The organism is Mesorhizobium sp. M0159, from assembly GCF_040322295.1.
GTDB lineage: Bacteria > Pseudomonadota > Alphaproteobacteria > Rhizobiales > Rhizobiaceae > Mesorhizobium.
Map to the genome: position 1 here is coordinate 1 of NZ_JAMYTF010000036.1, position 57,340 is coordinate 57,340.

Sequence of the window (57,340 nt, forward strand, 5' to 3'; positions counted from 1 at the left end):
GATTAAAGCCTCACCGACGCTGCCAACAAAGCTCACGCCTCAAACCCCGCGCCCCTCCCGCGAGCGGGTTCGTTCCCTGGCGCAAAGGAGACAAATTGGCGCCCGCCCCTCAAGCCGTCTTTGCCGTCACCACCCCAACTCTCGACCATCGCCTCATCGGGAACTTCTGCGGATTGCCTACTTCGCAACTCAGTGCGGAAACGCGTGGCTGCTCGGTCGAGAACAGTCGTCAGTATCTGCCTGCCCCCATGCCCCCTCACGGCACAAATATCAAAAACACCCAAGTAAAAAACACCACCAGATGGACCAAGCCGGTCAAGAACGTCGTCCTTTCCGTGCTGAAACTCACATTGCAGATGAAAAGCGCCAGGACCAAAAGCACCGTGTCGGTCGCCGGCAGCCCCAGGGTCAGGCCTCTTCCGGTCAGCAGGCTGGCGGCGGCTATGCCCGGTATTGTCAGGCCGATTGTGGCACAGGCCGAACCCATGGCGACGTTCAGGCCGCGCTGCAGCTCGTTGTTGAGTGCGGCGCGAACCGCCGAAATGGCCTCCGGCATCAGAACCAAGCCCGCGATCATCGCGCCGACAATGGCGTCGGCCTGCGGCACCTGGTAGGCGACGAGCGCATCCTCGACGCTGGCGGCGACCTGTTCGGCCAGCATGACGATGCCGATCAGCCCGATCAGCAGGAGAACAGCGCCGGCGGCGACGCTTTCGTGAGCGTCGGTTCGCACTGCGGCGCCATGCGCTTGCCCGTCGATGAAATCGTCGCGGTGGCGGACAGTCTGCGCGAACAGAAAACCGGCATAAAGCAGCACCGAAAGCACGCTGACGAAGCCGAGTTGCGCCGCCGAGAATGTGCCGGGATCCGTGGTTTGCGTGTAGGTCGGCAGAATAAGCGTCATGACGCTGAGCGCGACCAGCACCGCCAGATAGGCGCTGGTCCCTTGCCGGACGATTGCCTGCTTGCGATGGCGCCAGCCACCAAACGTCAGACACATGCCGACAACGCCGGTGGAGGTGATCATCACCGTCGAGAAGACGGACTCGCGGGCAAGCGTCGGGTTGTTCGCGCCGTGCAGCATGATGGAAACGATGATCGACACTTCGATTGCCGTCACGGCGATGGTCAGCACCAACGTGCCGTACGGCTCGCCTACCCGCCGGGCCACCGCCTCGGCGTGGTCGAGCACCACGAAAATGGTGGTGAACATGATCGCACTCGACAGCGCGCCGATAAATATCCTGGTGCCCAGCGACCCTTCGTCCACTGACACCCCGCTGGCCCTGACCGCGACAGCCATCGCCAGAGCGGCCAGCGGCATGCCGTAGGAAATCGCCGGTCGTGCGAAACCACTCATTCAGCCCCCTCTGCGCAAGCCCCCTGCGCACCTTGACGAAGCCCGAAGCGCGCCCCCGCTCACGCCGTCTTCTGCGTCACCAATCCCAGTTCGTCGACCATCGCCTGGCGCATCAGGAATTTCTGCGGCTTGCCGGTCACCGTCATCGGCAATTCGGTGCGGAAGCGGATGTAGCGCGGGATCTTGAAATGGGCGATCTGGCCGGCGCAGAACGCCTTGATCTCCTGCTCCGTCGTGATCTGGCCCGGCTTGAGCACGATCCAGGCGCACAGCTCCTCGCCATATTTCGGGTCGGGAATGCCGAACACCTGCACCTCCTTGACCTTGGGGTGGCGATAGAGAAACTCCTCGACCTCGCGCGGATAGACGTTCTCGCCGCCGCGGATGACCATGTCCTTGACCCGGCCGACGATGTTGCAATAGCCCTCGGCATCGATGGTGGCGAGGTCGCCGGTGTGCATCCAGCCGTCGGCGTCGATCGCCTCGCGGGTCTTCTGCTCGTCGTCCCAATAGCCCTTCATCACGGAATAGCCGCGCGTGCAAAGCTCGCCCGGCGCGCCGACCGCGACGGTGGCGCCTTCGGCGTCGATGGCCTTGACCTCGACATGCGGATGGACGCGGCCGACGGTCGAGACGCGCTTTTCCAAGGGATCGTCGACGCTGCTCTGGAACGAGACCGGGCTGGTCTCGGTCATGCCGTAGGCGATGGTCACCTCGGCCATATGCATCAGCGACACAACCTTCTTCATCACCTCGATCGGGCATGGCGAGCCGGCCATGATGCCGGTGCGCAGGCTGGTGAGATCGAAGGAGGCGAACTCCGGATGGTCGAGCAGGCCGACGAACATGGTCGGCACGCCGTAAAGCGCGGTGCAGCTTTCCGTCGCCACCGCCTTCAACGTGGCGCCGGCATCAAAACCCTCGCTCGGGAAAACCATGGTCGCGCCCTTGGTGACGCAGCCCATCGTGCCCATCGACATGCCGAAGCAATGGTAGAGCGGAACCGGAATGCACAGCAGGTCGTCGACGGTGAGCCGGATTGCCGCGGTGACGAAATTGCCGTTGTTGACGATGTTGTTGTGGGTCAGCGTCGCGCCCTTGGGCGCGCCGGTCGTGCCGCTGGTGAACTGGATGTTGATGGCGTCGTCCGGTTTCAGCCCCGCTGAAATCCGGTCGAGCTTGTCATGCTCGTCGCGGCCGGCCATCGCCAGCACGTCGGCGAAATTGAACATGCCCGCAGAATTCTCCTCGTCCATGCGGATAACGATCTTCAGTGCCGGCAGCTTGTTGGCGTCGAGCTTGCCAGGGGTGGCCTTGGCGATCTCCGGCGCCAGCGTCTCGATCATGCCGAGATAGTCGGAGCTCTTGAACTTGGCGGCGGTGACCAGCGCCTTGCAACCGACCTTGTTCAAGGCATATTCCAGCTCGACCAACCGATAGGCCGGGTTGATGTTGACCAGGATCAGGCCGATGCGGGCGGTGGCGAATTGCGTCACCAGCCATTCCCAGCGGTTCGGCGACCAGATGCCGACGCGATCGCCTTTCTCGAGGCCGAGCGCCAGGAAGCCGGCGGCGAGCGCATCGACAGTCTCCGACAGTTCCTCCCAGGTAAAGCGCTTGTCCTGCTCGACGAAGACGGCGGCATCGAGCGTGCCGTATTTGCCGACCGTATCGGCAAACAGCGCCGGGATGGTCAGGTTGAGCAGCGGCACGCTGCGCTCGCCCGAGACATGCGCCGTGCCGTCGACCGGCGCAATGAACGAACCGCCATCGCGCTTGGAGCGCAAATTGCTGGCATTTTTCAACTCGTCGAGATTGATCGGCATGGCCGTGTCCTCCGCAGACAGAACGAGCCTATCAGCCCGGCGGGGTGGTGGAAATCCCGCCGATGGCAGGGCTGGTTGGGAACTCGCCTGTAAGGGCCGAAAATAAAAAACCCGCCACGGAGGGCGGGTCTTCGGGGCCAATTGGCACCATAGCGAGATTAGTAGCATAGCTGCCGGCACAAAGCAAGAACAAAATTGCTGTACGTCAAGAAAATCGCGTCAGGTTGGCACTGCGGCCAAGCTGCCAATCTCCCTCCTTGAGGGGGAGATGGCCGGCAGGCCAGAGGGGGTCGTCTCGCGTGGAGCACCTGCCTGTTCTGTCCGTTAGGAGAGTCGCGTCAAGACGTACCGACCCCCTCTGTCGCCTTCGGCGACATCTCCCCCTCAAGGGGGGAGATTGGCGACGTCAGCCAGCGTTCACCGATGCCATCCTGGCCGCAATATCGCGCAAAGTCGCCTCGTCGGCCGCAGCGCGCGCCTTCCTCGACGCGACGAGACAGGCCTGCGAGCGCAGGATGAGGCCGTCGGCCAGCACCTTGAGATGGTTGGCGCGCAAGGTCGAGCCTGACGTGGTGATGTCGACGACGATATCGGCCAATCCGGCCGCCGGCGCGCCTTCGGTGGCGCCCAGGCTTTCGACGATGCGGTAGACCTGGATGCCGTGCTTTTGCGAAAAGAACTGCTGGGTCAGGCGCCAGTATTTGGTGGCGATCCTGAGCCGGCGGCCGTGGCGCTGGCGGAAATCGGCGGCGACGTCGTCGAGGTCGGCCATGGTGTCGACATCGAGCCAGATGTCGGGCACGGCGACGACGACATCGGCATTGCCGAAACCGAGGCGGGCGATGATTTCGGCGCGCGCCTCGCAATCGGCGAGGTTTTCGCGCAAAAGGTCCTCGCCGGTGATGCCGAGATCGACCGACCCCTGGCCGATCTCGCCTGATATCTCCGAGGCCGACAGGAACGCTATCTCGACGCCGTCAAGGCCGTCGATGCGGGCGCGGTATTTGCGCTCGTCGCCGGGCAGGCTGACGGCAACCCCGGCCTTGGCCAGCACCTCCAGCGCCTGCTCCTTGAGCCGGCCTTTCGACGGGATCGCCAGCGTGATCATGGCGCCGTCTCCCGCAGCGCCTCGATGCGGTCGAGCCAGACGGAAAAACCGACGCCGGGGATCGGCGTTTTGGCGCCGAGCAGCGTCAGCAGCCGGTCGTAGCGGCCACCACCGGCGAGCGGCCGGTCGCCATCCCGCGCCGCGATCTCGAAGACCAGGCCGGTGTAGTAATCGAGCGGCCGGCCGAAGGCGGCGTCGTAGCTGATTTCAGACATCGGCAGGCCGAGGCTTTCTATGGCCGCGGCGCGGGCTGCGAAATTCTCCAGCGCAGCCCCCAGTGAAAGCCCGGCATCGGCTGCAAAGCTTTCGAGCGCCCCGGCGGCGCTGTCGAGCGGCACGTCGATGGCCAAAAAGCTCTTCAGCGCCGCAAACGCCTCGTTCGACAGCCGCACGCTGCGCAGTTCGGCTTTCTCGATCAGGCGCCGCGCAATCTCGGACGGCGAACGCCCGGCCGTTGCCGACAGGCCGGCCTCTTCCATGCCGCCGGCGATATGCGCCGAAAGACCGTCGAGATCGCCATCGAGGACAAGGGCGGCGACCGAGCCGGCAAGCTGGCTGTTGCGCGGCGGATTGGCGAGATCGGCAAGCGCTGCCTCCAGCATCGGCGCCGAGCCGAAGGCCCGCGCCAGCCGCATGCGCCAGCCACGCGGCAGGCCAAGCGCGGCCAGTACCGCCTCGAAGATGGTCTGGTCGCCGAGCGTGACCGCCAGCCCCCGGCCGGGCAGCACCAGCGAAAGCAGCGCATGCGCATCGGCCAGCGAACGCGCGTCGGCGGCGGCCGTGTCGCGGTCGCCGAGATCTTCGATGCCGGCCTGGAAGAACTCGTTGCCGCCCTCGCGGCGCTGGCGAAACACCTCGCCGAGATAGGAATAGCGGCGCGGCGTGCCGGCCTGGCTGGCAATGTGGTCGAGGCAGACCGGAATGGTGAATTCCGGCCGCAGGCAAAGCGTCTGCCCGGTCTCGCTCTCGGTGAGAAAGATGCGGCGCCGCAAATCCTCGCCGGCCATGTCGAGGAACGGATCGGCCGGCTGCAGCACAGCGACCTCGACCGCATGGGTGTTGCGCGCGGCGAAGAGCGTCGCGATGTCGGATGCGATGGCGGGGCGGGGGGTCATAAAACGCCACCTCCCCTTCTCCCCTTGTGGGAGAAGGTGGATTGGCGCGACGCGCCAAGACGGATGAGGGGTGCCGGAAGAAATGAGGCGTCGGCGTTCCCTGGAACACCCCTCATCCGACCGAGCTTCGCTCGGCCACCTTCTCCCACAAGGGGAGAAGGAAGCGGCGCCCTACTTGCCACGCGCCCGCTCCTCGGCCTGCGCCGCCAGTATCTTGTTCACCTCGGCGACCAGATTGCCTTCCGCCACGGTCACCTGCGCCGGTCGTGCGGCGCGCCATTCGGCGTTGTCGGCGATCTCGGCCGACATCTTCGCGCCTTCGATCAGATCCTTGATCTGCACCTCGCCCTTGGCGCGCTCGTCGCCGCCCTGGATGACGGCGACCGGGCTGCCGCGGCGGTCGGCATATTTCAGCTGCGCCTTCATGCCGCCGCCGCCGAGGTACATTTCCGAGCGGATGCCGGCGGCGCGCAGCTCGGCCACCATCTTCTGGTAGCGGCCGAGGCTTTCCGTATCCTTGTCCATGGTCAGCACGACGACCGGCGCGATGACATCGGAAGTATCGAGCTTGCCGAGGTTCTTCAGCGCCGTCATCAGCCGCGAGACGCCGATCGAAAAACCGGTCGCCGGCACCGGCTCGCCACGAAAGCGCGAGACGAGGCCGTCATAACGGCCGCCGCCGCCAACCGAGCCGAAGCGCACGATCTGGCCGTCCTCATTGGGGATTTCGGCCAGCAGCTCGGCTTCGTAGACCGGGCCGGTGTAATATTCGAGGCCACGCACGACGGAGGGATCGATGCGGATGCGATCCTCACCGTAGCCGCTTTGTGCGACCATGGTTCTTATCTGCTCCAACTCTGCAAGACCCTCAACAAACGAGGCATTCGTTATGCCCAGATGTTCGAGTTTCCTTTCCTCGACAAGATTGCTGAGCCCTGGGGTGATAGATCCCAGTGTCTGGACAATTTGTTCGGGATCATGCTGCGCCATGACCGTGAAATAGCTGATCACAACATCGATTTGCGCGTTACCCAGCCCGGCACCCTTGGTGAAATCACCGCTCTCGTCCTTGCGCCCGGCGCCCAAAAGCAGACGAACCCCCTCGACGCCCAGCTTGTCCAGCTTGTCGATCGCCCGTAGCACCTGCAGCCGGCGGCCAGCGTTCTCGTCGCCGCCGAGGCCGATCGCCTCCAGCACGCCATCGAGCACTTTGCGGTTGTTGACGCGGACGACGTAATCGCCGCGCTTGATGCCGAGCGCCTCCATCACATCGGCCATCATCATCGCCATCTCGGCATCGGCCGCGACACCCGGCGTGCCGACCGTGTCGGCGTCGAACTGCATGAACTGGCGGAAGCGGCCGGGACCGGGCTTCTCGTTGCGGAACACCCAGCCGGAGCGATAGCTGCGATACGGCTTCGGCAGGCGCTCGAAATTCTCGGCGACGAAGCGCGCCATTGGCGCGGTCAGGTCGTAGCGCAGCGACAGCCACTGATCGTCATCGTCCTGAAACGAGAACACGCCCTCGTTCGGCCGGTCCTGGTCTGGCAGGAATTTGCCGAGCGCATCGGTGTATTCGATCAGCGGCTGGTCGACCGGCTCGAAACCGTAAAGCTCAAAGACCGAGCGTATCGTCGCCATCATCTTCTCGACAGCGCGGAGATCGTCGGCGCCGCGGTCGACAAAGCCACGCGGCAGGCGCGCTTTCATCTTTTCGGATTTGTCGGCCATGGGATGGGTACTTTGCTATGTAAACGGTGACTTATTTCGGGTCGGCGTGTCCTACCGATGCAGCCCGGAGAAGGCAAGGGTTTGCGGCTCTCCTTCTCCCCTTGTGGGAGAAGGTGGCCGAGCGAAGCTCGGTCGGATGAGGGGTGTTCCAAGGAACGCCGACGTCTCGTTTCTTCCAACACCCCTCATCCGGCTCGGCGCTGCGCGCCGATCCACCTTCTCCCACAAGGGGCCTGTTGCGTAATTCGCTGATTGTGATTCTCTGAGACGAAGCTCGGAGGGAATCGCGATGGCAGTGAAGCAGATGGGCCAGTTGAGCTTGGCGGAGGCTTTTCTGGGCGGCAAGTTGGCTGGCGGTTCTTCACCGCTTGATCGATTGTCGGGTCTGGTGAAGTGGTATCGCTTCGAGAAGCTGCTCAACCCGCTGCGCGATGGCGGACCCGGACGGGCAGCTTGGCCACCGCTGGTTCTGTTCAAGGCGCTTTTGCTGCAGTCACTCTACGGCCTGTCGGACCGCGAACTTGAGGAGGCGCTTGGCGACCGGCTGTCGTTCCGGCGCTTTGTCGGGCTCGGGCTGGAGGAGAGCGTTCCCGACCACACGGTGCTTTCGCGTTTTCGCAATCTGCTTGTCAGCGAAGGGCTGCTGGAGAAGCTGTTTGGCGAACTGGACCGGCAGCTGGAGAAAGCCGGTGTTATCCTGAAGCGGGGAACGATGCTGGATGCCACGCTGATCAATGCGGTTTCATTGCCCCCGACGGACGATCAGGCCTCAAAGGATGCGGACGCCCGCGTCACCGCGCGAAAGGGCAAGGGCGGCTTCACCTTTGGCTACAAGGCCCATGTCGGGGTGGATGAGGGCTCTGGCCTGATCCGCACGGTGATTACCACGCCAGCCAACGTCAACGACACGGTGATGGCCGATGACTTGATCTGCGGCGACGAGAAGACGGTGTGGGCGGACGCCGCCTACGACACCCATGCCCGCCGCGCCCGGCTCAAGGCCGAGGGCAAGAAGGTGCGCATCGCGCGCCGCCCCAACAAGCACCATGCGCTGCCGCCGCGGCTCAAACATTACAACCGCCTGATCGCCAGACGGCGAGCGGCGGTGGAGACCACTTTCGCCACGCTCAAGAACCGCATGAAGCTGACCAAGATCCGCTATGTCGGACTGGCGAAGGCCACCGCCCAGGTGACATTGGCGGCGATCGCCTTCAACATGCGCCGATGGGCCGCCATCACGGGATAGGTGCGCCCGCAGCCCGGCCGCCCGGGCCGAAACCGCCGCCGAAACCCCAAACAAGGGAGCGGAGCTCACAAATACGAGCGAAATCCCTGCGATCCCGCCCCATCCAAACATCCCCGGTTACTGCGCAACAGGCCCACAAGGGGAGAAGGAAAGGCGAAAAAGAAGCTGAAACAATTGCGCCATGCGCGCGGCATCGTGCCGACACAATCCGGGCCGATAAGCGCGCCGAAACAAGGGGTCGGGGCCATGGCCACGCTTCAGAAGTTCGACATCATCGATAGCGGCGCACGCGACGCCTCGGTCCGGCTGCGGCCGGCCGATGGTTATGCGCCGAAGACGAAGCAAATCGCCGGACCGTTCGAGATCGCGGCGCAACAGCGCAGCGGACCGACGATGCGCGACGTGCTGATGACCGGACTGCTGGTGATCTATCCGGTGTTCGCCGCGCTGGCGGCCATCCTTGCCGGGTTTTTCCTCGCCGGCGCCGGCGGCGCCTGAGCCGCTATTTCGGCCGCTTGAACGCTTTCCGTTCCGCCTCGACCGGCTCGCGGCAGACGCAGCCCTCGAGATGGTCGTTGACCAGCCCCATCGCCTGCATGAAGGCGTAGACGGTGGTCGGGCCGACAAAGCTCCAGCCGCGCTTCTTCAGCTCTTTCGAAATGCGGACCGAGACGGCCGTCGTCGGATTGGCGCGCAAATGCGCGAGGTCGACGATCTCGGGCCGCTCGTGCGGGCCGGGTTCGAACTTCCAGAACCAGGCGGCCAGCGAGCCAGCCTCGTCGATGAGTTCGCGGGCGCGCTTGGCGTTGTTGATGGTCGAAACGATCTTGCCGCGATGGCGGATGATGCCGGCATTGCCGAGCAGGCGCTCGACATCGGCGTCGGTGAAGGCGGCGATCTTGCCGACATCGAAGCCGGCAAACGCCTCGCGGAAATTGTCGCGCTTGCGCAATATGGTCAGCCAGGACAGGCCCGACTGAAAACCTTCGAGGCAGATCTTCTCGAACAGGCGGCGGTCGTCGGCGACCGGCCGGCCCCATTCGTGGTCGTGGTAGTGCAGATAATCCGGCAGGTTGCCGTGCCAGAAGCAGCGGGCGATGCCGTCGGGACCAGCAAGCAGACCTGTCTTTTCATCCATGGCGGAATTCCGTTCGTGTCTTGGCGTTAACGCGTTTTGACGCGGCCTTTACCGCGGCTTTACCAGATTCCTGAACCGGGCGGTAACCACACCAAAAGCTTTACTGACAGATCGGCATTTTACGCATTCCGATTCATGTTTCGGTTGCCGCTTCGCGCCCAATGTCGGCGAAATTGGGGAGGCTTTGCACCCCGGCATGTTCGACGATCAAGGTGCGTTGCGATGAAGACATTCTTGTTCCCCCTGTTCGGCGCCGCGGCCGTGCTTGCGGCCGGCGCCGCCAATGCCAACGACCGCTATGCCGAGAGGCCGCCGGTGGTGGTCAGCCCAGATCTTTCGGCGCCCTGGGTGCTGCAGCTCGGCCATGCGCCGGGCATCGTGCGGCAGAGCCGGCAAGAGGCGCAGCCGCAACGGCGCTACCGGCGGCTGGCCGAACCCGATCAGCTGCGCACCGCAGCGGTGCAGGCGCCGGCCAAGCGCATGGTGATGCGGCCGCAGATCGACCCGATCTATCTGCCGCAGGAAGTCGCCTATGACGGCCCGCAGAAGCCGGGCACGATCGTCATCGATACGCGAGAGAATTTCCTCTATCTGGTCGGGAAAAACGGTAAGGCGCGGCGTTATGGCGTCGGCACCGGCAAGCCGGGCTTCGAATGGTCCGGCACCCACAAGGTCACCAACAAGCGCGTCTGGCCGGATTGGCGGCCGCCGGCGGTGATGATCGCCCGCGAAGCCGCCAAGGGCCGCTATCTGCCGACCTATCTCGCCGGCGGCATGGAAAACCCGCTCGGCGCACGCGCGCTCTATCTCGGCTCGACCGAGTACCGTATCCACGGCACCAATCAGCCCTGGACGATCGGCGGCGCGGTGTCGTCGGGCTGCATCCGCATGCGCAACGAGGACGTGGTCGACCTTTACGAGCGGGTCAATGTTGGCACGACGGTTGTAGTGATGTAATCTGCGGTTGACCTCACCGATGATTCTGCTCAGAAGCCTCGGGAGCATTGAATAACGGGGGACGGGCCGTGTGGGGATGCGGCCAGTCACGAAAGGGCAGCGCGGCAAGCCGTGCTGCCCTTTTTGTTTCCGCCAGCAGGAATTGACGGGAAGATTTTGCCGGCACGTCGCGCGACCGGCATGGCGGTTCGCTTTTCGCGCTGCCTTTTCGCGGTTGCTTTGCTATGTGGCGGCTAAAATCCAGATAAAGGCCCCATCCCGATGTCCCTTTCCGATGACAGCCGCTATCTCAGAGGCGGCCCGGTTGCCCAACGCATCATCGCCGGCGTGCGCGAGGACGCGGCGATCGCCACCGCCGAAGGCTTTCCGCCCAAGCTGGTGTCGGTCACCGTCGGCGATACCGCCGCGGTCGACGTCTATGTCCGCAACCAGCGCGCCAAGGCCGGGTTGGCCGGCATCGGCTTCGAGGAAAGGCGCTTTCGCGCCGACATCACCGCCGGCGAGCTGGAAGCGGCAATCCACGGGCTTAACGCCGACCCGCGCGTCACCGGCATCATCATCCAGCGGCCGGTGCCGGTGCACATTCCGATCAAGACGCTGCAGGCGGCGGTGCATCCGCTCAAGGATGTCGAGGGCATGCATCCGGCCTCGATCGGCAACATCGTCTACAACCAGCTCGACCTGGCGCCCTGCACCGCCGCCGCTTCGGTCGAACTGCTCAGGGAAACCGGCCTCGACCTCAAGGGGCTCGAGGTGGTGGTCGTCGGCCATTCCGAGATCGTCGGCAAGCCGATCGCGTTCCTTTTGATGAGCGAAGGCGCGACGGTGACCGTCTGTCACCACATGACGCGTTCGGTGGCGGCACACGCACGCCGCGCCGACGCCCTGTTCGTCGCCGTCGGCAAGCCGCGGCTGATCAAGGCCGACATGGTCAAGCCTGGTGCGGCGGTCATCGATATCGGCATCAATTCGGAAATCGGGCCGGACGGCGAGAGCCGCATCGTCGGCGACGTCGATGCCGAGAGCGTCAAGCATGTCGCGTCCTGGATCACGCCGGTGCCGGGCGGCGTCGGCCCGATCACTGTGGCGATCCTGCTGCGCAACACGATGGTGGCCCTCAGCCGGCAGCGTGCCCGCTATCAGGCGACTTATGGCGTAGTTGACAGGCTCGCGGCGGAATAAAGACCCGCAGGCGCCAAGCCCCCTCACCCAGCCTCCGCTTCGCTCGGCTGACCTCTCCCCGAGGGGAGAGGAGATCGCCAGCGTTGGTGCCACCCTCTTCTCCCCAGCGGGGAGAAGGTGGACGCGAAGCGGCCGGATGAGGGGCCTGACGCCCACGACCATCCTGTTACTCAGCCGCAACCAGCTTTTCTTCCGGAACGCCTTCCGGCTTCGGCCCGCCATAGGCCCAGTCGAGCAGCTTTACCGTATGCACCACCGGCAGCTTGGCGGCAGAAGCGATCTGGGTGATGCAGCCGATATTGCCGGTGGCGACGATTTCAGCACCGGTCGCCTCGATATTCCTGACCTTGCGGTCGCGTAGCGTTGCCGAAATCCCGGGCTGCAGGATGTTGTAGGTGCCGGCCGAACCGCAGCACAGATGCCCTTCGCGCGGCTCGCGCACGACGAAGCCGGCACGGACCAGAAGCTCCTTCGGCTGGCGGGTGATCTTCTGGCCGTGCTGCATCGAGCAGGCTGAGTGATAGGCGACGATGGTGCCCGGCTTGCGGACCGGCTCGGGCAGGTCGAGGCTTGCCAGATATTCGGTGATGTCCCTGGCCAGCGCCGAGACGCGCGCGGCCTTGTCGGCATAGGCCGGATCGAGGCGCAGCATGAAGCCGTAATCCTTGATGGTGGTGCCGCACCCGGATGCGGTGATGACGATGGCGTCGAGTCCACCCTGCTCGATGGCGCGCGTCCAGGCGTCGACGTTCCGTCGGGCCGACGCCAAGGCAGCGTCCTCGCGCCCCATATGATGCACCAGCGCGCCGCAGCAGCCCTCGCCCTCGGGCACCACGACCTCAACGCCAAGCCGGGTCAGCAGCGAAATCGTCGTGTCGTTGATGCCGGGATCGAGCACCGACTGCGCGCAGCCGGTGAGGATGGCGACGCGGCCATTTTTCTTCGCGCCCTGCCCGGCATGGACGCCCGGCGAGGCCATCGGCGAGACTGCCGGGACCGACGCCGGGGCCAGCTTCAACATCGCGCCCAAAGGCTTCAATGCCTGGATTTTCTCAAACAGGCCGGCGAATGGCTGGCCGAGCTTCGCCAGCTTGAGCGCCGCGCGGAAACGCGAGGGATAGGGCAGCACGAAGGCCAGCATGGCGCGTGTCAGGCGATCGGCCAGCGGACGCTTGTAGGTCTCCTCGATATGGACGCGGGCGTGGTCGACCAGATGCATGTAGTTGACGCCCGACGGGCAGGTGGTCATGCAGGCGAGGCAGGACAGGCAGCGGTCGATATGGGTGACGATCTGCTTGTCGGCCGGCCGTCCGTTTTCCAGCATGTCCTTGATCAGATAAATCCGGCCGCGCGGCGAATCCAGTTCGTTGCCGAGCGTCACATAGGTCGGGCAGGTGGCGGTGCAGAAGCCGCAATGCACACATTTGCGCAGGATCTTCTCCGATTCCGCGACATGCGGATCGGCGAGCTGGGCAGCTGAGAAATTGGTCTGCACGTAAACGAATCCTTACCGTTTGAGCATGATCTTTTCCCAAAACCGGTACCCACTTTTGGGGATCATGCTCATAATCCCAGAAACCAGCTTTCCGGGTTCTTGACCGGCTCGCCGCGCTGCAGCGCCTGCAGGCCGAGAATGCAGCGTGCGATGAACCAGACGGCGACGGCGAATATCAGCACGACACCGATGACCACGACCATCAACAGCGCCGAGATCAGTGCATAGAGCAGGCCGATCCAGAAGGTGCGGATCAGGAATGTGTAATGGCTCTCGACGAAGCCGCCGGCCTTGCCGCGATTGATATAGGCCAAGACGACGCCGACAATGCCGCTGACGCCGATGGCTAGGCCGGCGAGATAGAGGATGTAGATGACCAGCGCGTTGGCCGGGCCGGGCTCCAGCCAGCGGTCGGTCTGGCGTGACGTACCGTTTTGGCCTGGATCGCTCATTGTGCTCCTCCCTCGGTTGCTGGCGCGAGAGTAGCAGAGCTTGCGCCCGGCGCCATACGGCCGGGATTGAGGATATTCTTCGGGTCGAATTCGGCCTTCAGCCGCGCCGACAGTGCTGCCAGTTGCGGCGCTTGCGGTTCGAACACCGGCACGGCGGCGCGGTGCGAAGGGGTTGCGCGCACCAGCGTCGCATGGCCGCCGCCATGTCTTCTGATCAGGCCGCGCAACAGGCCAGCCTCGGGATCGTCCTGCTGCATGCGCAGCCAGATCAGCCCGCCCTGCCAATCGTAGAAGGCATCGACCGGGGCCTGCATGCGCAGCGCCAGCACCATCTGGTGGCCCCGCGACGGCGCCATCGAGACGCGCCACACCGGCCTTTCGCTGCCATCGGCGAACGGCGCGCAGTCGCGGACATCGCGCCAGACAGAATACGAGACCGAACCGGAAATCTCCTGCAGCGGCCCGGCGTTTTTCAGCAGGTCTTTCAGCGCGGCAATGCGGTAAGCGACCGACGGGCCGAAGCCCTCGATGCGCAGCAGCGTCGCGGCATCGCTGCCGAGACTGCCGCCAGCGACCCTAGCTGCGACCCGTTCGGGAAGATGGGCAGCGCTCGACACCTCCGCGCTCGAGCCGAGCGCCAGTGCCATAGCGGCGGTGGCATGATCGTCAAGCAGGCCGCGGATGGCGAGCGTGACTTCGGTCTCGGCGGCAGGCAGCACCTTGAAGGTGACGTCGGTGAGCACCGCCAGCGTGCCCCAGCTGTTGGCCATCAGCTTGGACAGATCATAGCCGGTGACGTTCTTGACGACGCGGCCGCCCGACTTGAAGGCCTCGCCGCGCCCGGAAACGGCCGCTATGCCGAGGATATGGTCACGCGCAGCACCCACCTTCAGCCGGCGCGGGCCGGAAAGGTTCGCGGCGAGTGCGCCGCCGATCGTGCCTCGCGCTGGCTCACCGCCGAGCAGCGGGCCGTAATCCATCGGTTCGAAGGCAAGTTGCTGGCCGTTTTCGGCAAGCAGGCTTTCGATTTCGGCCAGCGGCGTGCCGGCTTTTGCCGACAGCACCAGTTCGGCCGGCTCGTAAAGCATGACGCCGGAGAGTTTGGAAAGGTCGAGCGTATGCTCGCTCTGCTGCGGCCGGCCGATACCGCGCTTGGAGCCGTGGCCGAGGATTTCGAGCGGTGCGTCTTCCGCCGCGGCCCAGGCGACGGTAGAGAGGACTTCGGCGACCGTGGATGGGGTGAAGGTGGTCATGGGACGGACGCGGCATTTGCAAATGCGGGAACGTCGCGTTCCTTCGCGCCCCCCTCTGTCCTGCCGGACATCTCCCCCTCAAGGGGGGAGATCGGATGCTGCGTCGGGCTTCGCCAATCTCCAGCGTTAACAGGAGGGCGAGGCGCCGAAGCTGCCAATCTCCCCCCTTGAGGGGGAGATGTCCGGCAGGACAGAGGGGGGTGTTCAAGTGCTAACATACGCGCTCAAAACCTCGGAATGTCCGGAAACGCCACTTGCCCGCGATGCACGTGCATCCGCCCGAGCTCGGCGCATCGCCTTAATTGCGGGAAGACCTTGCCGGGATTCAAAAGATGGTTGGGGTCGAAGGCGCATTTGACGCGCATCTGCTGGTCGAGGTCGATCTGGTTGAACATTTCCGGCATCAGGTCGCGCTTCTCGACGCCGACCCCGTGCTCGCCGGTCAGCACGCCACCGACCTTGACGCAGAGCCGCAATATGTCAGCGCCGAAACTCTCCGCCTTGTCGAGTTCGCCCGGCACGTTGGCGTCATAGAGGATGAGCGGGTGCAGATTGCCGTCGCCGGCGTGGAAGACATTGGCGACGCCGAGCCCGTATTTCTCCGACAGCTCGCGCATGCCGGCGAGCACGCGAGGCAGTTCCTTGCGCGGGATGGTGCCGTCCATGCAGTAGTAGTCGGGCGAGATGCGGCCGACCGCCGGGAACGCCGCCTTGCGGCCGGCCCAGAAGCTCAGCCGCTCCTGTTCCGACTGCGACGTGCGGCATGTGGTCGAGCCGTTCCTAAAAGCAATGGCTTCGACCAGGCCGATCAGATGGTCGACCTCGACACCCGGCCCGTCCAGCTCGACGATCAGCAGCGCCTCGACATCGAGCGGATAGCCGGCCTGGACGAAATCCTCGGCGGCGTGGATGGCCGGACGGTCCATCATCTCCATGCCGCCCGGAATGATGCCGGCGCCGATGATATCGGCAACGCATTGGCCGGCCTGCTCGCTGGTCGGGAAACCGATCAGCAGGGCACGCGCCGTCTCCGGCTTCTTCAGGATGCGTACGGTGACCTCGGTTACGACGCCGAGCAGTCCTTCGGAGCCGGTCATGACGCCGAGCAGGTCGTAGCCTTCCGCGTCGACATGGCTGCCGCCGAGGCGCACCACCTCGCCATTCATCAGCACCATCTCGATGCCGAGCACATTGTTGGCGGTGAGACCGTATTTCAGGCAGTGCACGCCGCCGGAATTTTCAGCGACATTGCCGCCGATCGAGCAGGCGATCTGGGAGGATGGATCGGGGGCGTAATAGAAGCCCTCCTGCTCGACGGCGGTGGTGATGCCGAGATTGGTGACGCCGGGCTGGGCGACGACGACGCGGTTCTGAAAATCTATCTCGAGGATGCGGTTGAAGCGGCTCATGACCAGCAGCACCGCGTCTTCGAGCGGCAGCGCGCCGCCGGAGAGCGAGGTGCCGGAGCCGCGCGGCACGACGCGGATGTTGCGGTCGCTGCAATATTTCAGCACGCGCGACACCTGCGCCACGGTCTGCGGCAGCACCACGACCAGCGGCAATTGCCGGTAGGCGGTGAGCCCGTCGCTCTCGAAGGCGCGCATTGCATTGGCGGCGTCGACGACGCCCTCGCCCGGCACGATGATGCGCATATCGGCGACGATCTCGTCGCGCCGGCACATCGTGGTGTCGTCTGGTTTCGGCATGGCAAGGCCGGACATCGACAGCCTCCTTCGATCGACTGGTAAAAATCTTTTACCAGCGACGGTGGTCGCTTGCAAATGCCGCTTTGGCCGGGATGAGAGGCCTATGGCCGAGACAGCCTTCCGCAGCGGCAATCTGCCGCTGCGCCCCACACTACTCGCCCGGCTGCTTGCCTGGTTCGGAGTGCATGCGGCGGACGCGGCGCACGCCCCACCAGACGAGCACGATGGCGAGCGGCACCGAGGCGGCGGTGACCATTTCCGGCGCGAAGGCATGGCCGAAGATCGAGGCGCCCTTGGCGACGTAGCCGATGAGGCCGACGACATAGTAGGAAACCGCGGCGACCGAGAGCCCCTCCACCGTCTGCTGCAGCCGCAATTGCAGGCGGGCGCGATTGTTCATCGATGCCAAAAGATCGCGGTTCTGCTTCTCGACCTCGACGTCGACCCAGGTGCGCAGCAGTGTGGTGGCACGGGTGAGCTTCGTCGACAGGTTGGCCTGACGCTCCTCGACCGAACGGCAGGTACGCATCGCCGGCGCCACGCGGCGCTGCAGAAAACCGCCCCAGGTGTCGTAGCCGGGCACCGCCTCTTCGTCGAGCGCCTCCAGCCGTTCGCGCACGATGCCGTCATAGGCGCGGCTGGCGCCGAAGCGGTAGAGGCTGGAGGCGGCATCGGCCTCCAGCTCGGCGGCCAGTTCGGTCAAGTCGGCAAGTAGCGTCTGGCTGTCGCGGGTCTCGGCGACCTTCATTTCCAACGTTGTCTGGGCCAGCCTGTCTTCGATGCGGCGGGCGCGACCGGACAGCGTCAGGGCCAGCGGCAGCCCAAGCATGGCCAGCGTGCGGTAGGTCTCGATGTCGATCAGCCGCTGCGACAGTGCCCCGGTGCGCGCCGGGGTCAGGCCGCGGTCGAGCACCAGCATTCGGGTCAAGCCGTCGCCATCCTGACGGAAATCGGTGACGATGGCCGCGTTGCCGCGCTCGACCAGCGAATAGCACAGGCTGGTCGGGTCGAAGCCGGCGATCAGTTTTTCGTTCGCCGGCGTCCATTTGCGGATCTCCAGCCTGATGCCGGAAATCACCGTGCCCGGCGGCGAAAACCCGTTGCCGAAGGGTGTGTCTTCTTGCCCCCTGCCGTTTTCGGCGAGCGGGCCTTCCCAGAGATAGGTCGAGAATTCCGTGTGGCGTTCCCAACGCAGCGAGCCCTTGCCCCATTTCATCGCGTGGTGGCGGGCGTGAGGGTCGGGCGCGGCAATGCCGAGGCGTCGCGACAATTCGGAAAGCACGGCCTGATCGATCCCGGATCCAGCTTCGGTCATGAAGGAAAGCTGCACCAGCACGCGCGGCTTTTCGACCAGCGGCTGCGGCCGGGCGTGGACCTCGCCGAGCGCGCCCGGCCGACCTTCATGCGCCGGAAAGCCCATGACGGTGCCGCCCACGGCTTTGGCGCGCAGCTGGAATTCGAGGTTGGAAGGGTCGGCGTCTGGCACGGCTGGTCCCCCGGGCTTCTGTGAGCCCTTTGGCAATGATGTCCCTCTAGAGCGGTCCATCGTTTCACGGAAACGGCGAACCGCTCTATCTCTTTGATTCTGCGCAATTCCGGACGGAAAACCGTTTCACACTTTTCCTGGTTGCTCTAGAGGCAATCTCCAGAGGGCGCAAACAGCCAGTTTAGCTCAAGCTGATATGAAGCCGCGGCTGTGAAACGGACCCGGCCCCGGCGAATTGGATAAATAATTTGACCAGTTGGCGACGCTGGCTTTATCTTGCGCGACATCGGTTCAACCCCCAGGCATCCCGTTTGAGCGACATTTTCTCCCGGATCGAGCATTCGCGCACCGCCGACGAGGTGGTGCAGCAGATCGAGAGCCTGATCCTCGAAGGCGTCCTGCGCACCGGCGACCGGCTGCCGGGCGAGCGCGAACTGGCGCGCCAGTTCGAGGTGTCGCGGCCGATCCTGCGCGATGCCTTGAAAGCCTTGGAAGGGCGCGGGCTGTTGACGACACGGCCAGGCGGCGGCACCCATGTCGCCGATGTCATCGGCCAGCTGTTCACCAAGCCGGTGACCGACCTGATCTCGATGCATCGCAAGGCGGTGACCGACTATCTGGAGTACCGCCGCGAGATCGAGGCGGTGGCGGCGGAATATGCGGCGCGCCGTGCCACATCGGACGATCTGGCGCTGCTCGACCGCATCATGGCACGTATGGACGAGGCGCACCGGACCGGCAATTTCGACGACGAGGCGGAAATCGACGTCGAGTTCCACCACGCGATCTGCGAATGCGCGCACAACATCATCCTGCTGCACACGCTGCGCTCCTGTTATCGGCTGCTGTCGGAAGGCGTGTTCCAGAACCGGCGGCTGGTGTTCAACGTGCCGGGCGCGCGCGAGACGCTGCTTTCGCAGCACCGGGCAATCTACACGGCGGTCAAGGCCGGCGATCCGGCTGCGGCGCGGCAGGCGGCGATGGACCACATCTCCTACGTCGAACGATCGATGGCCGAGGCCGAGCGCAGCGGCGACTGGCAGCGCGTGTCGCGGCTGAGGCTCAGGCAGCGCTCCGAGCCCGGTGGCGGTGAGCCGGCAAGAAAACAGCCGTAGGCACCGCCCAGAAAATTCAACGACGAACCAGCGAAGAACCAGCGGAAAAAAGATCCATGAGCAGCATTCTCACCATCGCCGACCTCAAGGACCTGGCGCGCCGCCGCGTGCCGAAGATGTTCTTCGACTACGCCGATTCCGGCGCCTGGACCGAAAGCACCTACCGGGCCAACGAAGAGGACTTCCAGAAGATCAAGTTCCGCCAGCGCGTGCTGGTCGACATGGACAATCGCTCGCTGGAATCGACCATGATCGGCGAGAAGGTGGCGATGCCGGTGGCGCTGGCGCCGACCGGCATGACCGGCATGCAGCATCCGGACGGCGAGATGCTGGCGGCGCAGGCTGCGGAGGAATTCGGCGTGCCGTTCACGCTGTCGACGATGAGCATCTGCTCGATCGAGGATGTCGCGTCGGTGACCAGGAAGCCATTCTGGTTCCAGCTCTATGTGCTGCGCGACAAGGATTTCGTCTTCGATCTGATCGACCGTGCAAAAGCGGCGAAATGCTCGGCGCTGGTGCTGACGCTCGACCTGCAGATCCTAGGCCAGCGCCACAAGGATATCCGCAACGGGCTTTCGGCGCCGCCGCGGATGACGCCGAAGCACATCTGGCAGATGGCGACCAGGCCGCGCTGGTGCGTCGGCATGGCCGGGACAAAGCGCCGGAGCTTCCGCAACATCGTCGGCCATGCCAAGGGCGTCGGCGACCTCGCCTCGCTGTCGTCGTGGACGAAGGAGCAGTTCGATCCGCACCTGTCGTGGAAGGACGTCGCCTGGATCAAGGAGCGCTGGGGCGGCAAGCTGATCCTGAAAGGCATACTCGACAAGGACGACGCGCTGATGGCGGCCAGGACGGGTGCCGATGCGATTATCGTTTCCAACCATGGCGGCCGCCAGCTCGACGGCGCCTCGTCGTCGATCATGGCGCTCGAAGAGATCGCCGACGCCGTCGGCGACACGATGGAGGTGCATATGGACGGCGGCATCCGCTCCGGCCAGGACGTGCTCAAGGCGCTGTGCCTCGGCGCCAAGGGCACCTATATCGGACGGCCTTTCCTGTACGGCCTCGGCGCGCTCGGCAAGGAAGGGGTTACCAAGGCGCTGGAAATCATCCGCAAGGAGATGGACATAACGCTGGCGCTGTGCGGAAAGCGCCTGGTCACCGACATGGGCAAGGATCAGCTTCGGCGCTAAAGTCCCGTGACGGCATGATCATGGAGGCGACGCAGGCATTGACGGAGCCCGGCATCAGTTTCTACGAGGCGCGCGGACCGCAAGGCATGCGCCTTTACGCGATCGGCGATGTGCACGGCCGGCTCGATTTGCTGACCGCCATGCACCGGCGGATCGAGGCGGAGCTCAGTCAAAGACCGTCGGCCGATTGGCGCGTGATCCATCTCGGCGACTATGTCGACCGGGGCCCGGACTCCAGGGGCGTCATCGATTTCTTGATCGACGCGCAAAGACGCGATCGGCGTCACCTGATGCTGGCCGGAAATCATGATCTCGGCTTCCTCGATTTTCTCGATGTCCCCGATCCGGACGGGCTGTTCATGCGCTATGGCGGCATCCAGACGGCGCTATCCTATGGCGTGTCGCTCGGTGGGGGCAGCGCCTGGTTTGGCCGGGCCGATGCGGCATTGCGGCAAGGCCACGCCGCACTGGTCGAGGCGGTGCCGCAGAACCATGTCGAGTTCCTGCGCTCGCTGCCCTTTTCGGTGACCTTCGGCGACTTCTTCTTCTGCCATGCCGGCATCCGGCCCGGCGTTGCGCTGGAAAGCCAGAGCCGGCAGGACCTGATCTGGATCCGCGAGGTCTTCCACGACCACGCCGGTCTTCATCCCAAGATCGTGGTGCACGGCCATACGCCGGTGCCCAAACCCGAGATCACCGGCAACCGCGTCAACGTCGACACCCTCGCCTGGCAATCGGGAAACCTCACCGCGCTCGTCGTGGACGGCGCTGACAAGCATATCCTGACAGTGACGGGTGAGCGGGCGTAGGGAAGGCGTGGGATTATGAGCAGAGAGGCTAGCGAAGCGCGGCGGTGACGCCGTAGCCGTCGACGGCATTGTGGTCGTTGGCCGCGTCGGCGGAATAAATGCCGAGGCCGCACAAGACGATGGCCGACAACATGACAAAGGACAAAAAGGCTGCTTTCACGGACGTCATCTCTTGTTGAGCTTCCTGCATCTATGCACGAGCGGGTTACCAATGCGTTGAAACGCGAAATACGTCGCAAATGTCTGACGGTTTCGCGCTTCTAGGCATGTTCTGTATCGGCGGTGTGTCGCGCGGGTCACAGGAAAGGTTCATCGCGGTTGCACGCAAGATGCAGAGCGGGCGCCTTTTAGGCTGGCGGACAGACACAGGCCAAGGATGAAACGCGTTTTCCCCGGCGGATTTGCCGCCGCGTGCCAAATATGCAACGTCGCCAAATACGTTGACTATATGGGCCGTCAGATCGTCGCCACCCAGGCGCGGGCGATGGCCAGGCCGGCGGCATCGGCTTGCGGTCCGTTGCGGGCCATTTCATCGTCGAGCCGGCCCGCCCATTCAGGATGCCGCTCGGCGATCAGCGGTGCGAAGGAGGTACTCCAGTCGCACACCATCGGACTGTCGGCCTCGAAATGGAACTGGAAGCCGTAGACGGCGCGGCCGATGCGGAACGCCTGGTTCTCGGCGACGGCATTGCCGGCCAGCCGAACGGCAGTCTCGGGCAAGACAAAGGTGTCGTCGTGCCATTCGAAGATCGGGAATTTTTCAGGCAAGGCGGCGAGCACCGGATCGGCCTGCGCCGCCGCGGTGAGCGCGACCTCGTGCCAGCCGAACTCCGACGCGCCGCCGATCTGGTTCTCGCCGCCAAAGGCGCGCGCGACCAACTGGCTGCCGAGGCAGATACCAAGCACCGCGCGATCCCTCTCGGCAAAGTCGCGCGTCAGGTCGAGCAGGCCCGGAAAATAAGGACAGAGCTCGTCGTCCAGCGCATTCTGGGCGCCGCCGAGCACTACCATGGCGTCATGCCCGCCGCTATCTTGCGGCAGCGCGTCGCCGCAGTAGGGACGGCGCAGGTCGATATCGACGCCCGCCTCGACAAGGGCCGCGCCGATCTGGCCAAGGCCCTCATTGTCGAAGTTCTGGACAACCAAGACCCGCATCGAAACCTGCTGACATGAAATTGATGCAACGAGCGATATCATGGCGCCAGCATTGCAGCCAACAGGGAACGCCTATGCCACTGCAAAACCGGGTCGACCCGTTCGGCGCCATCCATGCCGTGCCGGAGCGCGGCCTGTTCATGGGCAATCGCGGCATCATTCACGACCCCGAGACGAGAACGCTGTTGAAGAAGCGCTGGGCGCTGCAAGCCTGGATCATCTGCGTCTGCGAATTCCATAACGTGCGGCGCGAGCCGATGGGGCGCAACCGGGCTGGCGACAAGGCCGGCTGGACCGAACTGTTTTTCCTCGACGAGGTGACGGCACTTGCCGCCGGGCACCGGCCCTGCTTCTTCTGCCGGCGCGAGCGGGCCAGGGATTTTGTCCGGCGTTTCGGCGACGCCTTCGGCATTGCCGAGCCACGCGCGCCGCAACTCGACAAGCGCCTGCACAAGGAGCGCGTGGCATCGGGCGGGCGGGCGCCGAGACTGGAACCGGAAGCGCTTGCGGACTTGCCGGACGGCACGATGATCTCGTCAGGAAACAGGGCGTACGTCCTGTTTGACGGCGCCGCGCTGCCCTGGAGTTTCGGCGGTTATGGCGAACCGGTGGGGTTCGGCGGTTTTACCGACAGTCCAATCCGCCTGCTCACGCCAGCGACAACTGTTTCGGTGCTGCAGAAAGGCTACGAGCCTGTCTGGCATCCTTCCGCCGAGGCTTGACGCCGAGGGTGACGTTGCCGCATTCCTCGGCGATGCGCGCCAATTACAAGATGCAGCGGCTGTTCGTGCCGGACGGGCTTGGACCGGACATCGAGTTCGACATCGGCCCGCAGCAGAGCCATTATCTCTCGCACGTGCTGCGGCTCGGCGAAGGCGCCGAAATTCTGGTCTTCAACGGCCGCGACGGCGAATGGTCGGCGGCGATCGCGGCAAAATCGAAGAAGGCGTTGCGCCTGAAGTTGCTGGCATTGCAGCGGCCGCAGCCGCCGTTGCCCGATCTCGTCTACTGTTTCGCGCCGCTGAAGCAGGGGCGGCTCGACTACCTCGTGCAAAAGGCGGTCGAGATGGGCGCTGGCATCCTGCAGCCGGTCATCACCCAGCATACGCAGGTGGCAAAGCCCGGCATCGAGCGCCTGCGCGCCAATGTCGTCGAGGCGGCCGAACAATGCGGCATATTGGCGGTGCCGGAGCTGCGCGAAGCGGAAAAATTCGAGCGCCTGCTGGCGGGCTGGGACCGTGAGCGGCGGCTGATCTTCTGCGACGAGGATGCATCGACCAACAGTCCCCTGCCGGCATTGCAGGCGGTGCGGGAGAACAAGCTCGGGCTGCTTGTCGGGCCGGAGGGCGGCTTTTCCGACGAGGAGCGCAGGATGCTGAGAGCGCTGCCTTTCGTTACCGCCATTCCGCTTGGGCCCCGCATCCTGCGGGCGGACACGGCGGCCGTAGCAGCACTGGCGCTGATCCAGGCGACAATCGGGGATTGGTGATCAATTCCAGTCACCCGCTGGCTCAGGATTTTTCGCTTGATCGGCTACTGACATTTCGTCCATCTAGCGCCGGCAGTGGCCGCGCGTCCTTTCGGGCGCGCAAAGGACGCTGTAGCATATTGATTGGGCACATGATCCTTTCCGAAAATCGAAGCCGGTTTTCGGGGCCATGTGCGGAGGGCTATTATGGCGCGCGATACTACCGATTTCCGGCCGATCGAAGGCGTCGACGAACTCGTCGAGCACCTGGCCGAAGGCAACAAGCCGCGCGACAAATGGCGCATCGGCACGGAGCACGAGAAATTCCCGTTCTATGTCGACGGCAATGCGCCGGTGCCCTATGGCGGCGAGCGCGGCATCCGCGCCATCCTCGAAGGCATGCAGGACAAACTCGGCTGGGACCCGATCATGGATGCCGGCCGCATCATCGGCCTGGTCGAGCCGACCGGCCAGGGCGCGATCTCGCTGGAGCCCGGCGGCCAGTTCGAGCTGTCCGGCGCGCCGCTGGAGACGATCCACCAGACCTGCCGCGAAGGCAATGCGCATCTGGCGCAGGTGCGCGAGATCGCCGAACCGATGGGCATTCGTTTTCTCGGCCTTGGCGGCAGCCCGAAATGGTCGCTGGCCGAGACGCCGAAAATGCCGAAATCGCGCTACGAGATCATGACCCGCTACATGCCCAAAGTCGGCACCAAGGGCCTCGACATGATGTACCGGACCTGCACGATCCAGGTGAACCTCGACTTCGAGAGCGAAGCCGACATGCGCCGCAAAATGCAGGTGTCGCTGAAGCTGCAGCCGCTGTCGACGGCGCTGTTTGCCAACTCGCCCTTCACCGAAAGCCGGCCGAACGGCTTGCAGAGCTGGCGCGGCGAGATCTGGCGCGACACCGACAATCAGCGCTCCGGCCTGCTCGAATTCTGCTTCTCGCCCGATTTCGGCTTTGCCGATTATGTCGAATGGGCGCTCGACGTGCCGATGTATTTCGTCATCCGCGACGGCCAGTACCATGACATGACGCACATCACCTTCCGCCAGTTCATGGCGGGTGCTGCCCGCAACGAACTGCCGGACGGGCTGCCGACGATGGGCGACTGGGCGAACCATCTGTCGACGCTGTTCCCGGACGTGCGGCTGAAGCGCTTTCTCGAAATGCGCGGCGCCGATGGCGGGCCGTGGCGGCGCATCTGCGCGCTGCCGGCCTTCTGGGTCGGGCTGCTCTATAATGCGGCTGCGCTCGACGCGGCCGAGGCGCTGACCTCGAGCTGGAGCTACGACGAAGTGCTGGCAATGCGCAACGCAGTGCCGGAACAGGGCATTTCGGCGCCCTTCCGCAACACGACATTGCGCGAGATCGCCCGCGACGTGCTCGTCATCTCGCGCATGGGACTGAAGAACCGCGACCGCAAGAACCGCGACGGCTACGACGAGACGTCGTTCCTCAACACGCTGGACGAGGTCGTCGCGCGTGGCACCACCAGCGCCGAAGAGATGCTCTCGGCCTACCACACACGCTGGGGCGGCTCGATCGAGCCGGTGTTCATGGAATACGCGTATTAACGCTTCGCTATCCGCTTGGCCGATGGTCCGGCAAATTCGCTTCAATCAGTGATGGAAACGAACTAGGCTTCTCCAACGAGGATTTTCCCGGAGGAGAAAACAATGCCTTCATTGTTCGATATTCTGGCACAGGCCCAGAACGGCAACGGCATGCAGGCGCTGGCCCAGCAGTTCGGGCTTTCGCAGCAGCAGACGCAGGCGGCGGTCGCGGCGCTGCTGCCGGCCTTTTCGCAGGGGCTGAAGCGCAACACGGCGGACCCTTATGGGCTCGGCTCCTTCATGACGGCGATGGCAAGCGGCCAGCACGCCAAATATTTCGAGGATGCAAGCCGGGCCTTCTCGCCGCAGGGCCTCGATGAAGGCAACGGCATTCTCGGCCATTTGTTCGGCTCGAAGGACCTGTCGCGGGCCGTCGCCAACCAGGCCGCGCAGGCGAGCGGCGTCAGCCAGCAGGTGTTGCAGCAGATGCTGCCGGCAATCGCCTCGATGATGATGGGCGGGCTGTTCAAGCAGACCACCAACCAGTTAGGCGGGCAGATACATGCGGCAGGCGGTGGCGGCAATCCGCTTGGCGAGCTCATCGAGCAGATGATGCGGCAGGCGGGCGGCGGCGGCCAGGCGCCGGCCCCTCAGCCTGCAGGCCCCACGGATAACCCGCTCGGCAAGGTGCTGCAGGATATGTTCGGCGGGCAGCAGCCGCAACAGACGCAGAGCCCTTACGGCGACAACCCGCTGGGCAAGGTGCTGCAGGATATGTTCGGCGGCGGTGCACCACAGCCGCAGCAGCCGCAGAACCAACCCCAGCAAACACAGAACCCTTATGGTGACAATCCGCTCGGCAAAGTACTGCAGGACATGTTCGGCGGTGGCGCACCGCAGTCTCAGCCGCGTCAGGCGCCGCAGCAACCCCAGGCGCCGCAGCCGCAGGCCAATCCGAGCGGCAGGCCGAGAAATCCGTTTGACGACCTGTTCGGCAAGATGTTCGAGACAGGCGCCCAGCAGCGCGACGACTACCAGAAAGGCATGGAGTCGATCTTCGACCAGTTCAAGCAGGGCATGGGCCGGCGCTAGACCAGACACCGGCAACCAATCATCAGTGCCGCCCAAAAAAGAAAGCCCGGTCCTGGGAGGACCGGGCAGCGCGCAGGCTGGCCGGGGGGATCCGGCAGGGAGTGGGGAGCCTGCGTAACTTAGTGGCGTCGTGCCTCAAAAAGGTTCAACGCGCCCGAACGGCGAAACCACGCGATCACACGACCTTGCAGGCAATATCCTCGATCGTTTCGGCGCGCTCGACCGCGATGACGCGAAGCCTTTCTGTCGGATCGCGGCCAAAGGGTACACCGACAGCGACGTGCAGGTCGGCGCGGGTCAGGCCGATGTCGGCGAGTTCGGCATCCGACATCTCGCCGAGGCGATAAAAGGCGCGGCGGTTTCTCCAGGCGCGGTAAACATTGGCAGCGGCATTGGCCACGCGCGTCGCAACGGCCGGACGCGAGGTGATGCGCGAGGTCTCGGTAGCGAAATCAAACGTAGCCATGTCGGTCTCCTTCACATTCGAACGGGCGAAACCGGTCGATCGGGCGCTGGCGACAGCGGCCGTTCCGGCTTCGATTCACATGCCTTCATGTGGACAATCGGAATTTGCCATGGCCCGATTGATTAATCCAACGAATGTTTCTAATCTTTAGCATCAGCATCAATGATGGATTAGGCCAATGAAAGCGCCGCTCGATCTCGATCAGTTGCAGACCTTCATCTCGATTGTCGACACCGGCAGCTTTACCCGCGCGGCGGAAGCGGTGCATCGGACCCAGTCTGCGGTGTCGATGCAGATGCGGCGGCTGGAGGAACGGATCGGCAAGCCGCTGTTCGAAAAAGACGGCCGCACCAACAGGCTGACCGAGGAAGGCGACAGACTGCTCTCCTACGCAAGGCGGCTGCTCTATCTCAACAAGGAAACACTGGCCGCCTTCGACGACCGCCGGCTCGAAGGCACCATCCGCATCGGCACGCCGGACGATTATGCCGATCGCTTCCTGCCAGAGATCATGGCGCGGTTTGCCCGTTCCAACCCGCATGTCGAACTGACCGTTATCTGCGAACCGACGCCGGGACTGGTCGAACACATCAAGCGCGGCAATCTCGACCTGGCGCTGGTGACGCACAACGACGCGCGTGGCCAGTCGGAAGTGGTGCGGCGCGAACCGCTGCTGTGGGTTACCTCGGCCAACCATGCGACGCATGAGCAGCCGATCCTGCCGATGGCCTTCGGCCGGCCGAACTGCATCTGGCGGCGGGCCGCCGCCGACGTGCTCGATCAGCAGAGCCGCGACTATCGCATCCTGTTCACCAGCTTCTCTGCCACCGTCATCGCAGCCGCGGTGCTTTCCGGTCTGGCGATCTCGGTGCTGCCGGAATGCGCCCTGCGGCCCGGCATGCGGGTGCTGGGCGAGGCCGACGGTTTCGGCGCCCTGCCCGATTGCCGCATCGGCATCATGCGCGGTCAGACCTCGCGGCCGGAGATCGTCGACGCGCTTGCGCGCCACATTTCGGAGAGCCTCGACAATATTTCCGTGCCACTCGGCGAGGAGACCGGCACGTTCGATTTCGCCGCCCTCGCCTTCGCCAAGATGAAGCGGACCAAGCCGAACCAGATTCTGCCGGGCTGGTGATCGCGCGATTGGGGCGGACATCGAACACGGCCGCCTTGACGCCGGCCAGCAATCGTCCCCCAATCGGCCGATGAGCGACGCAGCATCCGAATCACGCACCAACGCCACCGAATATACGGTGAGCGAAATTTCCGGCGCGCTGAAGCGTACGGTCGAGGACGTCTTCGGCAATGTACGGGTGCGCGGCGAGATTTCCGGCTATCGCGGACCGCATTCCTCCGGCCATGCCTATTTCTGCCTGAAGGACGATCGCGCGCGGCTCGACGCCGTGGTGTGGAAGACCACGATGAGCCGGCTGAAATTCCGTCCAGAGGAAGGCATGGAGGTGATCGCCACCGGCCGGCTCACCACCTATCCCGGAAAGTCGAACTACCAGATCGTTATCGACAATCTCGAGCCGGCCGGTGCCGGTGCGCTGATGGCGCTGCTGGACGAGCGCAAGCGCCGGCTGCAGGCCGAAGGCCTGTTCGACGCGTCGCGCAAGCGGCGTCTGCCGTTCATGCCCTGCGTCATCGGCGTCGTCACCTCGCCGACAGGCGCCGTCATCCGCGACATCATCCACCGCATCAAGGATCGGTTTCCACTGCACGTGCTCGTCTGGCCGGTGCGGGTGCAGGGCGAGACGGCGGGTGCGGAAGTGACGGCTGCCGTCAACGGCTTCAACGCACTGCCATGGGACGGCGCCATCGCGCGGCCCGATCTGTTGATCGTGGCGCGCGGCGGCGGCAGCCTGGAGGACCTGTGGGGGTTCAACGACGAAGCGCTTGCCCGGGCCGTCGCCGCTTCGGGCATTCCGGTGATTTCTGCGGTCGGCCACGAGACCGACTGGACATTGATCGATCTGGCGGCGGATGTGCGGGCGCCGACGCCGACAGGCGCCGCCGAGATCGCCGTGCCGGTCAAGGTCGACCTCGAAGCGACGCTTGCCGGCCTTGGCGCGCGGTTGAAGACCGCACTGTCCCGCAATTTCGAACGCAAGCGGCAGGCGGCACGCGCGGCCGCCCGGGCGCTGCCCTCGCCCGACCAGTTGCTGGCGCTGCCGCGGCGGCGCTTCGACGAGGCGACGAGCCGGCTCGGCCGCGCGCTGTCGGTCAGCGTCGAGCGCAAGCGAGCCAGGCTTCTGGGGCAGCGGCTGACGCCGGCGACTTTGTCGCGGCGCATGAACGAAGCCCGCACGCTGACCCGTCGCGACCTCGCCCGTGCGCAAGCGGCGTTCTTCGCCATCGTGCGCGAGCGTCGAGCGCGGTTTTCACGCACGGCGACCAGACTGTCACCGGCGCCGATCGCAAGACGGCAGAAACTGCAAGGCGATGCACTGCTGGCACTGACGCGGCGGCAGGACCAGGCAATTTCGCGGCGGCTGGACCGTCTGCGTGGAAAACTGACGCAGGCAGACCGGCTGCTGGCGACGCTCTCGCACAAGGCCGTGCTGGCGCGAGGCTTCGCGCTGGTCAAGGATGCGGACGGCGCGGTGGTCAAGCATGCGGCGGAAGTGGCGTCGGGAATGGCGCTTTCGCTGGAGTTCGCCGACGGCACCGCCGATGCAGTCGCCATCAGTGGCACGGCGCGGCCGAAGACGGTTGCCAAGCCCGCGGCCAAGCTCAAGGCGCCGGGCGGCCAAGGTTCGCTTTTCTGAGGAAAAAATGACCGACCCGCATCTCGCGACGCCCTCGGGCAAACTGCGCGCCCGCGCCTTCGCGATCCCATTCGATGGCACGCCAGGCCGCTTCAATGCCATCACCGATGTGCCCGGCGTGACGGTCGGCTATACCACGCTGATCTCAGGGGACGGGCCGCTCGTCGTCGGCAAGGGTCCGGTACGCACCGGCGTGACCGCGATCCTGCCATGGCCCAGAGACGAGTTGGCCGTCCCTGCGTTTGCCGGCGTGTTCAGCGCCAATGGCAATGGCGAACTGACCGGCTCACATCTGATAGAGGAGCTCGGAGCGTTCAATCTTCCCATCACCATCACCAACACGCATTCCTGCGGCGTCAGCCGCGACGCAACGTTGCGCTGGATGCAGACGGTGCTGCCGCAATCGCTCGACAGCGCCTGGGCGCTGCCGGTGGCGGGCGAGACTTACGACGGCTTCCTGAACGATATCAACGGCCACCATGTGAGCTTCGAGCACGTGTTTTCCGCGCTCGAAACGGCTGAAAGCGGGCCGATCGAAGAGGGCAGCGTCGGCGGCGGCACAGGCATGATCACCTTCGGCTTCAAGGCAGGGTCCGGCACATCCTCGCGCAGCGTCGACTGGAATGGAGAGCGTTTCACGATCGGCTGCTTCGTTCAGTCGAATTTCGGTGCACGGCGAAACCTCGTGATCCGTGGCATCAGAGCCGGAGCGGAACTCGCCGAACCGGCGATCCGGGACAACACGCCGCGAGCGGAAAAGAGCTCGATCATCGCGATCGTCGCCACCGATGCGCCATTCATGCCGCATCAGTTGAAAAGACTGGCGAAACGCGTGCCGCTCGGCGTGGCGCTGATCGGCGGCTATGGATACAATTCGTCCGGCGATATCTTTCTGGCCTTCAGCACGGCCAATCCCGACGCGGCGCGCGGCGCGGCCGGCAAGCTGGTCAGCGCCGGCTATATACCGGATGCCGACATCAACCCGTTCTTCGACGCCGTCATTCAGAGCGTGGAGGAAGCCATCCTCAACGCACTGGTCGCCAATGACGACATGACCGGGCGCGACGGCAATTTCGTGCCGGCGTTGCCGAAAACATGGCTTAAGGAGAGATTTGGCAAAGCTGCGCGGCGATAAGACCGCGCAACTGCATCAGACAGGCAATGTTGCCCGGCAAGTTTTGCCGGAGGCGGTCCGTCAGCCGGCAGGCTTGTTGGAATTCCGCTCGTCCTGATCGGCCTCGGCCGCCTCTTCGAGCCTTGAAGCAATGAGCTCCTGAATGTCGCCGACCTCTTCCTGGATATCCTCCAGGGGTATGCCGGCTTCGGCAGCCTTGGCCGCACATTCCCTGGCGAGGGTCTCGGCCTGCTTCTCGATTCTGGCTGGCGAGGGCTGGCAGTGGACTTTTTCGCCAATCCACCCGCGCAAGAACTCGATCGCGTGTTCACTCATACTGCTGTTTCCCTAGCGGCTATGCCGGTTGGTATTCATAAACGTCGGCATCTTCGAAAAGATGCGTGCTGCCATTCGAACCGAGTCGGCTTCGCCCGGCAAGCCGAACTTGTCCGAGGTCCACAGAGCTGAAGGGAATGGAGGGTTCAAGGAGCACGTTCTAGTTCTTGAGGACTGATTCTCTCGACGAAACTCGTTCGACCCGCGCTATTGTTTCTATTTGCTTTTTTTCGGTTTTCAAGCCGTTTTAGATCACAATAGATGTCGCAATGACTAGCACATTTACCGCGCTCTCGCCGGCACCATGTAAGAGGCGAGCCGTCAAAGCCGCCGCTATATAGTGACAACCATTTGCAATGTCGACTCTGCCGGCGATCCTGCTTCTTTCCGCCGCGCTTGCTGGGACATATGTGGTGTGGCGAGGCTTGCGGTGCAAACTGCCGAGCGCCTCATGCAAGGCGTGCAATAGCGTCTTGTGGAACCCTGAAGTGCTTGTCCAGGTTGGCTCTCTACCGCTGGCGGTAAAGGATCATGCCGGCATGATAGAGGACGCCTTCGACGAACTCACCATCCGCGGTGAAGCCCGTATCGTCCCAGTATTCTATGTGGCTGCCCTGCACTTCATAGCGTCCCCGATAGGCGCTCTCGCGGTCACCGCGCGCTTCGTCATAACGGCCGTTCGGCAGGAGTTCGTGCCTGATATGGCGATCCTCGGTGACCCACATTCCGACATAGGGATGATCTTGGTGCGTCATTGGTTCCTCCGCAAGGATTGGAGTTGCAGGAAGGGTCAGGCCGGTTGGAGCTACAGCAACGGCAATATCCGTAAGCACTGCGGCCAAAGTGGATCGCATCAATGCGCCGCCTTCGTCGGACGCACGACGATCTCGTTGACGTCGACATCGTCGGGCTGTTCGATTGCGTAGCGCACTGCCCTGGCGATGGCATCGGGTTGCAGGGCAATAGCACGCCAGGTTTTCATGGCGGCGGCGGCGGCTTCGTCGGAGATCGTGTTCGCCAGCTCGCTTTCCACCACGCCAGGATGAATGCAGGTTACGCGGATATCGTCACTCTCCTGGCGGAGCCCATCGGAAATCGCGCGGACAGCGTATTTCGTTGCGCAATAGACGGCAGCCGTGGGCGAGACGGCCAGTGCGCCAATGGAACCGATATTGATGATGTGACCGGAGCCGCGTGCCGTCATCTCGGGCAGAACCGCCGCGACGCCGTACAGAACACCCTTGATGTTGACGTCCACCATCAGCTCCCACTCGTCGACCTTCATGGCCCGCATTGTTGACGATGACATCGACCTGGCCCCATTCGGCCCGGGCGGCATCGGCGAATGCTGCGACATCCGCCCTCCTGGTGACGTCGAGCGCTCGCACGCGAACCGTTCCACCAGCTGCCTCGATTTCGGCCGCAAGCGCTTCAAGGCGGTCGGTGCGGCGTGCGCCGAGCATCAGCTTCGCACCTGCCATGCCAAGCTCGCGGGCAATGCCAGCACCGATGCCGCTGGAGGCACCGGTGATCAGAACAACTCTGTTCATGGTCATCGAGATGATCCTTTTGGTTCTGTGATTATTTTCACGATGTGAAGGGATGGCGTGCGGTGCGTCAGCCTTATTTGGGGTCACTGGGCGGTGTAGCCGCCATCGACCAGAAGCAAGGCCCCGGTGATGAAGCTGGATGCCGGCGAGGCAAGAAAGGCGATGGCCTCGGCAACTTCTTGCGGCTGGCCGATCCGGCCGATTGGATGCGCGCCGCCGAAGCTGCGCAGCATCTCCCGGCCATTCTCCACCACACCTTCCATGATGTCGGTTTCGATCACGCCAGGGGCAACGGCGTTGCAGCGAATGCCCATGCGCCCGTATTCGATCGCGATCACCTTGGTCAGCTGTGCGACAGCCGCCTTGGAGGAGGCATAGGCCGCCTGCGTCTCGAAGGCCGCGACGGCCGAGATCGACGAGACATTGACGATCGCGCCGCTACCGCCGGCAGCCATCAATTCCACTGCGGCACGGGCAGTGACGAAGCTGCCGCGCGCGTTGATCTGCAGAATGCGGTCATAGTCGTCGACCGAGGTCTCAGTCAGTCGTTTGTTGAGCGTGCGACCGGCATTGTTCACGACGATGTCAAGTCGTCCGAAGCGCTTCGCGGCGAGTTCGACCGAGCGTCTGGCCAGGTCCTCGTCGGCGACATCGCCGACCAGCGTTGCCACATCCTCGGCTTCCAATTCGCGTACGCTGTCGCTGAGATCGCTTGCCACGATCCGGGCGCCCCGCGCCCGCAGCAGTTCCGCCGCGCAGCGGCCGATGCCGCGTGCCGCGCCGGTCACGAGGGCGACTTTTCCATCCAGGTCCCAGGAGGAAGGGAGTGATGTCATGGGATATCTCCTTGTCGGTCGGCTTCGGCTTGGATCGGGAGGATCAAGCCTTCTTGCCGTTGCGACAGAGATAGAGCCGTGGCATTGTCGCGATAACCCGCCCGCCGTTAACCTCGATGGTAAGTTTGACTAACCAATGGATATCGATCTCAATGCAATTGCCGTCTTCGTCGCGGTGGCCGAGGAACGCAATTTTCGTGCTGCGGCAGGCCGGCTGGGCGTGACGCGCTCGGCGGTCAGCCAGAGCATCCTCAGGCTTGAACAGCGCCTTGGCATCGCATTGCTGCAGCGCACGACACGCAGCGTCAACCTGACCGAAGCGGGCGAGCGCCTGCTGGCGAGCGTCGCACCGGCGATCGCCGACGTGAACGCGGCAATCGAAGCCACCACGGAGTTGCTGGACCGCCCGCGCGGCCGCCTGCGGATCGCGGTTTCGTCTATCGCAGAGGCCTTTCTGTCAGGACCGTTGCTGGCGTCCTTTGCAGAAAGGTTTCCCGAGGTGCATCTGGATATTGTGGTCACCGACGAGGAATTCGACATCGTTGCCGAAGGCTATGATGCGGGAGTGAGGCTCGGCGAAGTGATCGAGCAGGACATGATTGCCGTGCCGGTATCGGGCGATCAGCGGCAGATGGCCGTCTGCGCCCCGCGCTATCTCGAAAAGTTCGGAGCACCCGCCCATCCGCGCGAGCTTGTGGCACATCGCTGTATCGGCTGGCGGCCGGCGCCGGGAGTTTCGCCCTATCGGTGGGAGTTCGGCGAGGACGGGCGCGAGTTCGACGTGGCGGTTGCGCCCGAGATCACTACCAACGACATGTGGCTGATGATCCGGCTGGCCGTTGCAGGCGCCGGAATCACGTTCGGCATGGCCGATACATTCCGCCCCTGGCTCGACCGCGGCGAGCTCGTGCCAATCCTGGACGGCTATTTTCCGCCGTTTGCGGGTTTCTATCTCTATTTCCCAAGCCGACGGAATATCGCGCCGAAGCTGAGAGCCCTCGTGGATCACCTGCGCGGCGCGCGTCAGGCGCGGGACCGTGGGTGAGCGCTACGGGATCGTAGTGAACGCTCGGCGCTATTGGTCAGAAACCTGGCTGAAAGCTGAATGGTACCGTTGGCTGGGATCGAACCAGCGACCTCCGGATCCACAATCCGGCGCTCTAACCATCTGAGCTACAACGGCACGCTTGCCCGAGCGAGATCCAGACGGAACGTTCATTCTCCGGGACCCGCTCTGTCGTTCGGCGATGCGTCCATACGGGCTATCGGAGTTTAATTCAAGGCTTTTGGCAAAGCAAAAGATCGCTCCGGCATCGCGTCATTTTTCGCCGGACAAAGAAAAGGCCGGCGGGAGGAGGTGCCGGCCTTTCCTGTTACGAGCCAGCGGGAGGAGGTGCTGGCTGGTCACCCCGGTGAGCAGAGGGAGGAGGTTCCACCCGCCGGGTATTCGTTTGAAACAATTATATCGCACATCTATTTGTCTGACGAAATGCGACCTTTTGATGCATCGTCAAACTGTGCGCAAATATTAGGCGATCTTGATTTCTTTCACGGCCTTTTCGAAGGCGGTCTTGATCGGCTTGGATACGTCCTCGGCCGCCTTGACAGCAACCGCCTGGAAGTCCTTGGCCTGCTCGACGGTCAATTCGACCTGTTTGCGCACGAATGCTGTCTGCAGCTCGACGACTTCCGACAGCGACTTGGCGCCGATCAGGGCTTCGAAATGCGAGAAGCCGGCTTCGGCATTGGCACGCAAGGCGGCGATGGTCTTGAGCGACAGGTCGCTGGAAACGGTCTTGGCGGTCTCATAGGTCGACTCCAGCGCCTTCTGGGTCTCCTCGGCGCCGGTCTTCAGCTTTGCATAGGCCTCTTTCGACTGCTCGACGCCCTTTTCGGCGAAGGCGCGGATCTGGTCGGTGGCCTTGGAAGCGTCGAAGCTCGGGAATTCAACGTTTTCAATCGTTTCAGCAGTCTTGGTCCTGGACATTTTCCATCCTTTTCAGCGGCAGCGGCTTTGACAAAATGCCGTCTCGTTCATCTATCATGGCAATATAAAGGCAAATTTTGTGCATTGCAACATGTTTGTTGCATCGCACCATAAAATATTTGGTTCGCGGCGTTAACCACGCGCCTAGAGATTCCGCTGGTTGCACGCTATGACTTGTGGACCTTCGCGCCGTCGGCTTTTATTAACAAAGCGTTAACCGCAAATTGCCCGCTCTGTGAGGGTCGCCAAGCGCATGCCGGCTGAAAACTACTCCTTCCTCGATGTCGCCGTGCTCGACGCCGTCCGCCTGGGCTTCGCCGCAGGCGACGCGATCGCTATTCTGTCGGCAGATCTCGAGCAGGTGATCTGGGCCAACGGCCCCGGCGCAGCGGTATTCGGCTATCCCGACATCGGCGCGATCATCGGCGCCTCGGCAGGTTTGCCGCTGATCGCCAGGCGCCAGATCATGGCAACCAGCGGTTTTCCGCAGATCGGCCGCGACCGTGCCATCACGGTCCGGCTGGCGACTGGCCTGACCAGCCGCGCGGTCGGCTTCCTGGCCAGCGCAGTGACCATGCCCGATGGCGAGGAAGCAATCATGCTGGCGCTGCCGGCGGCGCAGACCGGCTCGCGCAGCGCGGCCGAGATCGCCGACCGCGCCATCGGTGGCTTTACGGAAGACGGCCACTACATCGCCTTTGTCGATGCCAAGGGCAATATCGACGCCGCATCGGACGGCTTTTCGGCGCTCGGCATCCGGCCTGAGACGCTGGCCGCACTTGTCGCCGACGTGGCGAACGAGAGCGACCGCATCGTCAAGCGCCTGGTTCCGGGTGGGTCCAGCTCCTATCCCGCGGGCCTTGCCCGGCTGACGGAAGAGCGGCACCTGCTGGTGGTGATCGACGAGGACCGGCTTGACGGCGAGGCCCCCGATGGCGAGCGCGCCGGCGGGGAAACCGAGGGGGCAGCGGCACCGAGCGGTGGCGATCTTCCCCAGCCAACGAACCAGGACAACGAGCAGCCAATCACCAGCACCGGCGCGGCGGAGATCGACCTTGCAGCGATGGAAGGAACCTCGGCATCGGCGGAGCACGAACCTGCCGACGCGGCCGGCGATCACCGCACGGCTAGCGAAACGCCGACGCAGCATGACCATTGGTACTTCAATGCCGGCGACGACACGCAGATCTCGCCCGGGGCAGCTGTGTCCGGCAAAGTCGAGACCCCAGCCAGCCCGGATACTTCGCCGGAAAGCGCCGCAAAAGCCACCAAAGCCGCCTCGCCGGCCGAACACCGCGCTTCGGCGATCGATCGCACCGCCGCGCCCATGCGTTTCGTCTGGCGTACCGACGCGGAGGGCCATTTCAGCGCCCTGTCGCCGGAATTTGCCGAGCTCGTCGGCAAGCCTGCAGCCGACGTGATCGGACGTCGCTTCGAGGATGTTTCGGCCGCCTATGGCCTCGATGCTTCTGGCGAGATTGCCGGCCTGCTCGAACGGCGCGACACCTGGTCCGGCCGCTCCGTGCTGTGGCCGGTCGCCGGCACCGATCTGAAGATACCCGTCGATCTGGCGGCGCTCCCGGTTTACAGCCGCAGCCGGGTTTTCGAAGGTTTTCGCGGTTTCGGCGTGGCCAGGAGCGGCGATGCGGTGGTCGATCCGGATGCCGTCGGCATGGCCCTTGTCGCCGAGGAGAAACCTGCCGCGACCATCGGGCCGAAAGCCGTCGAACCTCTCCCCGAGACACCTAAACCCGCCGATCCGTTCAGGGGCGAAGTGCCGGCATTGACCATCGTGCCAAAACCCGAGCGGCGCTTTGCCGACAAGGTGATCCGGCTGGCCGAGCACCGGCAGCCGGCCAACGACAAGGGCCTGTCGACGCTGGAACGCAGCGCGTTTCGCGAGATTGGCGAGCGTCTCAAGAGGGACAGCACCCCGGCCGAAGAACAGCCCAGCGCCGGAAAGCAGAAGCCGGTTGAGAAAGTCGAGGCAGCCGGCAAGGCCGACGAGCCAAAGCTGAAAGAAGCCGGGCTGGCGGACAAGGGTGAGATGCCGGCGCAAGGTCCGGAAAGCGGGGCGGCTGCCGCCGAACCGCCCGAGGCCGATGCCGAAGACCAGAAGGATCTCGCCCGGCTCGACGGCGAGCAGCCCGATGAGGCGGAAGCAGAGGCGCAAGCCGGCGAACCCGTCACACGCCCTGTTTCCGGATCGCTGCTCGACTATGCCGACCGCGAACCCAGCGACGAAGCGCAGGAAGGCATTGAGCCCAGCACGAACCGTCGAACGATCGTCGCCGAAGCGCCGCGGGATGGCGACGACGACAGCATGACGGCCGAAGATTTCCGTGACGCCGAGGACAGCGAGGATTGGTCCGAGGACAGCGCAGCCGCAGCCGACGTTGCCGGCCAGGTGCCGCCCATCGCGCGGCTGCAGGCACCACCGCTCAAACTCGACGGCTTCGTGCCGTCGGCGTTTGCCGGAGAGGACAACAAGGGGCCGGATACCTCGATCCTCGGCAAGCTGCCAGTGCCGGTGCTTATCCATTCCGGCGACCAGCTGCATTACGCGAACGACGAATTCCTCGGCTTGACCGGCTATGCGACGCTCAATGCCCTGGACGAGGCCGGCGGGCTCGGCGCGCTGTTTGCCGACCCTTATGCCGACGACGGCAGTTCCGACGGCGGCGACCGCGCTCTGCGGCTGAAGACGCGCGACGGTCAGGAATTTCCGATCGACGCGATTTTGCGCTCCGTGCCCTGGGGTAACGGCAAGGCGCTGATGCTGGTCGTACGCCGTTCCGGCGACGACGAAGCAGCAGCCATTCCGCATGGCGCCGCCGAAGACCAAACGCAGCCGGATGTTTCCGAGCTCAAGGCACGCATTGCCGAAATGCGCACCATCATCGACACCGCCACCGACGGCGTCGTGCTGATCGGCCGTAACGGAACGATCCGTTCAATTAGCCGTCCGGCGGAAGCGCTGTTCGGCTTCGACAGCGACGAGGTGACCGGCAAACCGTTCGTCTCGCTGTTTGCGATCGAAAGCCAGCGCGCGGCGCGTGACTATCTCGAGGGGTTGTCGGAGCCCGGCGTTGCAAGCGTGATGAACGATGGCCGCGAGGTGATCGGGCGCGAGGCGCAGGGGCGTTTCATTCCGCTGTTCATGACCATCGGCAGGCTGCCCAACGACAGCGGCTTCTGTGCGGTGGTGCGCGATATCACCCAGTGGAAGCGGGCCGAAGAGGACTTGACCCAGGCGCGCGCGGTCGCCGAACGCGCCTCGTCGCAGAAGACCGATTTTCTGGCCCGCATCAGCCACGAGATCCGCACGCCGCTCAACGCCATAATCGGCTTTTCCGAGCTGATGGTCGACGAGAAATTCGGGCCGGTGGCCAATGACCGCTATCGCGACTATCTGCGCGACATCAACCGTTCGGGCAACCACGTGCTCGATCTGGTCAACGACCTGCTCGACATTTCGAAAATCGAGGCCGGCCAGCAGGAGATGGCCTATGAGGCGGTGTCGCTTAACGACACGCTGGCCGAAACCGTGGCGATGATGCAGCCGCAAGCCAACCGGGAACGCGTCATCATCCGCTCCAGCTTCGCCTCGCGGCTGCCGGAAGTGGTGGCCGATCTGCGCAGCGTGCGGCAGATCGCGCTCAACATCCTGTCGAACGCCGTCCGCTACACGCAGGCTGGCGGCCAGGTGATCGTGTCGACGGCTTACGAGCTCTCCGGCGATGTCGTCATGCGCGTGCGCGATACCGGCATCGGCATGAGCCAGTCCGAGATCGAGCAGGCGCTGAAGCCGTTCAAGCAGATCAATGCGCTGAAGCGCGGCCGTGGCGACGGCACGGGTCTTGGGCTGCCGCTGACCAAGGCGATGGTCGAAGCGAACCGGGCCCGGTTCACCATCAACTCGACGCCCGGCGAGGGAACCCTGGTCGAAGTCGCCTTTCCCTCGACCCGCGTGCTCGCCGGTTAGCTATGGTTGCGCAAAGAAAAAAGGCGTCCAACAGGACGCCTTGAGAAATTGGAATTGCTGTCACAACGGGGCTTGAGCGAATCAGATCCTCTCGGGGCTAAGAGGAACGGGATTTCTCCCTCAAGTTACGCACGACTATTGATGCCGGGCCTTAACAAATCCTTACCGGCACGCCGGAAAATTTACCAATGTGTACCACTCATGAAATCTAGGTAAATTCCGAAGAGATAATTTGTTAACTATACCTGACCTCAAAACGGCTCCCACCTTGGATCCCAGGGTCAGTCGGCAAGCTGCGGCAGGTTGCGGAACAGCTCGAGCGCTTCGGGATTGGCGAGCGCTTCCTTGTTCTTGATGGCGCGGCCGTGCACCATATCGCGTACCGCGAGCTCGGTGATCTTGCCCGATTTGGTTCGCGGAATATCGCTGACGGCGACGATCTTGGCCGGCACGTGGCGCGGGCTCGCCCCGGTGCGGATTTTCGCGCGGATGCGCTTTTCCAGCTCGGCATCGAGCTCAACGCCGGCCGCCAGCCGCACGAACAGCACGACACGCACGTCATTGTCGAAATCCTGGCCGATGCACAGCGCTTCGAGGATTTCCGGCATCTGCTCGACCTGATTGTAGATCTCCGCCGTGCCGATCCTGACACCGCCCGGATTGAGCGTGGCGTCGGAACGGCCATGGATGATCAGGCCACCATGGACGGTCCATTCGGCGAAATCGCCGTGGCACCAGACATCGTCGAAACGTTCGAAATAGGCGGCCTTGTATTTCCTGCCGTCAGGGTCGTTCCAGAAGCCGATCGGCATCGCCGGAAACGTCTTGGTGCAGACGAGCTCGCCCTTCTCCTGGCGGAGCGGGCGGCCGTCATCGTCCCAGACATCGACGGCAAGGCCGAGCCCGGGCCCTTGGATCTCGCCGGTCCATACCGGTTCGATCGGCACGCCGAGCACGAAGCAGGAGACGATATCGGTGCCGCCGGAAATCGAAGCCAGATGCACGTCCTTCTTGATGCCTTCATAGACGAAGCGGAAATCTTCCGGCGATAGCGGCGAGCCGGTCGATGAGATGGTGCGCACGCTGGAAAGATCATGCGTGCGGATCGGCTTCAGGCCGGCCTTGCGCACGGAATCGATGAATTTGGCCGAGGTGCCGAAATAGGTCATCTTTTCGGCATCGGCGAAGTCGAACAGCGCATTGCCGTCCGGGTAGAACGGCGAGCCGTCGTAGAGCAGCAAGGTGGTGCCCGATGCCAAGCCCGACACCAGCCAGTTCCACATCATCCAGCCGCAGGTGGTGAAGTAGAAGAAGCGGTCGCCGTCGAGCAGGCCGGCATGCAGCCGTTCTTCCTTGACGTGCTGGATCAGCGTTCCGCCGGCCGAATGGACAATGCATTTGGGAATGCCGGTCGTGCCCGATGAAAACAGGATGTACAGCGGATGCGAAAACGGCAGCCTTTCGTAGGCGACAGGCCTTGCGGCAAAGGGTGACAGCGCCTCTTCCAGCGCAGCCGCCTTGCCGATGGTCGCGGCGACGTCGAGCGAGGTGCCGAGATAGTCGACAATGAGGACTTTGCGGACGGTGGCGAGCTTGCCCGCCACGGCCGCGATCTTGTCGGCGACTTCGATCGCCTTGCCATTGTACCAGTAGCCGTCCGGCGCGATGAACACGACAGGCTCGATCTGGCCGAACCGGTCGAGAACCCCCTGCTCGCCGAAATCTGGGGAGCAGGACGACCAGACCGCGCCGATCGAGGCGGCCGCCAGCATCGCAGCAACGGTCTCCGGCATGTTGGGCATCATCGCGGCGATGCGGTCGCCCTTCTTCACCTTGAGCGACAGGAAAAGCCGCTGCAGCCGCGAGGTCAGCGCATGCAGCTCGTTCCAGGACAGCCGCCGCTCGACCTTGTCCTCGCCGCGAAAGACGATTGCGTCGCCAAGCCCGGTTTTCTTGAGGAGATTCTCGGCGAAATTCAGCTTTGCCTCAGGAAAGAAGGTCGCGCCGGGCATCTTGTTGCCATCGACCAGCACGCGTTCGCCCTTGTCGCCGACGATGCCACAAAAGTCCCAGACCAGGCTCCAGAAGGTCTCGCGATCATCGATCGACCAGCGATGCAGGTCGGCATAGGAGGAGAAAACCTTGCCGGCCATGTTCGCCGCGGTGTTCATGAAGGCGGTCATCGGCGCTGCGTCGATCTGCTCTTGCGTCGGGATCCAGAGCGGTGCGTCGTCAGCCATCATTGTTCCTCCTTAAAGCACGTCACGTTTGAAGAGATTCACGCGACGCGCTTTAAACTTTTGTCTTTATGCATGTCGTTTATCCCAAAACCGCTGCGCACTTTGGGCGACATGCATTGGCATCGCTTATGCATATCGCGATGCAGCAGAGCAAGATTTTGTTGGACCGCGCCGGTCAGGGTGTGCGCAAATGCCATCGCCGGGCCATAAAGACTTGAAATGCGTCAGCCGTCGGTTACACCCGTCGGGCGATTTTGTCGGAATGGAAGCATACGGGGCGATATGCCATCACCTTTGATCCGACGCGGAATATGGGCGATCGGCGCAGCCGTCATCGTCATCGCGCTGGTTGTCGCAGCCTTGCCGTTGATCGCCTCGACCCGCATCGTACGCGACCGTATCGCGTGGGAAATGAGCGCGTGGAGCGGTTTCCGGGTCACCATCGACGGCGCGCCGCGTATCGAGGTCTGGCCGAATTTCCGGGCGATCCTGAGCGACGTGACGCTGTCGCAATGGACAGAGACGGATGCGCCGCCCGTGGTCGAGGCCGAACGGGTCGAGGTCGACCTCTCAGCGATGGCGGCGCTGCGTGGCGATGTGATGTTTTCGACGGCGCGGCTGGTACGACCGACGATCCGGGTTCAGCGTACCGCGAGCGGGTTTTTCCTGCCTGCGATTCCCAGCGGCGGGCGCATTACGCGTTCGATCGATGCTGCCCGCGCGGTGATCAACACAAATCCCGCCAAGCCGGATCTCGGCAAGCTGCCGACAGATCCGTTCGGCACAGTCGAGTTCAGGGACGGCCGCGTAGTGGCTGCCATCGGCGGCAAGGACCAGGAGATATTGAGCAGCCTGAGCGGCCAGGCGAACTGGGCCGCGATGAACAGCAATGCGACGCTGTCGGCGACCGGGATATGGCGCGGCGAAAGTGTTGCCATCGACGCCGCATCGCCGAACCCGCTCGTGCTGTTTGGTGGCGGCACAGCACCGGCTACATTTTCCTTCAAGGCGGCACCGGCCAGTTTTTCGTTCGACGGCCGCGCCAGCATGTCGGAGAACGGCTATTTCGACGGCCAGGCAAAATTCGCCGCACCTTCGCTCCGACGCGTGCTCGAATGGTCGCAGGCCGGCATCGCGCCCGGTGCCGCAATCGGCTCGATCTCGGTTTCAAGCAAGATCACGGCGACGGCCGGGCGCGTCAAATTTGAAAACACGGCCCTGACCCTCGACAACAACCCGGGAATGGGTGCGCTGGACTTCACCTATGGTGAGGCACTGCCGGTGATCTCCGGCACACTTGCCTTCGATACGCTCGACCTCAGATCATTTCTCTCCGCCTTTACGCCGGTACCATCCGCCGGCGGCACCGGCCCGGGCGAAATCGACACAAGCTTCGCCGACCGGATCAATCTCGATCTCAGGCTGTCGGCGGCGCATGCCACCGCCGGCGCCATCCAGCTTGCCGACGTCGCTGCCACTGCCCAGGTCAAGAACGGCCTTGCCGCCTTCGACATCTCGGATGCATCCGCCTTTGGCGGCAACGTCCAGAGCAGCGTCCGTTTCGACCGCAAGCCCGCCGGCACGGAAGTCGAGATCCGGCTGCTTGCTTCCGATATCGACGGCGGCGCTTTCGGCACCGCGGCCGGGATGACGCGGCTGGTGCCGATCGGCACTGGAACCGTTTCGGTCATCCTCAAGGGGCCTGGCAGAACCTGGGACTCGATTTTCGAAAACGCCAATGGCTCGCTGTCCGCGACGTTCGGCGCGGGTGCGCTGAGCCGGCTTAACCTGCCGGCGTTCCTCAAGCACACCGAACAGGGCGGATTCTTCGCGCTGGACGACGTCTCGGACGGAACGCTGCCGATCGACGGGGCCGAGCTCAAGGCGAGCATTTCGAACGGCGTGGCGCGTATCGACAAGGCCGAGGTGAATTCCGCGCAATACAAGATCTGGCTTTCCGGCATCGCATCCTATGCCGGACGCGGGCTGGCGCTGTCCGGCGGCATCGTCCAGCCGAGCCAGGCTGCCACGCAGACGAATGGCCAGCCGCCCAAGCAGTCGTCGTTCTTCGTCGGCGGCACGTGGAGCACGCCGTTCATCTCGCCGATAAGCCGCGGCGTTTCGGGAGAGTAGCGAGCCTTCAACCTCGCTGCGCGGCCTGCTCGTCGCGCTGGCGCTGCACCTCGCGGCGTTTGTTGGCGAGCGAAGCGATGATCACGCCAACTGCGACGACCGCGATCAAGATGGTGCAGGCTGCGTTGATTTCCGGCGTCACGCCAAGGCGGACCTGGCTGTAGATCTTCATCGGCAGCGTCGTGGCGCCGGGTCCCGAGGTGAAGCTGGCAATAACCAAATCATCGAGCGACAGCGTGAAGGCCAGCATCCAGCCGGAGACGATAGCCGGCATGATAACCGGCAGCGTGATCTGGAAGAAGGTCTTCACCGGTGGCGCACCGAGATCCATCGCGGCCTCTTCCAGCGAACGATCGAAAGTGATCAGGCGCGACTGAACCACCACCGCCACGAAGCACATGGTAAGCGTGGTGTGGGCAAGCGTCACCGTCAGAAAGCCGCGGTCGAGGCCGACGGCGACGAAGAGCAGCAATAGCGACAGGCCGGTGATGACTTCCGGCATGACCAGCGGCGCAAACACCATGCCCGAAAACAGCAGCCGGCCGCGAAAGCGCGTGTAGCGTGTCAAGGTGAGCGCCGCCAGCGTGCCGAGCACGGTCGCCACCGTGGCCGAGATGACGCCGACGCGGGCCGTCACCCAGGTGGCGTCCATCAGACCCCGATTGTGGAACAGCGACACATACCATTTCGTCGAAAAGCCGCCCCAGACGGTGACCAGCTTCGACTCGTTGAAAGAGAACACAACGAGCAGGACGATCGGCAGGTAAAGAAAGGCAAAGCCGAGCACGATCGAAGTGATGTTGAAGCGGCTCCAGGTCGCATTCATTGGTCCTGCTCCTGGGCGCGCGCCTGGGCTCGCTGGAAGAGCATGATCGGCACGATCAGCAGCAGCAGCAAGATGACGGCAACCGCGGACGACACTGGCCAGTCGCGGTTGGCGAAGAACTCGTTCCACAGCGTCCTGCCGATCATCAGCGTCTGCGAGCCGCCGAGCAGGTCGGGGATGACGAACTCGCCGACGGCAGGAATGAACACCAGGAGGCAGCCGGCGATGACGCCGGGCAGCGACAGCGGAAAGGTGATCTTCCAGAAGGCGCTGGTCGGCGGGCAGCCGAGATCCTTGGCCGCCTCGATCAGAGAATGGTCCATTTTCTCCAAGGACGAATAGAGCGGCAGCACCATGAACGGCAGATAGGAGTAAACGATGCCGATGAAGATCGCCGTATAGGTGTTGAGGATGATCAGCGGCTGGCTGATGATGCCGGTGGCGAGCAGCAGCTGGTTGAGCAGGCCCTCGGGCTTGAGGATGCCAATCCAGGCGTAGACACGGATCAGGAACGAGGTCCAGAACGGCAGGATCACCAGCATCAGCAAGGTCGGGCGAATCGTCGCCGGAGCGCGTGCCATGCCATAGGCAATGGGATAGCCGACCAGCAATGTCAGGACCGTCGAGATGGCGGCGACGATGACGCTCGTCACATAGGCATTGAAGTAAAGCGCATCCTGCGTCAGCCAGGTATAGTTGTCGAAATTGAGCGCGCCGAATTCCGAGATAAACCCGGAAATGCCGCCGCGGAAATCGAGCACCGGCGTGTAGGGCGGCATGGCGATCGCAGTCTGCGACAGCGAAATCTTGAAGACGATGATGAAAGGGACGAGAAAGAAGAACAGCAGCCAGAGGTAGGGGACGATGATGACGAGCCGGCTAACGAAGGCCGCTCCCAGCCTGACCAAGGCGGATTTGCCGGCAGCGCTTGCCGGAGAGCTTGTTGCGGCGGTGACAGCGGACATGATCAGTCCCTACCGTGCCAGGACGACGCCGGCGTCGGGGCGGAAAGAAACCCAGGCGCGGTCGTTCCAGGTCAATGGGTCCTCGGTGAGGCGTGCCGCGTTCATGGTGCTCGCCCGCACCACCTGACCGTCGTCCAGCCTGACGTGATAGACGGTCATGTCGCCGAGATAGGCTATGTCGTAGACCTCGCCCTCGATGGCGTTGACGGCACCGGCCGGTTTCGTGGAGGACACCTTGATCTTCTCCGGCCTGATGGCGAAGGTGACGGATGTTCCGGCGGCGGCACTGCCGGCATTTTCGGTCCGGATGGTGATGCCGTTGCCGGCATCGATGCTCGCGCTGCCGGCCTCGCCAGCCGCGATCTTGCCGTCGAACATATTCACATTGCCGACGAAGCCGGCGACGAAGCGGGAACCCGGCGCCTCGTAGACCTCGGCCGGCGTCGCCACCTGCATCACCTCGCCCTTGTCGATGATGGCGATGCGGTCAGCCATCGTCATCGCCTCTTCCTGATCATGGGTGACGACGACGAAGGTGAGGCCGAGGTTCTGCTGCAGGTCCATCAGCTCGAACTGGGTTTCCTCGCGCAGCTTCTTGTCCAGCGCACCAAGCGGCTCGTCGAGCAGCAGGACTTTCGGCCGCTTGGCCACCGAGCGCGCGAGCGCGACGCGCTGGCGCTGGCCGCCCGACAATTGGTGCGGCTTGCGCTTGGCGAACTGCTCGAGCTTGACCAGCTTCAGCATCTCGGCGACGCGCTTGTCGATGTCGGCCTTGGCCATGCCTTCCTGCTTGAGGCCGAAGGCGATGTTGTTCTCGACCGTCATGTGCGGAAACAAGGCGTAGGACTGGAACATCATGTTGACCGGCCGCCGGTAGGGCGGAATGCCGCGCAGATCCTGGCCATCGAGCAGGATGCGGCCGGCGGTCGGCTCCTCGAAGCCGGCAAGCATCCTAAGCAGTGTCGATTTCCCGCAGCCTGAGGCCCCCAGCAAGGCAAAGAATTCGCGTTCGAAAATGGTCAGCGACAGGTTGTTGACCGCTGTGAACTCACCGAATTTCTTGGTGACGTTGTCGAACTGGATGTATGGCTTGGCGTTCGGATCGTTCCATGGCGCAAAATCCCTGCGGATGCTGCCAAGCGATTTCATGTCCCACTCCGTCCTGCTGCTTGCCCCATGAGAAAGCGGCCCCGGCAACGGCTGCCGGGGCCTGGTCAGATTGCTATTGGCCGGTGACGATCTTGGTCCAGGTGCGAGTGATGATGCGCTGGGTCTTGGGATCGTAAGGCGATACGGTGTAGAGCTTCTGCAAGGTGGCTGCATCCGGATAGATCGCCGGATCTTCCAGGATCGCCTTGTCGATGAACTGCTGCGAAGCCTTGTTGCCGTTGGCATAGAGCACATAGTTCGACGATTTGGCGATCACTTCGGGCTTCATCATGTAGTTCAGGAACTCATGGGCTTCGGCGACATGCGGCGCATCGGCCGGGATCGCCATCTGGTCGAACCACATCTGGGCACCTTCCTTCGGCACGGAGTAGCCGATCTCGACGCCCTGCTTGGCTTCGTCGGCGCGGTTGCGGGCCTGGAAGACGTCACCCGACCAGCCGACCGCCAGGCAGATGTCGCCATTGGCAAGGGCGTTGATGTATTCGGAAGAGTGGAACTTGCGGATATAGGGCCGGACCTTCAGCAAGGTTTCTTCGGCCTTGGCAATCTCATCGGGCGACGTGCTGTTCGGATCGAGGCCCAGATATTTCAGTGCCGCCGGTATGATGTCGGCCGGCGAATCCAGCACATAGACGCCGCAGTCCTTCAATTTGGCCAGGCTTTCGGGATTGAAGAACACGTCCCAGCTGTCGATCTTGTCGGTGCCGAGCGCTGCCTGCACCTCCTTGATGTTGTAGCCGATGCCAACCGTACCCCACATGTAGTTGATCGAATATTCGTTGCCGGGATCATATTTGGCGGTCCGTTCCATGACCGTGTCCCACATATTTGAAATGTTCGGCAGTTTCGACTTGTCGAGCTTCTGGAACACACCCGCCTGGATCTGGCGTGCAAGGAAATTGCCGCTGGGCACGACGACATCGTAGCCGCTGCCGCCGGCGAGCAGTTTCGTTTCCAGGATCTCGTTGGAATCGAAAGTGTCGTAGACGACCTTGATGCCGGTTTCCTTGGTGAAGTCGTCGATGATCGAACTGTCGATATAGTCCGACCAGTTGAAGACGTTGACGACGCGATCCTCGGCATGTGCGCCCAAGGTGAAAACTGCCAGAAACGCCGAAGTCGCCGAAAGCCAGAGCGCTTTGCGGGTCATGCTATTCTCCTTTGATGAGTGTTCCGTAGCCAGCTCGTCGCGGCGTCCGCGCGGCTGGGCATTTGCTTCAAGGTATTGGGCTTGCAGGCAGGCGACAAGCGCGAATTGCCGGCGCCATTATCGTTCGGCGGCGAGCCGACAGCGAAGACCTGGCGTGGCGTTGGTGGTGTTCCGACGCCGTCGGAAGCTTTCGCTACGGCGCGGGCAGGGAGACGACGATATTGTCCGGCCTCGATGCGGCCGGCATGGAGACTTGGCAAGATACGCCTGTCTTGTTGTTGCCATGATCGCAGCCTGCCCGCGCGGCTGCAACGTTGTCAATGGTTCATCTCGCTTTGACGCGCGCACTGCATCAATTAGGTGACGGCACACCGGTGACGCCCGCTCGCGCGGGCCGCGTCTGACGCTTGAACTCGAGCCCGATATGGACGAGCAGCGCGGTGACCACGACCGCACCGCCGACGATGGTGCGCGCCGACGGCACCTCGGAATGGATGAGCCAGACCCAGATCGGGCCAAGGATCGGTTCGAACGTGCCGAGCAGCGCCGCGACGGCGGCCGGAACAAGCCGGGCTCCGGTGGCGAAGAAGGCGAGACCGAGTCCCAGATTGATCACGCCAAAGGCAAAGAGGAAGCCCATATCGTGACTGGAGACGCCCAGCGCCGACGCCTGCGATGCCGCAAAGGCGGCCGCCAGCATCGTGCCGAGGCAGGTCGCCGGCGTCATGCGCACATGGGCAAAGCGGCGCGTGATGACGGTGGCGATCGAGAACATGACGGCGATGAGCAGCGCCAGCCCGTCGCCGATCGGCGACACCGCGCCATCGAGCGATTCCGACACCATGATGGCGACGCCGACAATGACGGCGGCGATCGCCACCCAGGTCGCCACCGCCACCCGTTCGCGAAACAGCGCCCAGGCAAACAGCGCCGCCAGAAGCGGCACGCCGGCCTGCATCAACAGGATGTTGGCGACGGTGGTATAGGCAAGCGCCACGACGAAAGAGGTCGACGCCGTGGCGAAGCAGAACGCCACCGCAAGGCCGGCCAGGCCCATGCCGCGAAACAGCTTCAGCGTGCCACGCCAGCCGTCGCGCCAGACCATGAAGCAGAGCAGGAAGGCGGCGGCCCAGACCGAGCGCCAGAACACCACCGTCCAGCTGTCGGCGTTGTCGATGAAGCGCGCAATGCTGCCGCCGAAGCTCCACATCAACGCCGACAGGAATACCAGCAGGAAACCGACGCGTTCCCCTTGCGGCGACACGATCGGCGAAGCGGCAACCGGAGATGATGCGGTATCGGTCATGGGTACGACTGTCGGCGAATTCGGAGCAGCACGATGTGCAATGGACGACAGAGACGTGCCTAATTCGCGTAACGCAAAGCAGAAGGCCGGGCGTGATCCAGTTAGATGTTCCGTTTGGCGCACTGATGAGGGCGCCTCGCCCCTCGCCCGGCGATGATCCGAGGCGACTTGTCGATGATGCGTTACGAGGTGCTCTTGTTGCCGCGGATAAAACGCCAGAGACCGGCCAGCGGAATCAGCAGGAGCAGGCCAAACTTTTTCAGCGCGATCAGCGCCACGACCAGAAAACCTGCTTTCGCCGCCAGCTTGCCGGCAATCAGGCCACCGACGCCAATCGCCGCAACCGTATCTACGCCCGGCACGAAATCGGCGTATGTCTTGCCGGTATTGAAGTCCGCGAGGCCAAGCACTTCATCCAGGCTTTGCCTTATCTCCGGCAATTGTTCCACCGTCGCGATATAGCTCATCACGAAGACGCCCTCCCTGCCAAGGAAACGGACGTCGTAGTTGAGCGTATGGGCGGCATCGTTGCCAAATTGCAGCTCCTTGGCCCAGTGCAGGCGCTTGTGGGCCGCGTCATAAACCGGCGGCGACGCCCAGCCGATCAGCGTAATGGGCGCATAGCCATCCTTTACCCTCTGATCGTTGCCGGACAGAGTGTCTGACTGCATGTTGCGCAGCAGTTCATTGTAATCGATGGACGCGGCGTCGCTGTCGTCGACGTAACCGATCTTTTCCCAGCGCAGTTCTATCCCCCAATTGTTGTCGGCAATGGGATCATGGGAGACTGGAAAGATCATGCCGAGGGCATCGGAACCAGAGTCGGGCGGATTGCCCCAGGCTTCGGTGAGGACGGAGAGCGTGTCCTTCTTGTCCAGAAAATAGAACTTGTCCTTGAGGTCGAGATGGATGCCTTCGGCAAGATTTATCGCGCCGGTCTTCGGATCGATCTTGTCCAGGAACGCCTTGCCGGCATCATTGTAGTGTTGATAGGAATTGAAGAAATCCGAGGACTTTTCAGCCAATGCGGGATCGGCCGAAAACGCGAGCGCCAAGCCAAGCCAAAAAACTGTCCTGCCCATCATTGATCCCCCGACCGTTTCGCAGTTCTTTTTTTGATACCGTACCGTCAATGCTGAATCAATATTCGGCTGAATCAATATTTTTGCTGAACCAATATTTTGGCCGGCAACCGCGAACCAGCTTACTGGTTGCGGCCGCAGGAACAGATGAGGTCCTTTGGTCGAAGATTCAGCCGCAATATTGCTGGAGCCGAATCACTGGAAATCGAACGCCGACAGTCCCGTGACCATCTCGTCGAGGCCGAGCGGACGTGTAACGGGTGGCTCGGCGCGGGCGAGGCAGCCGATGCGTTCGCACAGCCGGCAGGCAGGGCCGACCGGTGTCGCCGGCACGGCGGCGTTCTGTCCGGTCTTGCCGATGGCGGCCGGCCCCGGCAATGCCGCTCCATAGACGACCTCGTCGCGAAAACCGATGTCGCAGCCGAGCAACAGCGCCGTGCGCCGCGGGCGCTCGGCAAACGAGCCCTGCGGCCCTTCGAGCGTGCGGGCCATGCAGAGGAACGCCGCACCGTCGGGCATTTCCACTGCCTCGACCAGGATCTGGCCGGGCTGGGCGAAGGCGGCATGGACCGGCAGCTTCGGACAGCCGCCGCCGAAGCGGCTTTGCGGAAAGCCGTGGCTGCCCGCCTTGCGGAACCGATTGCCGGCACTGTCGACCTCGAGCATGAAGAACGGCACACCCGACGCACCCGGCCGCTGCAGCGTGGTCAGCCGGTTCGCCGCCTGCTCGAAGGAAACGCCGAAGCGCGACCGCAACATGTCTATATCGTAGCGGGTGCGGACCGCAGCGGCGTGAAAAGGCTGATAGGGCATCATCAGAGCGTGCGCGGCATAGCGGCCGAGCTCGAAACGCGCCAGCCGGCGGGCTTCGTCCGTGGTCAGCTTCAGCGCCTGGATCTCGGCGGCGACAGCGACGCTCATGCGGATCAGGCAGGCCTCCATAGCCACCTCGCGCAGCTGATCGAATGGCGACAGGCGCTCGGACAGGAACAGGCGTTGCGAGTGACGGTCATAGCGACGCCGCCAGTTGGGCATGGTAGCGACCGGCAGTACCTTAACGACGATGCCGAATTCACGCCGCAGCCAAGCCTTCAACGCACTGAACAGATCGTCGCCAGGATCGAGCACCGACGTGAATGCCTCGGCTTCCTCTTCGAGCGCGGCAAAATGATTCGGCCGGCGTTCGAAAATCTCATGCACCTCGTCGATCGGCAGCCGGGCACCGGAGAGTGCGGTGGCCTTGCCCTCACGCGCGAGCAGCTCGTTGAGATCCGATAATCGCTCGGCCTGCTCGCGATAGGCGCGAAACAGTTTTATCACAGCGGCGGAAGCGTTGGGCGCCGCCTCGGCAAGCTCGATGAGTTCCTGGTCGCCCGGCAGTTCGCCGGCCAGCAACGGATCTGAAAACACTTCCTTCAAATCGGCGACCGATCCCCGCGCCTCGCCCTGCAGTTCGTGCGGGTCAACCTTGTAGACGGATGCCAGCCTCAGGATCAGTTGCACCGTCAGCGGCCGCTGGTTGCGCTCGATAAGATTGAGATAGGACGGCGAGATGCCGAGCCCTTCGGCCATCGCCGTCTGGGTCAGCCCCTTGGCGTTGCGGATGCGACGAATGCGCGGCCCGGCAAAGATTTTGTGGTCGGCCAATCGAGTTTCCTTGACAGAATTTTACATCCGCCGATGGCATGGCTGTCTTTACAACCATGACAGATTTACAGCTCTCATCAGTCAAACACAACACAGGTTTTCCCTTATTTTATGACTGATCCGGAGGTTTACCTCGCTTGCGTCGTGCCGACGTGTAAATGGTGTCACACATATGGCGCACATATTTTCCCTCTGCGACGCCTTCCTAAACCGGCATCAAAACCGCCTGGAGTGATCAATGACCGACTTTTACAACCTCGTCCCGTCGGCGCCGCAAGGCCGCTTTGATGGCATCGAAAGGCCCTATTCACCGGACGACGTGAAGCGGCTGCGCGGCTCGGTGCAGATCCGGCAGAGCCTCGCCGAAATGGGGGCAAACCGGCTGTGGCAGCTCATCCATGAAGAGGATTTCGTCAACGCGCTGGGTGCCATGTCGGGCAACCAGGCGATGCAGCAGGTGCGGGCCGGGCTGAAAGCGATCTATCTGTCAGGATGGCAGGTCGCCGCCGATGCCAACACCGCTTCCGCCATGTACCCGGACCAGTCGCTTTATCCCGCAAATGCCGCGCCCGAACTGGTCAAGCGCATAAACCGCACCTTACAGCGCGCCGACCAGATCGAGACTTCGGAAGGCAACGGGCTGTCGGTCGACACCTGGTTCGCGCCGATCGTCGCCGACGCGGAAGCCGGTTTCGGCGGGCCGCTCAACGCCTTCGAGATCATGAAGGCGTTCATCGAGGCGGGTGCGGCCGGCATCCATTACGAGGACCAGCTGGCTTCGGAGAAGAAATGCGGCCATCTTGGCGGCAAGGTGCTGATCCCGACCGCCGCACATATCCGCAACCTCAACGCGGCGCGGCTTGCCGCCGACGTCATGGGTACGCCGACGCTGGTCGTGGCACGCACCGACGCGGAAGCGGCACAGCTCTTGACCTCCGACATCGATGAGCGCGACCAGCCCTTCGTCGATTATGGCGCCGGCCGCACCGCGGAGGGCTTCTATCGTGTCAGCAACGGCATCGAGCCCTGCATCGCCCGCGCCGTCGCCTATGCGCCCTATGCGGACCTGATCTGGTGCGAGACTTCCAAGCCCGATCTGGCGCAGGCCAGGACGTTTGCCGAAGGCGTGCGCAAGCATCATCCAGGCAAGCTGCTTGCCTATAATTGCTCGCCGTCTTTCAACTGGAAGAAGAATCTCGACGACGCAATGATCGCGAAGTTCCAGAAGGAACTCGGCGCCATCGGTTACAAGTTCCAGTTCATTACGCTGGCCGGTTTCCACCAGCTCAATTTCGGCATGTTCGAGCTCGCCCGCGGCTACAAGGAGCGGCAGATGGCCGCCTATTCGGAACTGCAGCAGGCGGAATTCGCCGCGGAAGCCAATGGCTATACCGCCACCAAGCACCAGCGCGAGGTCGGCACCGGCTATTTCGATGCCGTCTCGATGGCGATCACCGGTGGCCAGTCTTCGACCACGGCCATGCAGGGATCGACCGAGCGCGCCCAATTCAGGCCGGCGGCGGAATAGCAGACAAACAGAGTGAACGCCCAAACGGGCATGGCAACACAACAGGCATGGCAACACAGGGAGAAGACCAATGGCTTCGATAAGCCGCGTCAAGGAACGGGCCGAAGAGCAGGCCACCAGCATGAATGTCGACCAGCAGGCGACCATCCGCATGCTGGCGAACGATCTGCACAGGCTCAATCAGTCGGTGATGAAGGCGGTCGAGGCAGGCGTCTCGGTCGAACTGGTGCGCTCGGCACGGCACCATGGCGGCGACGGCAACTGGGGCGATCTGCTGATCCCGGTCATCGTCACACAGCGGAGCCACGACAGACAAACTCGATAGCACCGCGCCTCTTTTGAGCGCATGCTATCGCACCTTGCACGCCGCGGCTTTGCCTAATTCGGCAGAGCCGCTAATGCAACGATTTCAATGACAAGATCAGGCTGCGCAAGCGCTGCAACGCCAATAACTTCCGAGGGCGGCGGGTTGTTGTAGCTGCAGTGCTTCGGGCAGTGCACGGCAAAGAATTCGTCCAAGACGTCCAAGCGAAAATTGGGCGAGCTCAGCACGCCGCCATCTGGAAATGGCCCCTTAACAAAGAAGGTCAGCCGGATGAGATGCTCGAGCGCACTGCCAAGCTCCTCCAGATCTGATTTGATATTGGTGAGAATTGCGCGCCACTGTGCCGCTGCATCGCCAATGGCGGCGCCGCCGCTTTTGCCGATCGGATCGTAGTCCTCGGCCGTCGCGGTGTTTCCGGAAAGGTAGACAAACCCCTTTGCGCCGGTAACGACCGTACCCTTTCCCCATGGCATCAACCGGCCATTTTTGAATTTCTTGTGAGTCACTAGTTCCATCGTCATCTCCCGTCGGTCAAAGAGACGTGCTTAGCCAACGAGGAAGGGTAGTCCGGCGAGGCGATACGACAAGCTCGCGACAGGCCCGACTCGCCTTCGTCCAACCTTACGTCAACCCGGCTACGGCTGCGAGTTCGTGCGTTCGCGCTGCAAAGCCAAACTTAGCTGAGCCTGCCCGGTTGTGGTGGGAACTTCTTCTTCGGGCGGCGGCAAAGAAAAGCACTTAATTTTAATTTTAATGTTTCTTGCGATATTCTCCTGATACGCCATTTGAGCTTGACATGAGCAGTGATCTCACGCCAATTACCTCTCGAGTTTCAACCCTGCATTGAAACATTGAACAACGGCCTGCCCCGCCATGTGCCCAGCGAATCGCGATATCGAGACTGCAAAACAGCTGCCTTTCGTCAGTCGGGACATGGAGACGCGGATGCTCCCGGATTTCTCGCGGGTGCTGGTGGTCGGAAAATCACCGATCAACCGCGTCGTGGTTTCAAAAATCGTGGAGCGGTCCGGCCTCAAACCGATCTCGGAAACTCCCGAAACCGCGGCAAAGGCCTTGCACGCGCTGATTCCCGGGGCTGTCGTTCTCGACGGCGGTGCGGAGAATGGGGACTGCGACGCCTTGCTGTCGGGTATCGATGCACTGCGAAGGGCGTCAGGCAGATCGCTTCCGTCGGTGATCCTGCTTTCAGTCAAGACCGGCACGCCGGAGAGCCTGGGCCTGTCCAGCGTCATCGATGCAGTGGTCGTCAAGCCGATCACCACCGAACGGCTGCAGCCGGTGATCGACCGGCTGGTCGGGGTCGGCCGCAACTGACCTCTACCGTGATGCCTCGGCTGCAGACCTGATCAATCAATCTCGCCGATACGCTCGATCAAGCCCGGCAGTTCACCGAGATTGGCTATCTGGCGAAAGCGTGGTGCCGAGACCGGCGGCTCGACATGTTCCAGCACCCAGGTCAGATCATGCGGAACGTGGATGCCCCAACTGCCGGCTTCGATGGCCGGCACGACGTCCGATTTGAGCGAGTTGCCGACCATCATGCCCTTTTCCGGGCCGTCGCCGTGGCGGCTGAAGATGCGGCTATAGGTGGCCGCGCTCTTGTCGCTGACGATCTCGACGGCATCAAACAGCTCGCCCAGCCCGGATTGCGCGAGCTTGCGTTCCTGGTCGAACAGGTCGCCCTTGGTGATCAGCACCAGGCGGTAGGCGCCGGCCAGCTTTTCCACGGTTTCGCGCGCATGCGGAAGCGGCTCGATCGGATGGCTGAGCATCTCGCGGCCCGCGGCGAGAATTTCGGCGATAGTCGAGGCCCGCACCTGGCCGTTGGTGACCTCGATCGCCGTCTCGATCATCGACAGCGTGAACCCCTTGATGCCGAAGCCGTAGACCGCGAGGTTGCGCTTCTCGGCCTCCAGCAATCTTGCTGAAATCCGGTCCTCCTCGGCTTGATCGGCGAGCAGTGCGGCAAAGCGCTTCTCGGTCACGCGGAAGAACTGTTCGTTCTGCCACAGCGTGTCATCGGCGTCGAAGCCGATCGTCGTCAGTTTGCGGCTGTGTTGCATGGGGACCATTAATTGCAGCGTTGCGGGAGGCCGACCCTAGACCAGGAGGCTTTTATCCGGAAGTCGTTGTGTTCCCCCGGTTATCGAGGCGCACGCCAGCCGGCTCCCCTTCCCTTTCGTCGTCGGCAACGGCTATACTCCACAATCTGCAACAAATCTGGTGATTGATGCCGCCTGCAAAAAAGGAAGTCCGTCCGTCGAGCCGCGGAGGACGCGCCCGCACGCCTGCCTTCGTGAAAAACCAACGTGGCGTCAAGAACTGGAAGGAAGTCAGCGCCTGGCTGGAATGGCGCGGCATCGAAGATATCGAATGCATCACACCCGACCAGGCGGGGGTTGCGCGCGGCAAGATGATGCCATCGAAGAAGTTCACCTCCAACACCTCGCTGGCGCTGCCTTCGGCGGTGTTCATGACAACGATTTCCGGCGGCTATCCGGAGGACGGCAACGGCTTCCACTATCCGGAGGACGACGGCGACCTCAAGCTGATGCCTGACCTCTCGACGCTGACGGTGGTGCCGTGGGAGGAGGACCCTACCGCGGCGGTTATCTGCGACCTCGTCCACCAGGACGGCCGCTCGGTCGAGTTCACGCCGCGCAACGTGCTGAAGCGCGTGCTTGCCGCCTATGACAAGCGTGGGCTGAGGCCGGTCGTGGCACCCGAGATCGAGTTCTACCTGGTGCGCAAGAACCCCGATCCGGACTATCCGCTGACCCCGCCAGTAGGTCGATCGGGACGGCCGATCGGCGGCGGCGCCGGCTATTCGATCGCCGGGGTTAACGAATTCGACGAATTGATCGACGACATCTACCATTTCTCCGAAAGCCAGGGTCTGGAGATCGACACGCTGATCCACGAGGAGGGCGCCGGCCAGCTCGAAATCAATCTGCGTCACGGCGATCCGATCGAGCTCGCCGACCAGGTGTTCATGTTCAAGCGAACCATCCGCGAGGCGGCGCTCAAGCACGAGATCTACGCCACGTTTATGGCCAAGCCGATCCAAGGGCAGCCCGGTTCGGCCATGCATATCCATCAGTCGATCATCGACAAGAAGACCGGCAAGAACGTTTTTTCGGCGGAGGACGGCTCGGAGACCGAGGCCTTCTTCCATTTCATCGGCGGCATGCAGAAACATGTGCCGAACGCGCTGGTGATGTTTGCGCCCTACGTCAATTCCTACCGGCGGCTGACGCAGTCGGCCTCGGCGCCGGTCAACAACAAATGGGGCTACGACAACCGCACCACGGCCTTCCGCGTGCCCCGCTCCGACCCGGCGGCGCGGCGCGTCGAAAACCGCATCCCCTCCTCCGACGCCAACCCCTATCTGGCGCTGGCGGCATCGCTTGCCTGCGGACTGATCGGCATGACCAACAAGATCAAGGCCGAGCCGC

At 63.4% G+C, this 57,340-nt stretch carries 49 protein-coding genes, 1 tRNA gene and 1 pseudogene (1 of these 51 cut by a window edge); 21 read left to right on the top strand and 30 right to left on the bottom strand.

Going from position 1 to position 57,340, the window contains the following annotated elements; all coding sequences use genetic code 11:
• Positions 1–256: 256 nt before the first annotated feature.
• The 5 genes from NKJ32_RS26355 to hisS all read right to left on the bottom strand — a co-directional run bounded on the left by NKJ32_RS26355 (position 257) and on the right by hisS (position 7,140).
• The gene (locus tag NKJ32_RS26355; RefSeq protein ID WP_352829321.1) at positions 257–1,360 is read right to left on the bottom strand and encodes a calcium:cation antiporter; all 1,104 of its coding nucleotides are present in this window, start codon (positions 1,358–1,360) and stop codon (positions 257–259) included.
• 59 nt (positions 1,361–1,419) lie between these two features.
• Positions 1,420–3,186 carry an AMP-binding protein gene (locus tag NKJ32_RS26360; RefSeq protein ID WP_352829323.1) on the bottom strand — a complete coding sequence of 589 codons (1,767 nt, stop codon included), beginning with the start codon at positions 3,184–3,186 and terminating at the stop codon, positions 1,420–1,422.
• Positions 3,187–3,592: 406 nt separating this feature from the next.
• Positions 3,593–4,294, bottom strand: coding sequence for an ATP phosphoribosyltransferase (gene hisG / locus NKJ32_RS26365; protein ID WP_352829325.1), 702 nt, complete (start codon positions 4,292–4,294; stop codon positions 3,593–3,595).
• Complete coding sequence (locus NKJ32_RS26370) at positions 4,291–5,409, bottom strand: ATP phosphoribosyltransferase regulatory subunit (RefSeq protein ID WP_352829327.1); 1,119 nt, start codon at positions 5,407–5,409, stop codon at positions 4,291–4,293. The genes hisG and NKJ32_RS26370 overlap by 4 nt, the downstream gene beginning before the upstream one ends.
• Before the next feature lie 171 nt (positions 5,410–5,580).
• Positions 5,581–7,140, bottom strand: coding sequence for a histidine--tRNA ligase (gene hisS / locus NKJ32_RS26375; RefSeq protein ID WP_352829329.1), 1,560 nt, complete (start codon positions 7,138–7,140; stop codon positions 5,581–5,583).
• Between the two features lie 289 nt (positions 7,141–7,429).
• On the opposite strand from hisS, the gene NKJ32_RS26380 reads away from it, so the two are divergent.
• Both NKJ32_RS26380 and NKJ32_RS26385 read left to right on the top strand, forming a co-directional pair.
• The gene (locus NKJ32_RS26380; RefSeq protein ID WP_352596372.1) at positions 7,430–8,386 is read left to right on the top strand and encodes an IS5 family transposase; all 957 of its coding nucleotides are present in this window, start codon (positions 7,430–7,432) and stop codon (positions 8,384–8,386) included.
• 246 nt (positions 8,387–8,632) lie between these two features.
• Positions 8,633–8,884 carry a hypothetical protein gene (locus NKJ32_RS26385; protein ID WP_031213141.1) on the top strand — a complete coding sequence of 84 codons (252 nt, stop codon included), beginning with the start codon at positions 8,633–8,635 and terminating at the stop codon, positions 8,882–8,884.
• Between the two features lie 4 nt (positions 8,885–8,888).
• Here NKJ32_RS26385 and NKJ32_RS26390 read toward each other — a convergent pair whose 3' ends face one another.
• A complete protein-coding gene (locus tag NKJ32_RS26390) occupies positions 8,889–9,524 on the bottom strand; it encodes a DNA-3-methyladenine glycosylase I (protein ID WP_352589314.1) in 636 nt (211 codons plus the stop codon).
• Positions 9,525–9,746: 222 nt separating this feature from the next.
• Between NKJ32_RS26390 and NKJ32_RS26395 the strand changes: the two genes are divergently transcribed.
• The gene (locus NKJ32_RS26395; RefSeq protein ID WP_023680452.1) at positions 9,747–10,481 is read left to right on the top strand and encodes a L,D-transpeptidase; all 735 of its coding nucleotides are present in this window, start codon (positions 9,747–9,749) and stop codon (positions 10,479–10,481) included.
• A 261-nt stretch (positions 10,482–10,742) separates the two neighbouring features.
• Positions 10,743–11,663, top strand: coding sequence for a bifunctional 5,10-methylenetetrahydrofolate dehydrogenase/5,10-methenyltetrahydrofolate cyclohydrolase (locus NKJ32_RS26400; RefSeq protein ID WP_352577555.1), 921 nt, complete (start codon positions 10,743–10,745; stop codon positions 11,661–11,663).
• Positions 11,664–11,829: 166 nt separating this feature from the next.
• Here NKJ32_RS26400 and glcF read toward each other — a convergent pair whose 3' ends face one another.
• From glcF to NKJ32_RS26425, 5 genes are all read right to left on the bottom strand, one after another.
• Positions 11,830–13,158, bottom strand: a complete 1,329-nt coding sequence (gene glcF, locus NKJ32_RS26405) for a glycolate oxidase subunit GlcF (protein WP_352829331.1) — start codon at positions 13,156–13,158, stop codon at positions 11,830–11,832.
• Positions 13,159–13,226: 68 nt separating this feature from the next.
• Complete coding sequence (locus NKJ32_RS26410; protein ID WP_352829333.1) at positions 13,227–13,610, bottom strand: DUF4870 family protein; 384 nt, start codon at positions 13,608–13,610, stop codon at positions 13,227–13,229.
• Positions 13,607–14,863, bottom strand: coding sequence for an FAD-binding protein (locus NKJ32_RS26415; RefSeq protein ID WP_352829335.1), 1,257 nt, complete (start codon positions 14,861–14,863; stop codon positions 13,607–13,609). The genes NKJ32_RS26410 and NKJ32_RS26415 overlap by 4 nt, the downstream gene beginning before the upstream one ends.
• A gap of 224 nt (positions 14,864–15,087) precedes the next feature.
• The gene (locus tag NKJ32_RS26420) at positions 15,088–16,584 is read right to left on the bottom strand and encodes an FAD-linked oxidase C-terminal domain-containing protein (protein WP_352829337.1); all 1,497 of its coding nucleotides are present in this window, start codon (positions 16,582–16,584) and stop codon (positions 15,088–15,090) included.
• A 136-nt stretch (positions 16,585–16,720) separates the two neighbouring features.
• On the bottom strand, positions 16,721–18,055 hold the full coding sequence (locus tag NKJ32_RS26425) for a DUF3422 family protein (protein WP_352571607.1): 1,335 nt from the start codon (positions 18,053–18,055) through the stop codon (positions 16,721–16,723).
• A 311-nt stretch (positions 18,056–18,366) separates the two neighbouring features.
• Here NKJ32_RS26425 and NKJ32_RS26430 point away from each other — a divergent pair, with 311 nt between their 5' ends.
• From NKJ32_RS26430 to NKJ32_RS26440, 3 genes are read left to right on the top strand one after another with little or no spacing between them, the layout of a single operon-like run.
• A complete protein-coding gene (locus tag NKJ32_RS26430) occupies positions 18,367–19,170 on the top strand; it encodes a FadR/GntR family transcriptional regulator (protein ID WP_352571608.1) in 804 nt (267 codons plus the stop codon).
• Positions 19,171–19,226: 56 nt separating this feature from the next.
• A complete protein-coding gene (locus NKJ32_RS26435; RefSeq protein WP_352571609.1) occupies positions 19,227–20,363 on the top strand; it encodes an alpha-hydroxy acid oxidase in 1,137 nt (378 codons plus the stop codon).
• Positions 20,364–20,401: 38 nt separating this feature from the next.
• On the top strand, positions 20,402–21,172 hold the full coding sequence (locus tag NKJ32_RS26440) for a metallophosphoesterase (protein ID WP_352624704.1): 771 nt from the start codon (positions 20,402–20,404) through the stop codon (positions 21,170–21,172).
• A 28-nt stretch (positions 21,173–21,200) separates the two neighbouring features.
• Here NKJ32_RS26440 and NKJ32_RS26445 read toward each other — a convergent pair whose 3' ends face one another.
• Positions 21,201–21,341 (bottom strand): hypothetical protein, encoded by a 141-nt coding sequence (locus NKJ32_RS26445; protein ID WP_292664785.1) that lies wholly within the window; start codon positions 21,339–21,341, stop codon positions 21,201–21,203.
• Between the two features lie 287 nt (positions 21,342–21,628).
• Complete coding sequence (locus tag NKJ32_RS26450) at positions 21,629–22,327, bottom strand: type 1 glutamine amidotransferase (protein ID WP_352457097.1); 699 nt, start codon at positions 22,325–22,327, stop codon at positions 21,629–21,631.
• Between the two features lie 74 nt (positions 22,328–22,401).
• On the opposite strand from NKJ32_RS26450, the gene NKJ32_RS26455 reads away from it, so the two are divergent.
• From NKJ32_RS26455 to NKJ32_RS26470, 4 genes are all read left to right on the top strand, one after another.
• Positions 22,402–23,049, top strand: a complete 648-nt coding sequence (locus NKJ32_RS26455; protein ID WP_352829339.1) for a hypothetical protein — start codon at positions 22,402–22,404, stop codon at positions 23,047–23,049.
• A 32-nt stretch (positions 23,050–23,081) separates the two neighbouring features.
• Positions 23,082–23,816, top strand: a complete 735-nt coding sequence (locus NKJ32_RS26460) for a 16S rRNA (uracil(1498)-N(3))-methyltransferase (protein ID WP_352829360.1) — start codon at positions 23,082–23,084, stop codon at positions 23,814–23,816.
• 186 nt (positions 23,817–24,002) lie between these two features.
• Entirely contained in the window at positions 24,003–25,376 is a 1,374-nt protein-coding gene (locus NKJ32_RS26465) for a glutamate--cysteine ligase (protein WP_352829341.1), read from the top strand.
• 102 nt (positions 25,377–25,478) lie between these two features.
• Positions 25,479–26,447, top strand: coding sequence for a DUF937 domain-containing protein (locus tag NKJ32_RS26470; protein ID WP_352691086.1), 969 nt, complete (start codon positions 25,479–25,481; stop codon positions 26,445–26,447).
• 175 nt (positions 26,448–26,622) lie between these two features.
• Here NKJ32_RS26470 and NKJ32_RS26475 read toward each other — a convergent pair whose 3' ends face one another.
• On the bottom strand, positions 26,623–26,913 hold the full coding sequence (locus NKJ32_RS26475) for a DUF1127 domain-containing protein (RefSeq protein ID WP_031213160.1): 291 nt from the start codon (positions 26,911–26,913) through the stop codon (positions 26,623–26,625).
• 178 nt (positions 26,914–27,091) lie between these two features.
• Between NKJ32_RS26475 and NKJ32_RS26480 the strand changes: the two genes are divergently transcribed.
• From NKJ32_RS26480 to NKJ32_RS26490, 3 genes are all read left to right on the top strand, one after another.
• On the top strand, positions 27,092–28,048 hold the full coding sequence (locus NKJ32_RS26480; RefSeq protein ID WP_023680469.1) for a LysR substrate-binding domain-containing protein: 957 nt from the start codon (positions 27,092–27,094) through the stop codon (positions 28,046–28,048).
• A gap of 70 nt (positions 28,049–28,118) precedes the next feature.
• Positions 28,119–29,684, top strand: a complete 1,566-nt coding sequence (xseA, locus tag NKJ32_RS26485) for an exodeoxyribonuclease VII large subunit (protein ID WP_352634642.1) — start codon at positions 28,119–28,121, stop codon at positions 29,682–29,684.
• 7 nt (positions 29,685–29,691) lie between these two features.
• Positions 29,692–30,819, top strand: coding sequence for a DmpA family aminopeptidase (locus NKJ32_RS26490; RefSeq protein ID WP_352634644.1), 1,128 nt, complete (start codon positions 29,692–29,694; stop codon positions 30,817–30,819).
• 60 nt (positions 30,820–30,879) lie between these two features.
• Here the strand turns inward: NKJ32_RS26490 and NKJ32_RS26495 are convergent, their stop codons facing one another.
• From NKJ32_RS26495 to NKJ32_RS26510, 4 genes and pseudogenes are all read right to left on the bottom strand, one after another.
• Positions 30,880–31,134 (bottom strand): DUF768 domain-containing protein, encoded by a 255-nt coding sequence (locus tag NKJ32_RS26495; protein WP_023677464.1) that lies wholly within the window; start codon positions 31,132–31,134, stop codon positions 30,880–30,882.
• A gap of 509 nt (positions 31,135–31,643) precedes the next feature.
• The gene (locus tag NKJ32_RS26500; RefSeq protein ID WP_352634646.1) at positions 31,644–31,988 is read right to left on the bottom strand and encodes an Atu4866 domain-containing protein; all 345 of its coding nucleotides are present in this window, start codon (positions 31,986–31,988) and stop codon (positions 31,644–31,646) included.
• Positions 31,988–32,690: pseudogene (locus tag NKJ32_RS26505) on the bottom strand (SDR family oxidoreductase). Before NKJ32_RS26505 ends, NKJ32_RS26500 begins: the two are co-directional and overlap by 1 nt.
• A gap of 77 nt (positions 32,691–32,767) precedes the next feature.
• Entirely contained in the window at positions 32,768–33,520 is a 753-nt protein-coding gene (locus NKJ32_RS26510; RefSeq protein WP_352634648.1) for an SDR family NAD(P)-dependent oxidoreductase, read from the bottom strand.
• Between the two features lie 136 nt (positions 33,521–33,656).
• Here NKJ32_RS26510 and NKJ32_RS26515 point away from each other — a divergent pair, with 136 nt between their 5' ends.
• Positions 33,657–34,565, top strand: a complete 909-nt coding sequence (locus tag NKJ32_RS26515; RefSeq protein ID WP_352634650.1) for a LysR family transcriptional regulator — start codon at positions 33,657–33,659, stop codon at positions 34,563–34,565.
• Between the two features lie 61 nt (positions 34,566–34,626).
• On the opposite strand, the gene NKJ32_RS26520 is transcribed toward NKJ32_RS26515, so the two are convergent.
• Together NKJ32_RS26520 and NKJ32_RS26525 are read right to left on the bottom strand one after the other, a co-directional pair.
• Positions 34,627–34,703: transfer RNA gene (locus NKJ32_RS26520), tRNA-His, on the bottom strand.
• 345 nt (positions 34,704–35,048) lie between these two features.
• Positions 35,049–35,507: a phasin gene (locus NKJ32_RS26525; protein WP_023677458.1), complete on the bottom strand. Its 459-nt coding sequence runs from the start codon at positions 35,505–35,507 to the stop codon at positions 35,049–35,051.
• Positions 35,508–35,760: 253 nt separating this feature from the next.
• Between NKJ32_RS26525 and NKJ32_RS26530 the strand changes: the two genes are divergently transcribed.
• Complete coding sequence (locus NKJ32_RS26530; RefSeq protein ID WP_352829343.1) at positions 35,761–39,492, top strand: PAS domain S-box protein; 3,732 nt, start codon at positions 35,761–35,763, stop codon at positions 39,490–39,492.
• A 281-nt stretch (positions 39,493–39,773) separates the two neighbouring features.
• On the opposite strand, the gene NKJ32_RS26535 is transcribed toward NKJ32_RS26530, so the two are convergent.
• Complete coding sequence (locus NKJ32_RS26535) at positions 39,774–41,732, bottom strand: acetoacetate--CoA ligase (RefSeq protein ID WP_352634654.1); 1,959 nt, start codon at positions 41,730–41,732, stop codon at positions 39,774–39,776.
• Positions 41,733–42,014: 282 nt separating this feature from the next.
• Between NKJ32_RS26535 and NKJ32_RS26540 the strand changes: the two genes are divergently transcribed.
• Positions 42,015–43,865: an AsmA family protein gene (locus NKJ32_RS26540; RefSeq protein WP_352457085.1), complete on the top strand. Its 1,851-nt coding sequence runs from the start codon at positions 42,015–42,017 to the stop codon at positions 43,863–43,865.
• 7 nt (positions 43,866–43,872) lie between these two features.
• On the opposite strand, the gene NKJ32_RS26545 is transcribed toward NKJ32_RS26540, so the two are convergent.
• The 7 genes from NKJ32_RS26545 to NKJ32_RS26575 all read right to left on the bottom strand — a co-directional run bounded on the left by NKJ32_RS26545 (position 43,873) and on the right by NKJ32_RS26575 (position 52,011).
• Positions 43,873–44,691: an ABC transporter permease gene (locus tag NKJ32_RS26545; protein WP_352577544.1), complete on the bottom strand. Its 819-nt coding sequence runs from the start codon at positions 44,689–44,691 to the stop codon at positions 43,873–43,875.
• Positions 44,688–45,656 carry an ABC transporter permease subunit gene (locus NKJ32_RS26550; RefSeq protein WP_352829345.1) on the bottom strand — a complete coding sequence of 323 codons (969 nt, stop codon included), beginning with the start codon at positions 45,654–45,656 and terminating at the stop codon, positions 44,688–44,690. Before NKJ32_RS26550 ends, NKJ32_RS26545 begins: the two co-directional genes overlap by 4 nt.
• Positions 45,657–45,665: 9 nt before the next feature.
• Entirely contained in the window at positions 45,666–46,805 is a 1,140-nt protein-coding gene (locus NKJ32_RS26555) for an ABC transporter ATP-binding protein (RefSeq protein WP_352634656.1), read from the bottom strand.
• A 73-nt stretch (positions 46,806–46,878) separates the two neighbouring features.
• Positions 46,879–47,976: a polyamine ABC transporter substrate-binding protein gene (locus tag NKJ32_RS26560; RefSeq protein WP_352829347.1), complete on the bottom strand. Its 1,098-nt coding sequence runs from the start codon at positions 47,974–47,976 to the stop codon at positions 46,879–46,881.
• 352 nt (positions 47,977–48,328) lie between these two features.
• Positions 48,329–49,282 (bottom strand): DMT family transporter, encoded by a 954-nt coding sequence (locus NKJ32_RS26565; protein WP_023677450.1) that lies wholly within the window; start codon positions 49,280–49,282, stop codon positions 48,329–48,331.
• Between the two features lie 182 nt (positions 49,283–49,464).
• Positions 49,465–50,442: a DUF2167 domain-containing protein gene (locus tag NKJ32_RS26570; protein ID WP_352829349.1), complete on the bottom strand. Its 978-nt coding sequence runs from the start codon at positions 50,440–50,442 to the stop codon at positions 49,465–49,467.
• Positions 50,443–50,559: 117 nt separating this feature from the next.
• Positions 50,560–52,011 carry a helix-turn-helix domain-containing protein gene (locus tag NKJ32_RS26575; protein ID WP_352829351.1) on the bottom strand — a complete coding sequence of 484 codons (1,452 nt, stop codon included), beginning with the start codon at positions 52,009–52,011 and terminating at the stop codon, positions 50,560–50,562.
• Between the two features lie 238 nt (positions 52,012–52,249).
• Here NKJ32_RS26575 and aceA point away from each other — a divergent pair, with 238 nt between their 5' ends.
• Both aceA and NKJ32_RS26585 read left to right on the top strand, forming a co-directional pair.
• On the top strand, positions 52,250–53,539 hold the full coding sequence (aceA, locus tag NKJ32_RS26580; RefSeq protein WP_352634664.1) for an isocitrate lyase: 1,290 nt from the start codon (positions 52,250–52,252) through the stop codon (positions 53,537–53,539).
• 70 nt (positions 53,540–53,609) lie between these two features.
• Positions 53,610–53,864, top strand: coding sequence for an SMc00767 family acetate metabolism repressor (locus tag NKJ32_RS26585; protein ID WP_023677446.1), 255 nt, complete (start codon positions 53,610–53,612; stop codon positions 53,862–53,864).
• A 53-nt stretch (positions 53,865–53,917) separates the two neighbouring features.
• On the opposite strand, the gene NKJ32_RS26590 is transcribed toward NKJ32_RS26585, so the two are convergent.
• A complete protein-coding gene (locus NKJ32_RS26590; protein WP_352829353.1) occupies positions 53,918–54,379 on the bottom strand; it encodes a RidA family protein in 462 nt (153 codons plus the stop codon).
• A 430-nt stretch (positions 54,380–54,809) separates the two neighbouring features.
• Here NKJ32_RS26590 and NKJ32_RS26595 point away from each other — a divergent pair, with 430 nt between their 5' ends.
• A complete protein-coding gene (locus tag NKJ32_RS26595; protein WP_352829355.1) occupies positions 54,810–55,199 on the top strand; it encodes an ANTAR domain-containing protein in 390 nt (129 codons plus the stop codon).
• Positions 55,200–55,231: 32 nt separating this feature from the next.
• Here the strand turns inward: NKJ32_RS26595 and NKJ32_RS26600 are convergent, their stop codons facing one another.
• Positions 55,232–55,948: an HAD family hydrolase gene (locus tag NKJ32_RS26600; protein ID WP_352829357.1), complete on the bottom strand. Its 717-nt coding sequence runs from the start codon at positions 55,946–55,948 to the stop codon at positions 55,232–55,234.
• Between the two features lie 167 nt (positions 55,949–56,115).
• Here NKJ32_RS26600 and NKJ32_RS26605 point away from each other — a divergent pair, with 167 nt between their 5' ends.
• Positions 56,116–57,340 carry the 5' portion of a glutamine synthetase family protein gene (locus tag NKJ32_RS26605; RefSeq protein WP_352457076.1) on the top strand. Its footprint extends 209 nt past the window's final position, so only the first 1,225 of its 1,434 coding nucleotides appear in the window; its start codon is at positions 56,116–56,118; its stop codon lies beyond the right edge, outside the window.

Coding starts and splice junctions, on each gene's coding strand:
- NKJ32_RS26410 (WP_352829333.1), bottom strand. CDS start 13,610: ATGAGCGATCCAGGCCAAAACGGTACGTCACGCCAGACCGACCGCTGG.
- NKJ32_RS26385 (WP_031213141.1), top strand. CDS start 8,633: ATGGCCACGCTTCAGAAGTTCGACATCATCGATAGCGGCGCACGCGAC.
- hisG (WP_352829325.1), bottom strand. CDS start 4,294: ATGATCACGCTGGCGATCCCGTCGAAAGGCCGGCTCAAGGAGCAGGCG.
- NKJ32_RS26370 (WP_352829327.1), bottom strand. CDS start 5,409: ATGACCCCCCGCCCCGCCATCGCATCCGACATCGCGACGCTCTTCGCC.
- NKJ32_RS26465 (WP_352829341.1), top strand. CDS start 24,003: ATGGCGCGCGATACTACCGATTTCCGGCCGATCGAAGGCGTCGACGAA.
- NKJ32_RS26395 (WP_023680452.1), top strand. CDS start 9,747: ATGAAGACATTCTTGTTCCCCCTGTTCGGCGCCGCGGCCGTGCTTGCG.
- NKJ32_RS26450 (WP_352457097.1), bottom strand. CDS start 22,327: ATGCGGGTCTTGGTTGTCCAGAACTTCGACAATGAGGGCCTTGGCCAG.
- NKJ32_RS26565 (WP_023677450.1), bottom strand. CDS start 49,282: ATGACCGATACCGCATCATCTCCGGTTGCCGCTTCGCCGATCGTGTCG.
- NKJ32_RS26420 (WP_352829337.1), bottom strand. CDS start 16,584: ATGTCCGGCCTTGCCATGCCGAAACCAGACGACACCACGATGTGCCGG.
- NKJ32_RS26540 (WP_352457085.1), top strand. CDS start 42,015: ATGCCATCACCTTTGATCCGACGCGGAATATGGGCGATCGGCGCAGCC.
- NKJ32_RS26510 (WP_352634648.1), bottom strand. CDS start 33,520: ATGACATCACTCCCTTCCTCCTGGGACCTGGATGGAAAAGTCGCCCTC.
- NKJ32_RS26445 (WP_292664785.1), bottom strand. CDS start 21,341: ATGACGTCCGTGAAAGCAGCCTTTTTGTCCTTTGTCATGTTGTCGGCC.
- hisS (WP_352829329.1), bottom strand. CDS start 7,140: ATGGCCGACAAATCCGAAAAGATGAAAGCGCGCCTGCCGCGTGGCTTT.
- NKJ32_RS26480 (WP_023680469.1), top strand. CDS start 27,092: ATGAAAGCGCCGCTCGATCTCGATCAGTTGCAGACCTTCATCTCGATT.
- NKJ32_RS26360 (WP_352829323.1), bottom strand. CDS start 3,186: ATGCCGATCAATCTCGACGAGTTGAAAAATGCCAGCAATTTGCGCTCC.
- NKJ32_RS26400 (WP_352577555.1), top strand. CDS start 10,743: ATGTCCCTTTCCGATGACAGCCGCTATCTCAGAGGCGGCCCGGTTGCC.
- NKJ32_RS26390 (WP_352589314.1), bottom strand. CDS start 9,524: ATGGATGAAAAGACAGGTCTGCTTGCTGGTCCCGACGGCATCGCCCGC.
- NKJ32_RS26475 (WP_031213160.1), bottom strand. CDS start 26,913: ATGGCTACGTTTGATTTCGCTACCGAGACCTCGCGCATCACCTCGCGT.
- NKJ32_RS26355 (WP_352829321.1), bottom strand. CDS start 1,360: ATGAGTGGTTTCGCACGACCGGCGATTTCCTACGGCATGCCGCTGGCC.
- NKJ32_RS26380 (WP_352596372.1), top strand. CDS start 7,430: ATGGCAGTGAAGCAGATGGGCCAGTTGAGCTTGGCGGAGGCTTTTCTG.
- aceA (WP_352634664.1), top strand. CDS start 52,250: ATGACCGACTTTTACAACCTCGTCCCGTCGGCGCCGCAAGGCCGCTTT.
- NKJ32_RS26530 (WP_352829343.1), top strand. CDS start 35,761: ATGCCGGCTGAAAACTACTCCTTCCTCGATGTCGCCGTGCTCGACGCC.
- NKJ32_RS26535 (WP_352634654.1), bottom strand. CDS start 41,732: ATGGCTGACGACGCACCGCTCTGGATCCCGACGCAAGAGCAGATCGAC.
- NKJ32_RS26515 (WP_352634650.1), top strand. CDS start 33,657: ATGGATATCGATCTCAATGCAATTGCCGTCTTCGTCGCGGTGGCCGAG.
- NKJ32_RS26490 (WP_352634644.1), top strand. CDS start 29,692: ATGACCGACCCGCATCTCGCGACGCCCTCGGGCAAACTGCGCGCCCGC.
- NKJ32_RS26435 (WP_352571609.1), top strand. CDS start 19,227: ATGAGCAGCATTCTCACCATCGCCGACCTCAAGGACCTGGCGCGCCGC.
- NKJ32_RS26545 (WP_352577544.1), bottom strand. CDS start 44,691: ATGAATGCGACCTGGAGCCGCTTCAACATCACTTCGATCGTGCTCGGC.
- NKJ32_RS26560 (WP_352829347.1), bottom strand. CDS start 47,976: ATGACCCGCAAAGCGCTCTGGCTTTCGGCGACTTCGGCGTTTCTGGCA.
- NKJ32_RS26590 (WP_352829353.1), bottom strand. CDS start 54,379: ATGGAACTAGTGACTCACAAGAAATTCAAAAATGGCCGGTTGATGCCA.
- NKJ32_RS26555 (WP_352634656.1), bottom strand. CDS start 46,805: ATGAAATCGCTTGGCAGCATCCGCAGGGATTTTGCGCCATGGAACGAT.
- NKJ32_RS26595 (WP_352829355.1), top strand. CDS start 54,810: ATGCTCCCGGATTTCTCGCGGGTGCTGGTGGTCGGAAAATCACCGATC.
- NKJ32_RS26495 (WP_023677464.1), bottom strand. CDS start 31,134: ATGAGTGAACACGCGATCGAGTTCTTGCGCGGGTGGATTGGCGAAAAA.
- NKJ32_RS26455 (WP_352829339.1), top strand. CDS start 22,402: ATGCCACTGCAAAACCGGGTCGACCCGTTCGGCGCCATCCATGCCGTG.
- xseA (WP_352634642.1), top strand. CDS start 28,119: ATGAGCGACGCAGCATCCGAATCACGCACCAACGCCACCGAATATACG.
- NKJ32_RS26470 (WP_352691086.1), top strand. CDS start 25,479: ATGCCTTCATTGTTCGATATTCTGGCACAGGCCCAGAACGGCAACGGC.
- NKJ32_RS26500 (WP_352634646.1), bottom strand. CDS start 31,988: ATGCGATCCACTTTGGCCGCAGTGCTTACGGATATTGCCGTTGCTGTA.
- NKJ32_RS26600 (WP_352829357.1), bottom strand. CDS start 55,948: ATGCAACACAGCCGCAAACTGACGACGATCGGCTTCGACGCCGATGAC.
- NKJ32_RS26460 (WP_352829360.1), top strand. CDS start 23,082: ATGCGCGCCAATTACAAGATGCAGCGGCTGTTCGTGCCGGACGGGCTT.
- NKJ32_RS26415 (WP_352829335.1), bottom strand. CDS start 14,863: ATGACCACCTTCACCCCATCCACGGTCGCCGAAGTCCTCTCTACCGTC.
- NKJ32_RS26550 (WP_352829345.1), bottom strand. CDS start 45,656: ATGTCCGCTGTCACCGCCGCAACAAGCTCTCCGGCAAGCGCTGCCGGC.
- NKJ32_RS26525 (WP_023677458.1), bottom strand. CDS start 35,507: ATGTCCAGGACCAAGACTGCTGAAACGATTGAAAACGTTGAATTCCCG.
- NKJ32_RS26585 (WP_023677446.1), top strand. CDS start 53,610: ATGGCTTCGATAAGCCGCGTCAAGGAACGGGCCGAAGAGCAGGCCACC.